The sequence below is a fragment of the Rhizobium sp. PP-F2F-G48 genome (assembly GCF_004342335.1).
GTDB lineage: Bacteria > Pseudomonadota > Alphaproteobacteria > Rhizobiales > Rhizobiaceae > Ferranicluibacter.
In genome coordinates, this window is the sequence record NZ_SLVH01000016.1 from 1 (window position 1) to 41,773 (window position 41,773).

At 58.0% G+C, this 41,773-nt stretch carries 34 protein-coding genes and 5 pseudogenes; 17 read left to right on the top strand and 22 right to left on the bottom strand.

Annotation, left to right across the window (positions count from 1 at the left end; translation table 11 throughout):
- Positions 1-132 precede the first annotated feature (132 nt).
- Positions 133-595, bottom strand: a pseudogene (locus tag C8J36_RS23460) (IS110 family transposase); the annotation flags it as partial.
- Positions 596-715: 120 nt separating this feature from the next.
- Here C8J36_RS23460 and C8J36_RS25505 point away from each other — a divergent pair.
- A complete protein-coding gene (locus C8J36_RS25505) occupies positions 716-913 on the top strand; it encodes a hypothetical protein (RefSeq protein WP_132537726.1) in 198 nt (65 codons plus the stop codon).
- 37 nt (positions 914-950) lie between these two features.
- Positions 951-1,076: a transposase gene (locus C8J36_RS25510; protein WP_132537698.1), complete on the top strand. Its 126-nt coding sequence runs from the start codon at positions 951-953 to the stop codon at positions 1,074-1,076.
- A gap of 45 nt (positions 1,077-1,121) precedes the next feature.
- On the opposite strand, the gene C8J36_RS23475 is transcribed toward C8J36_RS25510, so the two are convergent.
- The 15 genes and pseudogenes from C8J36_RS23475 to C8J36_RS23545 form a co-directional block, all read right to left on the bottom strand.
- A complete protein-coding gene (locus tag C8J36_RS23475) occupies positions 1,122-2,696 on the bottom strand; it encodes a carboxylesterase family protein (RefSeq protein WP_132537699.1) in 1,575 nt (524 codons plus the stop codon).
- An 86-nt stretch (positions 2,697-2,782) separates the two neighbouring features.
- Complete coding sequence (locus C8J36_RS23480) at positions 2,783-4,252, bottom strand: aldehyde dehydrogenase (RefSeq protein WP_132537700.1); 1,470 nt, start codon at positions 4,250-4,252, stop codon at positions 2,783-2,785.
- Positions 4,253-4,341: 89 nt separating this feature from the next.
- A complete protein-coding gene (locus C8J36_RS23485; RefSeq protein WP_132537701.1) occupies positions 4,342-5,145 on the bottom strand; it encodes a carboxymuconolactone decarboxylase family protein in 804 nt (267 codons plus the stop codon).
- Between the two features lie 202 nt (positions 5,146-5,347).
- Positions 5,348-6,205, bottom strand: a complete 858-nt coding sequence (locus C8J36_RS23490) for an ABC transporter permease (RefSeq protein WP_165915155.1) — start codon at positions 6,203-6,205, stop codon at positions 5,348-5,350.
- Between the two features lie 10 nt (positions 6,206-6,215).
- Positions 6,216-7,001: an ABC transporter ATP-binding protein gene (locus tag C8J36_RS23495; RefSeq protein ID WP_132537703.1), complete on the bottom strand. Its 786-nt coding sequence runs from the start codon at positions 6,999-7,001 to the stop codon at positions 6,216-6,218.
- Between the two features lie 22 nt (positions 7,002-7,023).
- Positions 7,024-7,308: a hypothetical protein gene (locus tag C8J36_RS23500; RefSeq protein WP_132537704.1), complete on the bottom strand. Its 285-nt coding sequence runs from the start codon at positions 7,306-7,308 to the stop codon at positions 7,024-7,026.
- A 269-nt stretch (positions 7,309-7,577) separates the two neighbouring features.
- Positions 7,578-8,570, bottom strand: coding sequence for an ABC transporter substrate-binding protein (locus C8J36_RS23505; protein ID WP_165915156.1), 993 nt, complete (start codon positions 8,568-8,570; stop codon positions 7,578-7,580).
- Between the two features lie 85 nt (positions 8,571-8,655).
- Positions 8,656-8,855 (bottom strand): annotated as a pseudogene (locus C8J36_RS23510) (ISNCY family transposase); the annotation flags it as partial.
- A gap of 19 nt (positions 8,856-8,874) precedes the next feature.
- Positions 8,875-10,122: an acetyl-CoA hydrolase/transferase C-terminal domain-containing protein gene (locus tag C8J36_RS23515; protein ID WP_132537706.1), complete on the bottom strand. Its 1,248-nt coding sequence runs from the start codon at positions 10,120-10,122 to the stop codon at positions 8,875-8,877.
- Between the two features lie 22 nt (positions 10,123-10,144).
- Positions 10,145-11,341: an acetyl-CoA C-acetyltransferase gene (locus tag C8J36_RS23520; RefSeq protein ID WP_132537707.1), complete on the bottom strand. Its 1,197-nt coding sequence runs from the start codon at positions 11,339-11,341 to the stop codon at positions 10,145-10,147.
- A 52-nt stretch (positions 11,342-11,393) separates the two neighbouring features.
- Positions 11,394-12,308 carry an SDR family NAD(P)-dependent oxidoreductase gene (locus C8J36_RS23525; RefSeq protein WP_132537708.1) on the bottom strand — a complete coding sequence of 305 codons (915 nt, stop codon included), beginning with the start codon at positions 12,306-12,308 and terminating at the stop codon, positions 11,394-11,396.
- Between the two features lie 23 nt (positions 12,309-12,331).
- The gene (locus C8J36_RS23530) at positions 12,332-13,501 is read right to left on the bottom strand and encodes an acyl-CoA dehydrogenase family protein (protein WP_132537709.1); all 1,170 of its coding nucleotides are present in this window, start codon (positions 13,499-13,501) and stop codon (positions 12,332-12,334) included.
- On the bottom strand, positions 13,498-14,553 hold the full coding sequence (locus C8J36_RS23535; RefSeq protein ID WP_132537710.1) for an acyl-CoA dehydrogenase family protein: 1,056 nt from the start codon (positions 14,551-14,553) through the stop codon (positions 13,498-13,500). The genes C8J36_RS23530 and C8J36_RS23535 overlap by 4 nt, the downstream gene beginning before the upstream one ends.
- 13 nt (positions 14,554-14,566) lie before the next feature.
- Positions 14,567-15,430, bottom strand: a complete 864-nt coding sequence (locus C8J36_RS23540) for a MaoC/PaaZ C-terminal domain-containing protein (RefSeq protein ID WP_132537711.1) — start codon at positions 15,428-15,430, stop codon at positions 14,567-14,569.
- A gap of 60 nt (positions 15,431-15,490) precedes the next feature.
- A complete protein-coding gene (locus C8J36_RS23545) occupies positions 15,491-16,291 on the bottom strand; it encodes an enoyl-CoA hydratase/isomerase family protein (protein ID WP_132537712.1) in 801 nt (266 codons plus the stop codon).
- 255 nt (positions 16,292-16,546) lie between these two features.
- Between C8J36_RS23545 and C8J36_RS23550 the strand changes: the two genes are divergently transcribed.
- The 8 genes and pseudogenes from C8J36_RS23550 to C8J36_RS25515 form a co-directional block, all read left to right on the top strand.
- Positions 16,547-18,217, top strand: coding sequence for an AMP-binding protein (locus C8J36_RS23550; RefSeq protein WP_132537713.1), 1,671 nt, complete (start codon positions 16,547-16,549; stop codon positions 18,215-18,217).
- A 116-nt stretch (positions 18,218-18,333) separates the two neighbouring features.
- The gene (locus tag C8J36_RS23555) at positions 18,334-19,101 is read left to right on the top strand and encodes an SDR family NAD(P)-dependent oxidoreductase (protein WP_132537714.1); all 768 of its coding nucleotides are present in this window, start codon (positions 18,334-18,336) and stop codon (positions 19,099-19,101) included.
- Between the two features lie 163 nt (positions 19,102-19,264).
- Positions 19,265-20,464 carry a thiolase family protein gene (locus C8J36_RS23560; protein ID WP_132537715.1) on the top strand — a complete coding sequence of 400 codons (1,200 nt, stop codon included), beginning with the start codon at positions 19,265-19,267 and terminating at the stop codon, positions 20,462-20,464.
- Entirely contained in the window at positions 20,461-20,892 is a 432-nt protein-coding gene (locus tag C8J36_RS23565) for a hypothetical protein (protein ID WP_132537716.1), read from the top strand. Before C8J36_RS23560 ends, C8J36_RS23565 begins: the two co-directional genes overlap by 4 nt.
- Before the next feature lie 647 nt (positions 20,893-21,539).
- Positions 21,540-21,950 carry a transposase gene (locus C8J36_RS23570; RefSeq protein ID WP_132537717.1) on the top strand — a complete coding sequence of 137 codons (411 nt, stop codon included), beginning with the start codon at positions 21,540-21,542 and terminating at the stop codon, positions 21,948-21,950.
- The gene (tnpB, locus tag C8J36_RS23575) at positions 21,947-22,294 is read left to right on the top strand and encodes an IS66 family insertion sequence element accessory protein TnpB (RefSeq protein ID WP_008536653.1); all 348 of its coding nucleotides are present in this window, start codon (positions 21,947-21,949) and stop codon (positions 22,292-22,294) included. Before C8J36_RS23570 ends, tnpB begins: the two co-directional genes overlap by 4 nt.
- A gap of 45 nt (positions 22,295-22,339) precedes the next feature.
- Entirely contained in the window at positions 22,340-23,995 is a 1,656-nt protein-coding gene (locus C8J36_RS23580) for an IS66 family transposase (RefSeq protein WP_132537718.1), read from the top strand.
- A gap of 21 nt (positions 23,996-24,016) precedes the next feature.
- Positions 24,017-24,303: pseudogene (locus tag C8J36_RS25515) on the top strand (hypothetical protein); the annotation flags it as partial.
- Between the two features lie 213 nt (positions 24,304-24,516).
- Here C8J36_RS25515 and C8J36_RS23585 read toward each other — a convergent pair.
- On the bottom strand, positions 24,517-25,950 hold the full coding sequence (locus C8J36_RS23585) for an NAD(P)(+) transhydrogenase (Re/Si-specific) subunit beta (protein WP_132537719.1): 1,434 nt from the start codon (positions 25,948-25,950) through the stop codon (positions 24,517-24,519).
- 19 nt (positions 25,951-25,969) lie between these two features.
- Positions 25,970-27,547, bottom strand: a complete 1,578-nt coding sequence (locus C8J36_RS23590) for a Re/Si-specific NAD(P)(+) transhydrogenase subunit alpha (protein WP_132537720.1) — start codon at positions 27,545-27,547, stop codon at positions 25,970-25,972.
- Between the two features lie 1,163 nt (positions 27,548-28,710).
- Here C8J36_RS23590 and C8J36_RS25520 point away from each other — a divergent pair.
- The 3 genes and pseudogenes from C8J36_RS25520 to C8J36_RS25525 form a co-directional block, all read left to right on the top strand.
- Positions 28,711-29,004 (top strand): annotated as a pseudogene (locus C8J36_RS25520) (SDR family oxidoreductase); the annotation flags it as partial.
- Between the two features lie 197 nt (positions 29,005-29,201).
- Positions 29,202-29,390 carry a hypothetical protein gene (locus tag C8J36_RS25100; protein WP_165915154.1) on the top strand — a complete coding sequence of 63 codons (189 nt, stop codon included), beginning with the start codon at positions 29,202-29,204 and terminating at the stop codon, positions 29,388-29,390.
- A gap of 9 nt (positions 29,391-29,399) precedes the next feature.
- Positions 29,400-29,513 (top strand): annotated as a pseudogene (locus C8J36_RS25525) (NAD(P)-dependent alcohol dehydrogenase); the annotation flags it as partial.
- Between the two features lie 177 nt (positions 29,514-29,690).
- On the opposite strand, the gene paoC (C8J36_RS23605) reads toward C8J36_RS25525, so the two are convergent.
- The 4 genes from paoC (C8J36_RS23605) to paoA all read right to left on the bottom strand — a co-directional run bounded on the left by paoC (C8J36_RS23605) (position 29,691) and on the right by paoA (position 36,158).
- Positions 29,691-31,889, bottom strand: a complete 2,199-nt coding sequence (gene paoC, locus C8J36_RS23605; protein ID WP_132537727.1) for an aldehyde oxidoreductase molybdenum-binding subunit PaoC — start codon at positions 31,887-31,889, stop codon at positions 29,691-29,693.
- A 471-nt stretch (positions 31,890-32,360) separates the two neighbouring features.
- Positions 32,361-34,562, bottom strand: coding sequence for an aldehyde oxidoreductase molybdenum-binding subunit PaoC (gene paoC, locus C8J36_RS23610; protein WP_132537721.1), 2,202 nt, complete (start codon positions 34,560-34,562; stop codon positions 32,361-32,363).
- A 4-nt stretch (positions 34,563-34,566) separates the two neighbouring features.
- Positions 34,567-35,517 carry a xanthine dehydrogenase family protein subunit M gene (locus C8J36_RS23615; RefSeq protein WP_132537722.1) on the bottom strand — a complete coding sequence of 317 codons (951 nt, stop codon included), beginning with the start codon at positions 35,515-35,517 and terminating at the stop codon, positions 34,567-34,569.
- On the bottom strand, positions 35,514-36,158 hold the full coding sequence (paoA, locus tag C8J36_RS23620; protein WP_132537723.1) for an aldehyde dehydrogenase iron-sulfur subunit PaoA: 645 nt from the start codon (positions 36,156-36,158) through the stop codon (positions 35,514-35,516). The genes C8J36_RS23615 and paoA overlap by 4 nt, the downstream gene beginning before the upstream one ends.
- Before the next feature lie 933 nt (positions 36,159-37,091).
- Here paoA and C8J36_RS23625 point away from each other — a divergent pair.
- The 4 genes from C8J36_RS23625 (at position 37,092) to C8J36_RS23640 (ending at position 41,157) form a co-directional block, all read left to right on the top strand.
- The gene (locus C8J36_RS23625; protein ID WP_132537724.1) at positions 37,092-37,811 is read left to right on the top strand and encodes a response regulator; all 720 of its coding nucleotides are present in this window, start codon (positions 37,092-37,094) and stop codon (positions 37,809-37,811) included.
- Positions 37,808-39,205, top strand: a complete 1,398-nt coding sequence (locus tag C8J36_RS23630) for a HAMP domain-containing sensor histidine kinase (protein WP_245506717.1) — start codon at positions 37,808-37,810, stop codon at positions 39,203-39,205. Before C8J36_RS23625 ends, C8J36_RS23630 begins: the two co-directional genes overlap by 4 nt.
- Before the next feature lie 80 nt (positions 39,206-39,285).
- Positions 39,286-39,774 (top strand): HTH domain-containing protein, encoded by a 489-nt coding sequence (locus tag C8J36_RS23635; protein WP_207897620.1) that lies wholly within the window; start codon positions 39,286-39,288, stop codon positions 39,772-39,774.
- 915 nt (positions 39,775-40,689) lie between these two features.
- Positions 40,690-41,157: a hypothetical protein gene (locus tag C8J36_RS23640; protein WP_132537725.1), complete on the top strand. Its 468-nt coding sequence runs from the start codon at positions 40,690-40,692 to the stop codon at positions 41,155-41,157.
- The last annotated feature ends 616 nt before the right edge of the window (positions 41,158-41,773 follow it).

Here is a 41,773-nt window from a genome sequence, read left to right on the forward strand (position 1 = left end):
ACCTCAATAGGGGAAATGATTGTAGCGCATGACATAAGGCATGGACATAAAGCCAATCACCAAATCAGGGCAGACGGCCTTCGGCGGAGGCATACCTGATAACAGACCTGCCAGCGCGTCCAGCAGACTTCGCCGGCCCTGAGCCACGACGATCCCGTGCTCGAGCAGGATGCTGCGAATCTGGTTCATTAATGAGGTGCGCTGTCCGACAAGCTGGTCACGGACGCGATGCAGAACTGTACGTCGACTTGCGCCTCCGTCTTAGTGCCACAAACCGCATCGTCGGCAGTGTCGCAGCCTCGGCGATCGCTTCGGCGTCGCGATCGTCGTTCTTCTGCGACTTGACGTAGGGCCGGACATACTCGGGCGACATCAGCCGTACCTCATGACCCTGAGCGACCAGAAGGCGCCCCAGATGATGTGCTCCGCAGCATGCCTCCATAGCGACCACGCAGCCAGGCAGCTTCGCCGCCAGAGCGATCACGCCCTCCCGCCGCGTCCGGCGGCGTAATAGACTCCGCCCGGCCTGATCCAGACCAACCACGCTGCAGCTGTTCTTGCCCAAATCAACACCAAGAATCTGAATGTCCTTCATGCCACCCTCCTGTTGCGACCCGATCAGCATGGAGGAGAGGGGCGGGCCATTCCATAAAGGGGGGCTCACCGACGCGCTCTTGGCCGCTCGCGGGGCGGGTTCACCAGTAAGCTTCACTGCCTGGCTGATGCTCTCGGACGACCGCTCGCCTTCCATCTGACGGTCGGCGAGGCCGCAGATTGCAAAACCTATGACGCCCTGATCGGCCTGCCCGAGCGCGCACCTGACGCTTTGCCCGCCGACAAGGGCTACGACGTCGACGCAATCCGTGCCGACATTCCTGGCCGATCAAACCGCCGCGTGAAAAATCGAGCATAATCGAGCGCTCTACAAGCAGCGCAATCGCATCGAGCGCATGTTTGGACAGCTCAAGATCAACCGCGCCATCGCTACTCGATACGATCATCTGGCCAACAGCTTCCTCGGAATGGTCCATCTCGCCACCGCCAGATACTGGCTCAAATTTGTCTACGCCGCCTAGTGCCAATGATCGTAGTCTCTTCCGCCAGGCGGTGAATCTTCTATCTTAATCCCTCATGAAATGGGCAAACGAGTACTGATAGCCAGAATAAGGCAGCTCATCCAGCAGTTGTCTTGCTGTACCTCCCGGATCGAACGCGATCCTGCTTTCCACGTCCAACATCATCACTTTTCTGAGGGCCTTCTCAAAGGGAGCCCAATTTGGAATCGTATGATTGTTGGGAGTTCCGTGCCGTGCGAAAGAAGCCCAGCACGCCATCATGCGTTTGGTCATCGGACCCAGATCATTTGACGTGCCCAGCATGGCGGAAGCGGACGTTGTCGTTCCGAAGATAAAGGGCACTTCGCCTGTATGAGGCGTACCTAGCTGTCCGTTTCCGAAAGGTGCCTCGTAACAGAAATTGTAAAAATAAACTGGCGCGCCTTTCCTCGCCGCATGAAGCTCGGCAATTCTCAGTGAATTACGCCTATATTGAAAATCTGAAGTTACGGCGACCAAAATGCCGATGGGCTTGAGTGACGGAAATACCGATTGATAGCCTTCAATGATCCGATCGACCTGCCCGGCCTCAACTTTCAGATAGCGGGCCAAGCGGCGCCGTACATCGGAAATGTTCAGTGATGAATTGCTGGGATCCATATTCAGATGATAGGTTGTCTCGGTATTCACGCATCCGATCAAAAGAGGCACTTCAGATGAGATTGTCGGGGCGTTTGGAGCATAAAGCTGGTCGGTAAAATTACGGCCATCGATGACGCTGCGGAATTGCCCGCCAGCAGCTTTGACAGCTGGAATGATAGTCTCCATCGGGATTTTCTGCAGTTCTTCGCCATCAAGTTTCGCTCGGCCAAGGGCTTTCGCAAGACTTGCGGAGTGACGAACAGCTTCCTCTTGGTCGCAGATCGTCATTCCACCAGCGGTGCTTTGGATGATCGCCTTGTGAAACAGACCAGAAGCCGCGGGCATGGCGAGAAGGGCGACAACTTTCGACGCTCCGCCCGATTGCCCGAATATCGTAATGTTGTTTGGGTCGCCGCCAAACGTTTGCGCGTTATCACGAACCCATTTCAGAGCCGACACTATATCGAGCAGTCCGGCATTGCCGGCGTCAGCAAAACGTTCGTCAGGGTCTGTTAGATAAAGGAACCCGAACGCGTTCAGCCGATGGTTTATCGTTACAACGACGACGTCTTGGTCGCGTGCTAAATTGGTACCGTTGAAGCCTGGTGCGGTTCCTGAGAAGCTGCGCCAGCCGCCACCATGGATCCAAAACATGACGGGACGTTTTCCGTCATCAACTCCCGGCGTGAAGACGTTCAGAAACAAACAATCCTCACTGATCGTCTGAATCTCGGAATACCAGGAATAAATAGGGTCGGTATTTTCCGGCACGGGTGATTGAGGTGCTGATGGACCCCAATCCAGTGCATTGCGGACGCCAGACCACTTCTGGGGGGGGCGCGTAGGCAAAAAGCGATTACCTCCGGCTGTTGTTTCTCCGTATCTTATTCCCTTGAAGATGCAGCAGCCATCCTTGGCGCTGCCTCGCACTTTCCCCTCGGTAGTCTCGGCAATAACTGAGAGATCGTGCGTTGCTGATGACGTGAGTTCATTGCTCATGCGGCGCCGCCGTTACTTTCTATTGAATGACGATGCAAAGTTCACGGCGACGGTCTCGATTGACCGCCGCCGTTTTGTTTCAGCTACTAGACGGCGAACGGATCGCGGTCGGCGTTCGAAAAATCGACCATGATGTTTTTCACGCTGGTGAATTCGTCGAGCGCCACGTCGCCGCGTTCACGTCCGAAACCGCTGTCCTTCACGCCGCCGAACGGCGCCTGCGCGGCGCTGACGCGATAGGTGTTGATCCAGACCACGCCCGTGTCAATCTCGCGCGACACGCGCAACGCCCTTGAGATGTTTGTTGTCCAAACGCCGGCGGCAAGGCCGAAACGGGTCGTGTTGCTGATCTCGATCGCCTCTTCCTCGGTGTCGAACGGGATGATCGACAGGACCGGTCCGAAAACCTCCTCTTGGGCGATCGACATGTCGTTCTGGACATCGACGAAAATGGTCGGCTCAACGAACAGGCCCTTGGCGAGTTCGGCTCCGCCGGCCCTGCCGCCGCCGGCGGCGAGGCTGGCGCCTTCGCCCTTGGCCTTGTCGATCATCTGCAGGATGCGGCGGAACTGCGGCTCGTTGGCCACCGTTCCCATCTCGGTCGCTTTGTCGACCGGATTGCCAAGCTTGATCTTCTTGGCGCGCTCGACAAGCTTGTCGACGACCTCGGCATAGACCGGCCGCTGGACCAGCAGGCGCGATCCGGCGATACAGGTCTGGCCGGTGGCGGCAAAGATGCCGGCCAGCGCTCCGTTGACGGCCTTGGGAAGATCGGCGTCGTCAAAGATGATGTTGGGCGATTTTCCGCCAAGCTCAAGCGTCACGGGCACTAGATTGCGCCCGGCATTCGCGGCGATCTCGGCACCGACGCCCGGACTGCCGGTGAAGCTGACGCGGTTGATGCGGCCGCTGTTGAGGAGCGCCTTGCCGACCCGCGCATCGCCGGTGACGACGTTGACGACACCGGCCGGGAAGCCGGCCATCTCGACCATCCTGGCGAATTCGAGCGTGCTTGCCGAGGCATGTTCCGACGGCTTGATGACGACGCAATTGCCGGCGGCGAGAGCCGGCGCAAGCTTATTCGACAGGAGCACCATCGGTGAATTCCAGGCCGTGACGAGGACGACGACGCCGAGCGGTTCGCGTACGGTGTAATCGAGCACGTCGCGCTGGTCGAGCGGGATGGACTTGCCCCAGAGCTTGTCGGCGAAGCCGGCGTGGAACCTATACTGCCGGGCGCAGAAAGTCATCTGGTGGCGGGTTTCGCGGATGATCTTGCCGTTGTCGGTGCTCTCCAGGTTGCCCATTCTCTCGGCATCGTCGGCTAGCAGGTCGGCGAGCTTGTTGAGCAGCCGGCCACGCTCCAGTCCGGAGGTCTTGCGCCATGTCCCGAAGGCCTTGCGCGCCGCTACGATCGCGTCGGCGACCTGTTCTTCGCTCGCCTGCGGGATCGAGGCCCATTCTTCCTGCGTGTAGGGATTTATGGCGGGGAACCTCTCCTGCTGACTGCTCTCGATCCAGCGGCCGCCAATGAACAGGCTATATTTGTTCTGCATTCTGATCCTCATCTGCGTGGAGGGGCCGCGACGTATCCGCCCGATCGGGTGCGGGCTGGCGTGTGATTCGAGCATGAGCTGTGCGTAAGCTATAGACGTACTTTGACCGACCCCGTACCCGAGTCTGCACGCCTCGCCGCGAAGGCTGCCTTTGCTACCGCTACCGCAGTCATTGCGCGGGGCCACCCAGCGTAGAATGCAAGGTGCGTGATTGTCTCAGAGATCTCCGTGGGGCTCAGACCGTTTTCGAGACCACGATCAATATGGAAACGCAGCTGGTCGGCATCACCGTTCGCGACCAAGGTCGTGATCGTCGTAAGGCTGCGGTCGCGCGGCGACAACTCGGCGCCCCGCCAGACCTCACCGAAGAGGACATCATTGGTGTACGCAGCAAGCGCAGGCGCGATACTACCGATATCAGCCTCTAGCGCAGCGGCGCGAGCAGCTTCGGCATCCTCGTCCAAGTCGATTTTCTGGTCGATGAGCCCGGCGAGCTGGTCGGTCGAGATGCTGCGCTTATCAAAGACCTCCCTAGCGACACCGACCGCCGAATTGGCCCGCGGCCAACCAGCGTAGAAGGCTTGGTGCGTGATAATGCCGGCAATCTGTCCGGCGGTCATCCCATTATCCAAAGCCCGGTTAAGATGTCCGGTCAGCTGAGTGGTCTGTCCAGTCGCGATCAGTGCCGTGATGGTGACGAGGCTGCGATCGCGTTTGACGAGCTCCGAGCGTTCCCAGTTATCTGCAAATAGAATGCGGTCGGTGTAGTCGCCGAGACCGGGCGTGGTCTGATGGACAATGTCTGGCGCCACGCGGGGCACCTGTCGACGCTCTTGGGCTTCGGCGCTGGCTCCACCGGAAAGCAAGGACATTGGGGCTACAGGCAATTTCATCAGGATCCCTCCAAGCGGCGGCCATCGCCTTGGCACGAGTATATCTGGGAATGACAGCCGGAGATGGTTAGCGTGTGACGCTTAAATCAAAGCGCGGTTTCGCCGGAAGTGTGAGAGCCTCAACATATCGCCTAGCTTTTACAGCGACTGTCGTTGAAGATCGATGCCGGCCGTTCTTCAGTGATGCGCAACGTGCGTCTCTTTAGGCCAGGCCGTCTGTTTGAATGACGCCTTTGGCATTCTGCCAGCGCAGCACGTATTTCTCGATCAGCTTCAGCGTGGTGAGGAACGCAAAGCTGATCGCCATCAAGACGAGCAATCCGGCGAACACCGCTGAGGTGTTGAAGAACGATGTCGCTTCCTTGATGCGGTAGCCGACACCAGATTCTGCCGCCACGAACTCGCCGACGATGGCGCCGATCAGCGCGTAGGGCAGACCAATCCGGATACCGGTAAACACCCACACCGCGGCATAGGGAATCGCGATCTTGGTCCAGATCGCCCACCGGTCGGCACCCATCAGCTGGGCGTTTTCCACCAGATCGCGATCGACCTGTCGCACGCCCTGATAGGTGGTGAAGAACACCATGAAGAACACCAGCATTCCGGCAAACATCACCTTGTTGAACACGCCGATCCCGAACCACAGCACGAACAACGGCGCCAGTGCGATCTTCGGGATCGTATAGATCGACAGGATGAATGGTTCGAACAGATTGCCCATCCGGCGCACCCAGCCGAGGAAGAAGCCGACCAGGCCGCCGACGCCGCTGCCTATCACGAAACCCAGACCCGCTTCCATCAGCGTGATTTTCAGATCGGAAGCAAGCAAGCCCGAGGCACCCCAGCGGTAAAGCTCAAGCGCAATCGCACTTGGGTTGCTGGTCCAGAAGTCGGTCTTGAAGACGCGGGCTGTCACCTCCCACAGCGTCAGCGTGAAAACGGTAATGCCGATTTGGATTAGCGTGTCCGGCGACACATAGCGTGTCCAGGCTCCGGGCTCCTGCGAGACCGACCCGGCTGTCGAGGACTTCGCAACGTTGTTGTCGGTAATGACCATTCCAGCCTCCTTAATGAACGTCCAACGCAGCCCAGAGCTGCTTGAAATACTCTCCGAACGCCGGATCTGTCTGGATGCCGATGACATCGCGCGGACGAGGCAAATCGATGTCCAGCACCAGCTTCGGCCGTCCGGGCCGCTTCGAAAACACGATTACACGATCGGCCAGCGTGATCGCCTCCTGAAGGTCGTGCGTCACGAAAAGGAACGTGGCGCCCGTCTCCTGCCACAGCTTGAGAACCTCATCATGCATCTTCAGACGCAGCTGCGCGTCGAGGCTGCCGAACGGCTCATCCATGAGATAGATGTCGGGGCTATAGGCGAGCGTCCGGGCAATCATGACGCGCTGCAGCATGCCGCCCGAAAGCTGCTTCGGATAAGCCTTTTCGAAGCCCTTCAGGCCAACCTTCTCGATCGCTTCCGTTACCCGCTTCTCGATATCGGCCTTTGGATATTTCCGGAACTCGAGCGGCAGCCGGATATTGGCCTCAACGGTGCGCCACGGAAGGCAGAAATTCTTCTGCGTGATGTAACCGACGTCAGGATTGAGCGCGTCGACCACTTTGCCCTTGTAACGCACCTCGCCTTCGGCGGGCTTGAGTGTTCCGGCGATCATGTTCAGAAGCGTGGACTTGCCACAGCCCGACGGACCGACAATTGCCAGAAACTCGCCCCGGCGAACGCTGAGGCTCGTCGGCCCCATCGCATGCAGATTTGCAAACCGAGCCACGACGCCGTCGAATTCGATCACCGTCTCGCGAGCCGCGTCGCCGACCCCCGGCGATCTTTGCACCATATTCATAGCCATCACACCTCGATCAAAAAAGGAGCCAGCGCGCCGACCTTGGCGCCGCTGGTATAGGGAACGCCCTGCATTTCGAAAGCGTCTTGAAAAGAGTCTTCATGACATTCCCGATGTTGATTCTCCTAACGTTGAAGAGCCTTTCGCGTCGATCTGAGTGAGCCGCGATGGTCACACTCATCGGCACAAAAGTCTTGTATTTGAACTCGACATCTTCCCACTTGATCCCGAGGATCGCAGAGCCGTGCGGGGCATACACCGTCGCAGAGAACACCCGGCCATCATGCGGCGTGATCGTCACGATCCCACCTTGCTTGTACTTTTCGACATCCCGTCGGAGGCGGCGCGATTTCAACAGTGTCGAGCAGGCTGCGAATAATGGGATCGGCCAGCTTCTTCGAGGTCAGTGTCACAGAGAAAAGCGCGATAAACGCCGATTGAGACCAGCAAGGACTACAGCGCCAAGCGCATGAAGGTAGATACGTCACTATCAATACGCAAAGGACTCGCCGCCGCTCAGAAAGTCACGAGCCAACAACGCTTCACCGCCTTACGTTCTCAGGCGCAGTATCACGGTTCAATCACCAGGCTCGCCGGATCTATCTTGCTGGCATCGAGATCGACACCACTTGCCTTTATGTAAGCGATCTCGTGCGCCATATCCTCCTTCGTCAAGGGTTTGGTCGCAAACGCCGGTGAATCCGTTTTGAATACCGTGTCGATCGTTGCGGGATCGACATTGGAGAAAACTCGCCGCATTGCGGACCTGACATCGTCCGGGCGCTCCTTGAATGCTTTCGCGAGATCGTCAAACACCGCACACGTACGTTTGCTCGTATCCCTATTTGCTTCGACGAACGTGCGAGTGGAGAAAAGTGCAGAGCCGTTGGCTGGTAAAGCGGCGGCGCCCGTCGAGTAGTCTCCATTCGGTCCGTTAAGCCAGACTACGGCATCGCCCTTCATGACGTTTTGCGTATAGAACGGAGCAGAAGCTGTATAGCCTTGGATCGCTCCGCTTTGCAATGCCGCGGACATTGCGTCCTGACCCATATAAGTAAACCGGATTTTGGTGCCGTAGGCTTCGGTCAGCAGCTTCGGCCCCATCGTGAAATTGGATGTCGCACTAGGGGACGCCAGAAGAAGTCCATTGAGAGCTTTGGCACGATCGACTACGGGGGCTGTCGGCGATACGCCGAGCTTTTCGACAGTCGCCTTGGATAGGACGGTAACTCCGCTGAAGCCCCTGTAAAGTGCACAGAGCGCAACGAGATTTTGCCCCCGAGCGTTTGCGTATATTACATCCGTCGGCCCGCCCGCCACATAATTAAGCGACCCGGAAATCAGGCCTGCCGTTGCGGTGGTGCTGGTTTCCATGGATGTGATCGTCACCTCGAGGCCGTGCTTTTCGAAAAGCCCCAGTTCCTTGGCGAGCTTGGGGCCGGCGACAGCTATGCTGCTTGAACTGAGGCCGATTGAAATCTTCTTCAGGTCCGCAGCATGGGCGCTCGCTGTCAAAAGCGATAAGGCCGCCGCATAAGCGGCACTGCGCGCTAAGATCGTCATAGTTTCCTCCCAAAAACCAATTCCCATCATATGGAATATATTTAACAGATACTGGTGCTACGTCAATGCCTAATCGAACGATCATTCATTTCACCGCAGATCTCGACAGCGCTTTCTCTCGCCGGGCAATTACCGCCGAATCGTTCATGTAATCCATGCGTCGACCGGGTTTTGCGACCCCTCAGCTGATAGCCATTTTTGTCACTGTTGGTTTTTGACGACCGGCTGCACATGCTGGCCCTGGCGCTCCTTGACGTAAGCCAGAATATCACCGAGCCGCTTGTTCTAGCAAAGGCCCAGGCCGTTATAAGCTGAGCCTGCTAACGTGGAATTCACGCTCAATGGCTTCCCGATGATCGGGATGTGCGATCGAAATCATTCGAGGTATCCGCTGGTTCAAGGTCAGACCGCGTAGATCCGCGATTCCGTATTCCGTGACGATCACGCAGGACTCGGCGCGCGCCACTGAAACCGGGCTCGTCAGGCGTGGTACGATCCGGCTGCGCGCGCCTGCGGTAGATGGCAGGGCAACGATCGGCACGCCGCCTTCGCTGAAGCCTGCAGCGCGAAGGAAATCGATAATCCCGCCAACGGCACCGACATAGCGTCCGCCAGCCGATTCGGAGTTGATCTGCCCCGTCAAATCAACCTCCACGGCGCTATTCAGCGCGACCAGCTGGCGGATTTGTGCAAGAATTTCCGGCGCATGGGTATATTCGGTGCCACGCAGTTCGAGTGCCGGATTCAGGTGGGCGAACCGGCGCACCGCGGCGCCACCCATCAATACTCCAGCGACCGATAGACCTGCATTGATGCTCTTGCGACTGTTGGTGATGACGCCCTCGTCATGAAGCGCGACAAGGCCATCGCCAATGCTGCCGGTGTGGATGCCAAGATCACGCCGATCACGCAACTGCGCAAGCGCAGCATCTGGAATGGCGCCGATGCCGGTCTGCAATGTCGCGCCGTCGTCCACGAGCGATGCGACGTGTCTACCAATCGCCTCGTCGATAGGCGAGAGGCTCATGGGCTTGTCGGAGGGCTGCGGGCTGTCCGAATCGATCAGCAAGCCGAAATCATCGCGTGTCAGATAGGGTCCGCCAAAGGTCCAGGGAGCGTCCGGATGAACCTCGCCGATTACGACGCGCGCATTGGCTAAGGCTTCGACAAGATATTCGCGGGCCATGCCGAGACTGTAGAGTCCCTGAACGTCAGGCGGCGAAACTTGAAGCAGAAGGACGTCGATGCGCAACGCGCCGCTACGGATCAAATGCGGGAGGCGCGAATAGTGAACCGGCAAAATGTCGAGGACACCCGCATTTGCAAGAGCGCGCGTGGTACCGCCCGCGCCATAGCCGATGAAATCGAAATGATCGGCATGCTCCGGAAGAAGTTGCCCCGACAAGCCGATCCCGACGAAAATCCGAATTCGGCCGAACTCCGACCGCTGCTCGACGAGGTTGCGGATCAGAGTGCGGGGTTCTGCATGTGACTGTCCCCACATGACCGTATCGCCATGACGTAAATGGCGCGAAAGATCGATACTGGTCATCGGGAATATCCTGCAGCCATGTTTACGCCCTTTCGAACACGGCTGCCATTCCCTGGCCACCACCGATGCACATCGTTTCCAACCCGTAGCGCACGTTGCGGCGTTTCATTTCACGAACCAGCGTAGTCATCATCCGAACCCCGGTCGCACCAATCGGATGTCCAAGCGAAATGCCCGATCCATTGACGTTCAGCTTTTCGCGATCATCCCAGTTCATCGCTTTGAGGCAGGCGAGCACTTGTGCAGCAAACGCTTCATTTATCTCGACAAGGTCCATATCGGACATTTTCAGGCCGGTTTTCTGGAGAACCTTGGCAGTTGCGCCAACGGGGCCAATTCCCATACGCGAGGGATCACAGCCGACGGCCGACCAACCGTTGAGGAAGGCGATGGGGGTTAGGCCCAGAGCTTCCAGCTTGTCCTCTGCGACGATCAGGCATGCAGCCGCCGCGTCGTTCTGCTGCGCAGCATTGCCGGCCGTGACGGAGCCGTTCTTTATAATGGGCCGGAGTTTAGCGAGCGTCTCTGTCGTCGTATCCGGGCGAATACCCTCGTCGCGGTCGAAAGTGATCGGATCGCCCTTCCGCTGAGGTACGAGCAGTGGAACCACTTCTTCGGCAAACCGACCCGATGCCCAGGCCTCCGCTGCGCGCTTGTGGCTTTCGGCGGAAAAGGCATCAGCTTCCTCGCGGGTAATGCCGAAATCTCCGGCCAGATTCTCAGCCGTCTCGATCATGCCCGAGATGACGCCGAACCGTTTGACAGGCTGGGAGCGTTCGCGGCCACGGTCAAGGCGATCGTATAACTGGGTCGTTCCCGCGCGCCGACCCCAACGCATTTCGGTGGTGTAGTATTCGATATTCGACATGCTCTCGACGCCGCCAGCCAGAACGATGTCGCAGGCGCCGGTCTGCACCATCATGGCGGCGGTAACGACGGCCTGGAGACCGCCACCGCAACGCCGGTCGGTCTGAAGGCCAGGCACCTCGATAGGCAGGCCGGCGTCGAGCGCGATCCACCTTCCAACGCAAGGGGTTTCGGAACTGGCGTAGGACTGAGCGAAGACCACGTCGTCGATCAGTGCGGGATCAATGCCGGTCGCCGCAAGGACTGCTTTGGTGACAGTGCTGCCCAGCGTTTCGACGGGGACGGGGCGGAGAGAACCGCCGAACCCGCCAACGGCGGTACGAAGAGGACTTACGATGGCGGCGCGGCGCATGGGCATGACCTTCGGATACAGGGATGGTCGGGAAAGGATCGGGCGAAGGCGCTCAGCACGGATCCCAGGTAAAGACGTCCTGACTGCGATCCAGCGGGAAGAACGAGGATCGCAGCGCCGGGATCGCGTGGTCTCGAACGCTTTCCGGCGTCCAGTCGTCACCGGTATGGACCGAGCGGATCGGTCGGCTCTGGCTCAGCAGAAAAATTTCGTTCTTGCGGACGCAGAAGATCTGGCCGCTGACATCCTTGGCGGCATCCGACCCAAGGAAGACTGCAAGCGGTGCGTTTTTCTCAGGTGTCATCTTCTTCAAGTTTTCGACGCGAGCGATCTGGTCGGGAGTTTCCGTGGGGATGTTCATGGTCATGCGCCCCCAGGCGAAGGGTGCGATGCAGTTCGAGCGAACATTGTAGCGCTTCATATCCAGCGCGATGGATTTCGACAAACCGACCACCCCCATCTTCGCGGCCGCATAGTTTGATTGCGCCAAATTGCCGATCAATCCGGAGGTCGACACCATTTGGATGAACGAGCCCGATCCTTGCTCCCGGAAGATCTCCGCGGCGGCACGACTAACGAAAAACGGACCGTTCAGGTGCACGTTGACGACAGCCAGCCACTCTTCAGGCGACATCTTGTGGAATATGGCGTCGCGCAGAATGCCTGCGTTGTTGACAACGATGTCCAGCCGGCCGAACGTATCTTTCGCCAGAGCGACCATGCGTTGCGCGGCCTGCCATTCGGAAACAGATTCCGTGCTGATAACGGCGTTGCCGCCGAATGCCTCGATTTCAGCCTTCGTCTCCTCAGCCGGACTCGCGGAGCCGCCCTGGCCTGACAGCGAGACACCGATATCGTTGATGACCACCGATGCGCCGGCGCGGGCCATGGCCACCACAATAGCCTTGCCAATACCGCCGCCAGCACCAGTGACCAATGCGACTTTGCCTTCCAAAATTCCTGTCATTTTCGTTGTCCTTTTCGCGTAGCTCAGGGCAGGTCCAGAACCGCCTTCGCCAGGATATTCTTCTGCACCTGAGTGGTGCCGCCATAGATCGTTGATGCGCGGGCATTGAGGAACTGGGTAGGCATCGCAAGATCGTTGCTGCCTCCAAGCGGCTCAAGCCGACCACCGTCTTCAGCCATCAGTTCGAGCCCATATTCGGTGACGCGTTGATAGAGGCTGGTCTGGTTCAATTTGAGAAAGGAAACCTCGGCCCCCAGGCGCTCGCCCCGCCGCAACTTGTCGGAGATGCGGCTGAAAAAGGCTTGGTGGTCCTCAAGCTCCATGCGAAATCCGGCATACTTGTCGATGAAACCGGTATCCTGCAAGATCCCGTAATAGGCGCCCAACCGGCGCAGTTTGGCCAGAGCATTTGATGCCTGCCTCGGACCGCCAAGAAAAATCCGTTCGAAGCCAAGCAGGTTCTTGGCCATTGTCCAACCCTGGTTGACCTCGCCGACGATATTTTCCTTCGGCACCCGCACATCGTCGAAGAAAACTTCAGAAAATTCGTCGTCCAGTTCCAGATTAATGATCGGTCGAATTGTAATCCCCGGCCTGTCGAGCGGGATCAGCAGGAAGCTGATGCCCTCCTGCTTTTTGCCTGATTTGTCCGTGCGCACTAGGCAGAATATCCAGTCAGCATCGCCAGCCAATGTCGTCCAGATCTTCTGGCCGTTCACGACCCACTCGTCGCCGTCGAGCACGGCTTCCGTCCGCAGAGCCGCCAAATCCGAGCCCGCATTCGGTTCGGAATAACCCTGACACCATATATGCTCGCCCGACAGGATCTTCGGCAGGAAATGGGCTTTCTGTTCCTGCGACCCGTAGTTGATCAACAGGGGTCCAAGCAGCATCATCCCGTGATCGGGTGTGCGCGCGGCGCCGAATTTCTCGAACTCCTCGACATAGATGAGCTGTTTGCCGGGATTGAGCCCCATACCGCCATGTTCGCGCGGCCAGTTCGGCGCCAGCCAACCGACGCCCGACAGAATCATGTACCAGGGTTCGGCTTGCTCCCAGTGCAGGCGCTTGGCTGGATGGCGCAGGTCCTGCGGATGGTTTTCGGCGAGAAAGCGTTGCACCAGCGCCCGGAATTCATTGTCCCCGAGGGAGTTGTAATCGTCGCGCCGGAATGCGTCATAGGCTATGGTCATGCGTCCTCTCCCAAGGGCTTCAGATGCGCGAAATTTGCGCGATGCGGCTTAGCGCCACCGAAGGCTTCGCTGGCAACCATCGCCTTGCGCAGGCAGAGGCCAATGTCGTGCTCGTCGGTGAAACCAATGCCGCCATGCAGCTGGACTGCATCGCGCGTTACCTTCATCGCCGCTGTCGAGGCGCGCGCCTTGGCGCGCGAGATTGCTGCGCGGGCGGCAGGCGTCGGACCGTCCGTGTCCCATTGCAATGCAGCCTGCTCGATGCTGGCTGAAAGGACCTCGACCTCGAGCCTCATGTCCACCGCCATGTGCTGCAGGATCTGGAACTGGCCGATTGCCTTGCCGAATTGGACACGTGTCTTCAGGTAAGCGACAGTCATCTCTGTTGCAGTCTGCATGATACCCAGCGAATAGGCGGCCGTTGCCAATGCAGCTTCGGCCAGCGCCGGGACGGGATTGACATCCAGCACCTCGCATCGCGCTCCCTCGAACCGGACCGTGGCAAAGCTACCGCCATCCTGCGTTCCAGCCAATTCCAACTCGACGCCGGACGCATCGGCCGCAACCAGTGCCGCCTGCGTTTTTCCCACAACGAGGAAGAAGTCGGCGCTGCCGGCCATCGGCACGTAAAGCTTGGTCCCGATCACCTTGCCGTCGGTAACGTCGAGCAGCTGCTCCGGGCTCAATGCGCCACGCGCATCCTGCCAGGCCGGGATTACCAGTTTTTCGCCTGACAAATGGCTATCCAGAGCCTCTCCTTCTAGCAATGCAGACGCAAGAACTGCGGGAATAAGGGGTTCCGGCACAAGCCCGCGACCCAGTTCCTCTGCAAGCGCGACATAGGCCAGCAGTCCCAGCCCGGCGCCGTTCTTTTCCTCCGGCGTTCTGAGAGCAGGCCAGCCCAGCTCACACATATCTGACCAGACCTTACGGTCGAAACCAGGCGACCCATAACGCAGCTTGCGAATTCGGCCAAGGTCCCCAGGGCTCACGATACCGCGCGCACTGTCGCGGATCATTTCCATCGAGGACAGGATATCAGGGTCGATCATGATCTGTTCCTATTCAAATGCCAGTATGGTCGAAGACGGCAAGGCCGCCGTCGATAACCGTAATGTCGCGAGACGGCACGCGCGCCCGGAAACTGCCGTCGTTCCAGATTTCGGTGCGGATCGTCTCTCCGGGATAAACCGGTTTCGAAAAACGCAGTCGCACGGAACGAAGCGCCTCGACACGAGAATAACCAACGTTTCGGAGTATCGCGTTGCAGACGATTCCCATCGTACAAAGGCCGTGAAGGATGGGACGCTCGAAGCCGGCCCTGCGTGCGAGTTCCGGATCGCTGTGCAACGGATTGTAATCGCCGTTTAGCCGATAAAGGAGGGCTTGGTCAGGCCTCGTTTCCATGTCGACCAAAGCGTCCGGAGCGGTATCCGGAACCTGATTAACAGGCACAGGCTGACTTGACAGGGGAGATCCGCCGAAACCGCCGCCCTCGCGAATGAACGTCGTGCGGTTCAACCGTGCAAACGCCCGATCCGAATGGAACAGCTCCGTCTCGGCCATGATAAGCGCGGCCTTGCCCGGCCCCTTGTCGATGACGTCGGTAATCCGGGTCCGGCTTTCGACCAGACCTTCGCCGGGCACCCTGCCGAGAATTTCGATCGCCTGCTCGGAATGGAGGACCATCTTCGGATCCACGCCCGATTCTGGATCGGAGAGGTAGAAGCCAGGATGTGCCATGACCAGGACCATTGCCGGCATCACCTTAGGCCCCCGCAACGGGTCCACATATTCCAGGTGGCTTGCGTCGAGAGCATCCTGGCCCACCCCGATTGACAGGGAATAGAAAGCGATGTCGCGCGCGGAAAGGGCCTGGCGGGCGTCGGGAACCCGAAAACGCATCAATTTGTCAATATCGACTGGCATCCTCCCCCCTTCAAGTTCTTAAGCACGAACAATCTTCGAATCGATTACGCTCAGGCATCCTCATTTGGCGGATGGGAACGACGGCGGACGCTTATTCCGGATGGCATCGACACCCTCCTTGGCATCCGCGCTCAGGAACCCAAGCATTTCCATGCCAAGCGAGGCGTCGAAAATGGGACCGGCCATCCTCATCCAGTTGTTCAGAGTCTTTTTGGTTGCGGAAATTGCAGGCTGGCTTCCGCGCGCCAGCTTGGACGCGATCTCAAGCGCTCTTGGCAGGACCTGCTCGCGGGGTAGCGAGAACGTCACGAGGCCAAGGCGCTCCGCTTCCTTTCCGTCCAGGAACTCACCGGTCATCAGATAGTACTTTGCTTTTGCCATTCCGCACAACAAAGGCCAGACCATCGCTGCGTGGTCGCCTGCCGAAACTCCCAGACGAACATGTCCGTCAGTTATCTTGGCTTCGTCCGCGATGACGCTGATATCAGCCAGCAGCGCGACAGCCAGACCAGCGCCGACCGCGACGCCGTTGATAGCGGAGATGACGGGCTTTTCACACGAAAGAAGGTTGTAGACCAGATCGCTGACCTCCTTCATGATCGAAACAACCGCTTCAGGATTACCGACCAGACTTTCGACCCATTCCAAATCGCCGCCTGCCGAAAACGCGCGGTCGCCAGCACCAGTCACCACCACGCATTTGGTGGTATCGTCCTCGCCAACCACATCCCAAAGCTTAGACAACTCGAAATGCAAGCGGGCATTCGTTGCATTCATCGCTTCCGGCCTGTTCAAAATAGCAAGAAGCACGCCATTGGCATGGCGCTCGAACTGGATGTGCTGGAAGTCTTCGTATTGCATCTGCTTCGTCCCCCTGATGAGTATCCCCGTAAAAACTATTGACGGAGATCAAGCGCTTCTGTTAGATAAATGAATGTTCATTCTGTGTCAATCGATTGGCCCATGGACAGATGGAGAATTGACGCTTGAATGACTGGGGGGATGGCTGTGATTAAAGGGAAAACGCGACAACTATCTGGGCGTATTTCAGCACCGCTGGAAGTCCAGTTGATTATCTCGCTCCAGTTTTGATCTCAAAGAACGGCCTTAACGCACATGAGCACCACACCCAACCAACCTCGGCGATTTGGGTTTCCGGAGAACTCCGGTTTGGCCGAGCCCTCGCTGGATACCCTTCCGCTTCACGACCGTATCGCCGCTAAGATCCTTGCCTGGCAAGCGGCAGCGTCCCCTGACCGACAGTTCGTGTATTTCAACGGCCAATGGGTGACGTACGGCGAGGCAGACAGGCGCGCCAATAAAGTGGCGAATGCTCTCTCCGCTGCCGGTGTCAAGAAGGGGGATCGGGTTGCAATAGACCTGCGCAACCGGTTGGAATATCTCGACGTATGGTTCGCGATAGCGCGCCTTGGGGCTATCCAGGTCCCCATCAATGTCGATTACAAAACCAAGCAGATTGCGCATACCATCAGACAGTCGAAGATCGATCATGTTGTTGTAGAGGCAAGCCTGCTGCTCGAACTTGAAGCGACTTTCGTCGAGATGGAGCAGAGAATTCCGGTTATTTTGCTGGACCATCAGGAAATTCCTGGACTTTCTCCGGGCGTTTTGGCGTACACGGATATTGTGGCCCATGCCTCTGACGAGCCGCCGGCGGGTTGTTGGGATGTCAGTGGCGCCGATGTGGGCACTGTTATGAACACCTCCGGGACGACGGGTCCCTCTAAGGGAGTGTTGATGCCCCATGCACAGCAATACATCCTTGGCCGCATGATTGCGGCGGACATGCGGCTGAACGCCAACGATGTGTACTACAATTTCTATCCGCTCTTCCACAATACCGCTCAAGCGATGATCGTGATTCCAGTCATGCTCGTGGGCGCAAAAATGGTGCTAGTCGAGCGGTTCAGCGCCTCCAGGTTCTGGCCTGAGGTCAAGACGCATGGTTGCACCGCTTTCTATTATATTGGCGAGATCATGCGAATTCTCTTGAAGTCGACAGCGGACGAAGACGCTGAGGGCTCGCTGCTCCGAACCGCATGGGGCATCGGTGCGTCCGCGAGTGATTTTGCCGAGTTCAAGAAGCGCTTCGGTGTCGAGTTAGGCGCCGGCTACGGGTCTACGGAAGCCAACGTGCCCTGTTATCTGCCGCGCGGCGCGGCCAAAACGGGCAGTGCGGGGCTTGTAGCACCGGGCTTTCAGGTCCGCATTTCCGGCGCTTTCGGCGAGGAAGCGCCACCGAATACTGTCGGCGAAATCCTGGTGCGATCCACGGAACCGAGCGCTCTGATGGCGGGCTATGACGGTGATCCGGGCGCGACGGTCGCCGCGTGGAAAGATCTCTGGTTTCACACCGGCGATGCCGGAATGTTTGATGATGACGGATATCTGTTCTTTAGCGGCCGGCTGAAGGATGCCGTTCGCGTGAAGGGCGAGAACGTCTCCGCTTTCGAAGTCGAATTGGTGATCCTCGAAGAGCCTGCCGTGCTCGAGGTCGCGGCGATCGCTGTGCCCGGGGAACTCGGTGGGGACGAACTCAAAGTCGTCGTCGTGTTGCGTCCCGACGCTCAACTAACGCCAGAAGCTCTGATAGCGCGCGCCAAGGCAAGCCTTCCGAATTTTGCCGTTCCTCGATACGTCGAATTTGTCGATTCGCTTCCAAAGACACCCACCAACAAAATCATGAAACACGAACTGCGCAAGGTGCCTTTTTCGGGAGCAACCTGGGATAGACTAGCCCAGCCCAAGCCCGGCGCTGTCAAATGACAGGTTATGCCGCCGTCAAGGTCGCTTGCGGTAGCAAAATTCAACATCAGGGAACCGGTATCTCCAGTCTTGTCGATACGGCCTTGCAACACGCGATAGCCTCATAGGGGGAAAATATGTCTGATAATTTAAATGGTAAGGTCGTTCTCCTCTGCGGGGCATCTGGGGATATCGGTCAGGCTGCGGCGAGGATGCTGCTGGAACGCGGCGCGAGTGTGGGGCTGCACTACCGCACGAGTGCGGACGAACTGCAGAAAATCGTTGACGAGTACGGCGGTGACAGGGCGGTGCTGTTGAAGGGCGACCTTACGCGCAAGGGTGAAGTTTCGACGATTGTCTCCACACTTGTTGAGCGGTTTGGCAAGCTGGATGCCTTCATCACGACGATCGGGACAAAATTGCGCATTCGTCCATTTCTCGACACTCCGGAAGAGTCCGTCGATATAACTATCGCAATCGAACTGCGAAGCGTGATCGACTCGGTACGGGCTGTATTGCCGGAGCTTATCAATAACGGCGGCGGACGTATTGTGATCATTGGCTCCGACTCGGGCAAGGTCGGGACAAGCGGCGAGTCCGTATCCGCAGCCTGCCGCGGCGGTGCGATTGCATTCATAAAGTCGATAGCGCGCGAATACGCGCGGCATAAGGTTCTAGCGAACGTGGTTTGCCCGGGCCCAACTGATACCGGTCTGTGGGAGGATCTCGTAAACAATGATGAGTTCGGTGGCAAGATCGGCAACGCGATGATTAGGGCCATTCCGTTGCGCAGGCTGGGCAAAGCGGAAGAAGTCGCGGGAACGGCTGTATTCCTGGTGTCGGAGCATGCTTCCTATATAACCGGTCAGGCTATCAGCGTCAGTGGCGGTCTGACGATGAGCTGACCTTTAACGACAAATGATCGTAAGGCTGACCTACGGTTGCGGTTTCGGTGCTGTGACTGTCGTGAGTCCCATCGGGACTGAACCATTCAAGCGGGAGAGAAATCTCTGACCGGTCATTCATGGCTTGTTGGTTGGGTGCTAACATTTCGAAAAGGAGACTAGGTTGAAAGTCGGTATTGTGGGAGTCGGCCTTATTCCTTGGAGAGTAAGATATGCCGAAAAGACATATTACGAGCTGGCGCTGGATGTAACCAAGGCGGCGCTGGCGGATGCGCGGATTTCAGCGGATGATGTAGATCACGTCGTATGGGGGCTGTCAGATCTGATGGTCGCGTGGGTTCGGCAGTGCTGCCCCAGCACAACTATGCAGGACTATATCGGAATGGCGGGCAAGTCTTGCGTCCACGTTACAGCTGGCGCCGTCACCGGGGCGATGGCAGTCCGCCAGGGCATGATCGAAATCATGTCCGGCATGTCCGATGTGACACTCGTCGTCGGGTCGGGCAAGGGCATGGACCTTTGGGATCCAACCCTTAACAAGCGCTCTTCCGCCTTCCTCAAAGCTATCATGCTGGACCTGGATACCAATTGGGAAGTCCCGGTCGAGCCATTGGCTGCAGCAAACTTCGCCTTCGCCGTCCAGGCTCACATCGACCGTTATGGAGCGCCTACCGAAGCGCAAATGGCCAAGGTTTCGGTAAAGAACCATGGCAACGCGCTTTCGAATCCGCTGGCGCAGAGCGGCATGGCGCTGACTGTCGATGACGTTCTGAACTCCAGAAGGATTGCCGGCCCGATCAAGATGTTCGACTGCTGCCTCTACAGCGAAGGCGCGGCAGCGCTGATTCTGGCGTCGGAAGACAAGGCTCGCGAGATGTGCGACGATCCAATCTGGATCGAAGGCGTTGGTTCTTCAAACGTGCGCAGCTATATGCCCGACTTTACCAGTCTGGGGCGGCTTCTCTGCCAAGAGCAGTCGGCGCAACGCGCCTACAAGATGGCTGGTATCACAGATCCGCTGAAGCAGCTTGATCTCATCGAAACCCACGACCTTCTCACCGGTGTCGAATTGATGAGCTATGCCGAGTTGGGCCTTTGTGAACCAGGCCAGGGCGGCCGTCTGATTGATGAGGGCTTCACCGAACGATCCGGGCCAATGCCTGTGAACCCTTCAGGTGGAATGATTGGCTGCGGCCACGTCGCCGGATGTTCCGGCATCTCGCGCGTCGGCGAAGTCGTCCAGCAATTGCGGGGACGCGCCGGAGGCACCCAGGTTCCGATTAATAAAGGGCGCGCAATTTTTTCGGCCGTCGGCGGACCGGGAATTTCACAAAGTTGCACAGTCGTATTGGGGAAGTCATGAGCGGGACCGAAATCTTTGAAGTGGAAATCGATGACGTCTACCATTACCGTTTGAGTTATGGCGGACAGTCTCCTTATTTTCATGGCCTCCAAAGAAGAGAGCTGATCGGAAGCCGATGCACAGGTTGTGGCTTCTGCTGGCTCCCGTTGAGACCGATTTGTTCCAAATGTTACGCGGAATCCGAACAACTCGTATTGAGCGGCAAAGGCGAGATCCTGACCACCATCATGCTTCCGAATGCGCCGGAGCATCTCAAGCACCTTGGCCGGCGTGTCGCAACAGCTCTCATTAAACCGGATGGCGCCGACACTTGCATCAAGGCATTTGTCGTCGGGAAGGATGCCTACTTCGAAAAAGGTACGCGTGTAAGCGCAGAATTTCTGCCCAAAATTCGCACAATCGGAGACTTTTACTTCACGCCGGACTGATTGCAATTTGATGGAAAGACTTGATAAGGATGCCGTTAAAATTATCAATGTCGAAGTAATTGATCTCGCTTCGGCCGATTAAATAAGCTGATAGTGAATAAGCCTCATTAGACTACAGTCGCTACCAGATCCTCGTCAGCCAAACGTGAACTCGAACCGGCTCGAGTTCCGGGATTGAACCTTGCTCTTCGGCAGGAAGGGTATCGCGGTTTCGGCGACGTCACCGTGATCTCGGACCGCGCCGAAATCCTCAAGCGTCTGCCCGGGTGATGCCGAAACCGACAGCCCACATCATCGATTGGTTCCACATCGCTATGAAAATCCAGCCGATGCAGCAGATCGCCATTAACCTGCGCCGCTCCAACTCTGACCGTGCCGATGTACTGCTTACCAACGATAGGGACGTCACGGCCGTGAAGTGGCGTCTGTAGCACGGTCGGGTCGATGGGGCGATCCGCGACTTGGAGCAACTCCTGGTTAGTCTCAAACAGTCGCAGCGGGAAGGTGAATTCTCGATCGCACGGTTCCACAGCCTCGGTGCGTAGCTCTTGACCTATATCCGTTCCAACGTAAGCCCACGGTGAAGGCCGCCTTGTGAGGTGGCGCTGAACGTCGGAAGTCCTAGTGGTAACACTAGGGATAGTCCTATGACGAAGCATCCGATCGAAGTCATCACATCTGTGGAGCGCCGCCGTCGCTGGTCTCGCGAAGAGAAAGAGGGGCTTGTCGCCGCCTGCCTTGAGCCTGATGCGGTGATCTCTGAGATTGCCCGAACGGCTGGTATCCATGTCAGCCAGTTGTTCCGTTGGCGCAAGGAGCTGTGCCGCATCGAGGAGCCGCAGACCGAGACGGGAACGGTGTTGGTGCCGGTGATCGTGTCCGAGGCCGCTTCGACAGTGTCTCTGGCTCAACCGGAGCCGCCCACCACATCCCATCCTCGTCGGAAGCGTAGCGATGTAATGATCGAACTTGGTCGAGGTAGACGCGTCCACGTGGACAGCGACATCGACACGGACGCCCTCGGCCGGATTCTCGATTGCGTATTGGGTTTGCGATGATCCCGGTTCCGAGTGGCGTAAAAGTCTGGCTAGCGACAGGCCACACCGATATGCGCAAAGGTTTCCCCGGTTTGTCGTTAATGGTGCAGGAGGCGCTGAAGCGCGACCCGATGTGCGGTCACCTGTTCGTATTCCGCGGCCGCGGTGGTGGCCTGATCAAGGTGATCTGGCATGACGGCCAAGGAGCCTGTCTGTTCACGAAGAAGCTGGAGCGAGGCCGCTTCATCTGGCCATCAGCGGCCGATGGCACGGTGGTGATCACGCCGGCGCAGCTCGGTTATCTGCTGGAAGGTATCGACTGGCGAATGCCGCAAAAGACCTGGCGGCCGACGTCGGCCGGATGAGCAAAAACACTGGAATGACGGGGTCGAATATGATTCCATCCTGTCATGAGCAATGCGACCGAAGAGCTTCCGGACGACCTTGCCAGTGCCCTCGCACTGCTGGCCCAGGAACGCGCTCGACGTGTCGCAGCCGAAGCAGAAGCGGCGACCGCCAAGGCCGAAGCCGCCAGCGCAAAGGCACTCGTATCGCATTCCGAGGCGCTGATCGCACGGCTGAAGCTGGAGATCGACAAGGTTCGTCGTGAACTCTACGGCAGCCGGTCCGAGCGCAAGGCGCGGCTCCTGGAACAGATGGAACTGCAACTCGAGGAGTTGGAAGCGGACACCGGTGAGGATGAACTGGCGGCGGAGATCGCAGCCAAAGCCTCAACCGTCAAAGCCTTCGAGCGCAAGCGCCCATCACGTAAGCCCTTTCCCGAACACCTGCCACGCGAGCGCGTCGTAATCGCCGCTCCCGCCAATTGCGCCTGCTGCGGATCGGCCAAATTGTCGAAGCTCGGTGAGGACATTACCGAGACCCTGGAGGTCATCCCGCGTCAGTGGAAAGTCATCCAGACGGTGCGGGAGAAGTTTACCTGCCGCGAGTGTGAGAAGATCACGCAGCCGCCGGCACCCTTCCATGTGACGCCCCGCGGTTTTGCAGGACCGAACCTGCTGGCGATGATCCTGTTTGAGAAGTTTGCCCAGCACCAGCCGCTCAACCGCCAGAGCGAACGGTATGCCCGCGAAGGTGTCGACCTCAGCTTATCGACGCTGGCCGATCAGGTTGGAGCATGTGCTGCGGCGTTGAAGCCCATTCACTCCCTGATCGAGGCGCATGTCCTTGGCTCCGAACGTCTGCATGGTGACGACACGACCGTGCCGATCCTGGCCAAAGGAAAGACCGATACGGGCCGAATCTGGACCTATGTTCGGGACGATCGGCCGTTCGGCGGGCTCTCACCGCCGGCCGCAATTTACTATGCCTCGCGCGATCGACGGCAGGAGCATCCAGAGCGCCACTTGAAGACCTTCACCGGCATTCTGCAGGCGGACGCCTATGGCGGCTATAATCCGCTGTTCAAGGCTGATCGCGATCCAAATCCGCTAAGGCAGGCGTTTTGTTGGGCACACTCGCGGCGCAAGTTCTTCGTGCTCGCCGACATTGCCGCAAACGCCAAGCGTGGAAAGAACGCCGCGCCGATCTCGCCTATGGCGCTCGAAGCTGTCAAACGGATCGACGGCTTGTTCGATATCGAGCGCGAGATCAACGGGCTTGACACCGATCAACGCCTGGAGCGTCGCCGCAAGGAAAGCCTGCCGCTCGTTGATGATCTGCAGGCCTGGTTTCAAACCGAGCGGGCAAAGCTCTCACGCAGTTCTCCGGTCGCCGAGGCGATCGACTACATGCTCAAGCGATGGGACGGCTTCACGTCATTCCTAGACGACGGCCGGATTTGCCTGACGAACAACGCCGCCGAGCGAGCGCTCAGAGGCTTCGCACTCGGCAGAAAATCGTGGCTCTTCGTCGGATCAGACCGCGGTGCAGATCGTGCAGCCTTCATGGCCACGCTCATCATGACGGCAAAGCTCAACGACATCGATCCGCAGGCGTGGCTTGCCGACGTTCTTGCCCGCATCGCGGACACGCCGATTACCAAGCTGGAGCAACTGCTTCCGTGGAATTGGATACCGCCGACCGTCAACGCTCAAGCGGCATGATCTGCGGTCCTCACCGTAGGCTTACGTTCCAACCGCGGCGCGATCATCAACTATGGAAAGCGCTACCGAGCCGGACTCGTGTCGCTACGACCGTTGCCGAGTCGGAGGTGAATTCGCTTGTTGGAAAGCGGATGGTGAAGAAGCCGCAGATGCGATGGTCCCTCCACGGCGCGCACATGCTCATGCAAGTTCGGACGGCCGCGCTGAACGGCGAACTTCGCGATCGTTTAAGGGCACCGTTCCGACAGCCAGAACCGAACGTGCCTTCGATCTTCGAACCCAAGCCACCCCTCTCGCGCGCCGCCTGACCCCGGAGAAGTTACCGGTCTCAGACAAAGGGTTGCGCGGTCGAGGCCGCGCACCCTTTGTCGTTCTACGCACCGCGCAATCAGTGTAGACTGCGTCGCTGGCGACCAATTGACCCTTGCGAGGCCGAGCTCTATCGCTGAAGTAAGATTGGAGCGCTGTGGCTGTTTCGAAGTCACGCTAATGCCGCCAGCTTTGCCGCTGGCGGCCGTTTGTCATGCGATTTGCGGCAGTAGGTCATTTATGGATTTCTTGGCATCTCCATAAAACATGCGCGTATTATCCTTGAAGAAGAGCGGGTTCTCGATGCCAGAGTAACCGGTGCCCTGACCACGTTTGGACACGAAAACCTGCTTCGCCTTCCAGACCTCGAGCACCGGCATGCCGGCGATCGGCGAGTTCGGATCGTCTTCCGCCGCCGGGTTGACGATGTCGTTCGAACCGATGACGATGACGACGTCGGTTGACGGGAAATCGTCGTTGATCTCGTCCATCTCGAGCACGATGTCGTAGGGCACCTTTGCTTCGGCCAGCAGCACGTTCATATGGCCGGGCAGCCGTCCTGCGACCGGATGAATGGCGAAGCGGACTGTCTTGCCGGATGCCCTGAGCTTGCGGGTGAGTTCGGACACGGCTTGTTGCGCCTGCGCCACGGCCATGCCGTAACCCGGCACGATGACGACGCTGTCGGCTTCGTTGAGGGCGGCGGCGACGCCGTCGGCATCGATGGCGATCTGCTCGCCTGATATCTCCATCGCCGGCCCTGTCGTGGTGCCGAAGCCGCCTAATATGACCGAGACGAAGGAGCGGTTCATCGCCTGGCACATGATGTAGGAGAGGATCGCACCCGAAGAGCCGACCAGGGCGCCGGTGACGATCAGGAGATCGTTGCCGAGCGTGAAGCCGATCGCCGCCGCCGCCCAGCCGGAATAGGAGTTCAGCATCGACACGACCACCGGCATGTCGGCCCCGCCAATCCCCATGATCAGGTGATAACCGATGAAGAACGCGAGAAGCGTCATCGCAAGAAGCGCGAAGGCGCTGCCACTATCGGTGTAGACGAGCAGGAAAGAAAAACAGAGAAGTGCTGCGCCTGCATTCAGTGCGTGCCCGCCCGGCAGCTTCTTCGCCTTGCCGTCTACTTTGCCGGCCAGCTTGCCGAAAGCGACGACGGAACCGGTGAAGGTGATGGCGCCGATGAAGACGCCGAGAAACACCTCGACCTTCATGATCGAAAGCTCGACCGAGGTCTTGTGGGCGAGAATTCCGGCAAAGCCGGTCAGGATGCTGCGTGCGGCCTCATCCATGCCGGCAATGCGGGCTGCCTCCAGATGGGCATTGAAGCCGATGAACACGGCGGCAAGGCCGACGAAGGAATGCAGTGCCGCGACGAGCTGCGGCATCTCCGTCATCTGTACGCGGCTCGCCACGTAATACCCAAGGACGGAGCCTCCGGCGATCATCGCCAGGATGATGAACCAGTTGCCTATTCCGGGTCCGAAGATGGTGGCGACGACAGCAAGCGCCATGCCCGCCATGCCGTACCAGACGGCGCGCTTGGCGCTTTCCTGCCCGGAAAGCCCGCCGAGCGACAGGATGAAGAGAACGGCAGCCGAGATATAGGCGGCCGACACGATGCCAATGGTCATGGAATGATCCCCTACCCGCTCAGGACTTCTGGAACATGGCGAGCATGCGCCGTGTCACGAGGAAACCGCCGACGATGTTGATCGTGGCGACCAGCACCGACAGCGAGGCAAGCACCACGACAAGCCAGTTGCCGGACCCGACCTGCAGGAGGGCGCCGAGGATGACGATGCCGGAAATGGCGTTCGTCACCGCCATCAGCGGCGTGTGCAGCGAATGCGAGACGTTCCAGATGACCTGGAAGCCGATGAAGCAGGCGAGCACGAAGACGACGAAATGGCTCATGAAGCTCGTGGGCGCATAGGCGCCGACCAGCAGCAGCAGTGCCGTCGCGACCAGAAGCAGGAACCCTTGCGTCTTCGTCTGCGCTTTGAAGGCCGCGGTCTCTTTCGCACGCTTTTCCTGCGGCGTCGGTTCCCTGACCTTTTCCTTCGGCTTCTGCGCGGCGATCGCCTTGATCTTCGGCGGCGGCGGCGGATAGGTGATTGCGCCTCCATACGTGACCGTCGAACCGCGGATGACATCGTCGTCCATGTTGTGAATGAGCGCGCCGTCCTTGGCCGGCGTCAGGTCGCTCATCATGTGGCGGATGTTGGTGGCATAGAGCGTCGAGGCCTGTGCCGCCATGCGGCTCGGGAAATCCGTATAGCCGATGACGATGACGCCATTGTCCGAGACGATCCGCCGGTCGGGCACGGTCAGCTCGCAATTGCCGCCGCGCTCGGCCGCCAGATCGACGATCACCGAGCCCGGCTTCATTATCGCCACCATGTCGGCCAGCCAGAGTTTCGGCGCATCGCGGCCCGGGATCAGCGCCGTGGTGATGACGATGTCGATCTGCGGCGCCAGTTCGCGGAATTTTGCCAGCTGCTTATCGCGGAATTCCGGCGAGGACGGCGCCGCGTAACCGCCGGTCGCAGCAGCGTCCTGAGCCTCGGCAAAGTCGAGATAGACGAATTCTGCACCCATGGACTCGATCTGCTCGGCCACCTCGGGGCGAACGTCGAACGCATAGGTCATGGCGCCGAGCGAGGTCGCCGTACCGATCGCGGCGAGACCCGCGACACCTGCGCCGATCACCAGCACCCTGGCCGGCGGCACCTTGCCGGCCGCCGTCACCTGCCCGGTAAAAAATCGACCGAAATTGCTGCCGGCCTCGATCACCGCCCGGTACCCGGCGATATTGGCCATCGACGACAGGGCATCCATCTTCTGGGCGCGGGAGATGCGCGGCACCATGTCCATGGCGATGACGTTGACACCCTTCGCCCGCGCCGCTTCTAGAAGGTCGTTGTTCTGGTCCGGATAGAAGAACGATATCAGCGTCTGGCCATGGCGCAGCCGCTCCATCTCGGACCCCTCCGGCGGGCGCACCCTGGCGATGACGCTCGCCTGCGCATAAACGTCCGCTGCGCTCTCCACCACAGTCGCCCCGACCGCCCGATACGCGTCGTCGGGAAAGCCAGCCGCAGCACCCGCACCGGATTCGACCAAACAGGCGTAACCAAGCTTGCCAAGCTGCAACACGCTCTCTGGCGTCAAAGCAACGCGCGCTTCCGCGTTGAAACGCTCCTTAGGAGCTCCAATTATAGTCAACATTTAAATTGTCCCCCTCTCGTTCGCCTACCCCGCTCAGGCGAACTTCGATGCCGCATCACCAGCAATATAAGTCGCGCATGTCTAGTGCATTTTGAGGGAGATCTGGCGGTTTCCTAAAGACGCCGAGCGCTCTAATCGATTTTTATTTTTTGGAGAGCTGAAAAGCTGCTTAGGACGTTTGCCGGATATGCGGAGAAGGAGGACTTACTGCGGTACGCGGCTAGCGTTGTCCGAAGCCTCCTTCTTCCCAAAGAGGAAAGGGAAATAAACCGCAGCGGTTTGCGAGAGATTTACTCGAGATGGGCACGTCCCGCGCGCTGGTGCCGCCCGTCGCTGCCCTAGTTCCAGCTCAATCGCGCGAGACTTCCATCCCGAAATAACGCCATCGTGTCAAAAGCGATCGATTCAGTTGACTTGGTGGGTTTATCATCCGCAGCCGGGAGCATGCGGAAACGACTGTCCTTATGCAGCGAGTTTTGAGTAAGGCCCGCCCGATCGACACCCAAAGTAAAGAGATCCGCACCCGGTCTTGTTCATTATGCGCGTCGGCGAGAGTCGCATCCGAAGTCACTGAAACACCCAAGATAGAACTGGACGGAATAGTCTGCAATCCAGGATCCGGATCGAATGACTTATGAAGCAGAGCCATAAGCATATGCAGCATTGAACAGATAGTCGAACCTCGCGGAAACGCGTAGTTTTGCCGTTAGCACACGCTAACACCAATTTTGCTATGGAGCTGTATGATCTTTTCGTCGTTTCAATTTACTGTCTACCTTATTCTGGCAAGCCTCGTTGTCATGGGTTTCGCAGTGCACTGCTAGTAGTCATGAAGTGTCATCCACATCGGGTGAGGGTTGCCGCGGCTGGGGCATCCGTCGCGCTTGCAGATGTCAATTCAGAAGCCGTTCGTGCCGCGTCAAAAGAACTTGTAGTTGCGGCCACAAGGTGATCGGCATCCGTTGTGACGTCGCCAGTATTGCTGAGGTTGGGCAATGGTTGAGCAGACCGTGTCGGCATTCGGCAGCCTTAAGCCGCTTTCAACAACGCGGGCGTTCAGAGCCATGTGGCTGAGACTGCGCTTTCCACTCCAGAGGACTACGATTTGTGATGGGCGTCAATCTGTGGGGATCTGGAACTGCATGGAGTACGAGTTGCTGTATATGCGAGAGCAGGGCAGCGGCACGATCGTCAACAACTTCTCCCTCGGTGGGATTGTCGGAATTGCCGAAAAGGGGATCTGTCACGCGTCAAAGCATGGTGTCGTTAGCCTTACCGAGAGTGCGGAGCTGGAATACGCGTCGAGGGGGATTCGGATCAACGCAGTTTGCCCCGATATCATCCCAACGCCGATGGTCACAGGCATGCTCGAGACTCAGCCAGAAGCCATGGACCCGCTATTGTACGATGTACCGAACGGTGTGCCTGGACTTGCCGAGGAGATTGCCGACGCGGTGTTATGGTTATCAAGCCCGGCATCGAGCTTCGTCTTCGGACATGCGCTTCCCGTGGACGGGGTTATACAGTCCGCTAAGCCTCACAAGTTCGAAAGCGGTCGTTCCAACGAATGCCTTGCAAAGGGATCGAAGGCGCCTTACCAATTATCGCCACCGGGCTCGGCGGCATTACCCGCAGTGGAGGAACAGCCAGTCAGATGGATGGTCACCCAGATGAATTTGCCACAGAGGCGCTCGCAAAGCTTGAAGCGGACAAGGACGAGGACGAGGGCGAGGACGAGGTTTTGGTCGATGTTCCCGCGAAGACAAGCGAGCTAGGCGAAGCGATTTTCGATCGCATGAACAGCCGCGTTCAAAGCACTTCAGATTGCCGCGATACTCGTTGAGCGTGGCACTTGACGCGGCTTGAGGATTTCGAGTTGCTCGTCGTCAGTAAAGGTGAGGTTGCCGTGCCGGTCAAGTTCGCAGCGATCCATCCTATCGACTGGAAGCTTCGCGCTGGCCAAACGTAGATCGTCACCGGCAGAACCTTTCCCCGCGCTTCGCGCATCGATACGATGTCTGATGATAGTCGAGCCGGTGAGTTTTCACTGCAGAACTTCTAAAGCTCAGCCTGCAACGTTTTGGGTTTTGCCTGCAAACGATCGGCGCAAAAAAACCTCCGCCGATGCTGTGACCAGATCGGCTCAATCAACCTCTGGCAATTGCTGCAAAAGCTTGTCGATTGTTACCGGATACTGGCGAACCCTGACCCCTGTGGCGTTGTAGACCGCATTGGCAATCGACGCGCCGACACCGGTAAGCCCGAGTTCACTCACACCTTTTGCTTTCATGGGCGACGACATTTCGTCTGTCTCGTCCAGGAAAATGACGTCCTGATTTGGGATGTCAGCATGAACCGGAACCTCATAGCCAGCAAGATCGTGATTGACGAAGAAGCCGCGCCGTTTATCGACAACCAGATCCTCCATCAATGCTGCGCCAACGCCCATCGTCATTGCACCAATCACCTGGCTTCTGGCGGTTCTGGGATTAATGATTCGCCCGGCAGCGCAGACTGCCAGCATACGCCGCACGCGGATCTCGGCCGTGTAGGGATCGATAGCGACCTCTGCGAACTGCGCCCCGAACGTCTGTTGCTCGTAAGTTTCGCCAAGTTTGCCGAAGACGATCATGTCCTCGGCAACGATACTTCCGTCCCGCGCTGCTTCCGCAAGGGGGATGCGGCGGTCGCCCGAAATCACGTGGCCATCCGCGAACCGGGCGTCTCGCACATTCAGCCCAAGTTTTTCTACAACGGCTTCACGCAGCTTCATGCAAGCCGCATAGACCCCCGATGTCGATGAATTCGCACCCCGTTGTCCGGCCGATCCGGCGCCCCGGGGAAAACGCGAGTCGCCGAGGCTAACCGCCACCATTGACATTGGGAGCCCCATCATTTCCGCGGCTGTTTGACCAATAATCGTGTAACTACCGGTCCCGATATCGGTCATATCGGTTTCCACCGTGACCACACCCTCGGAATCCAGCCGTACGCGTGCCGCAGAATCTCGTGAGCCGTCGCCGCGAATGGCCGAGGCGACGCCCATCCCGATCAGCCACCTCCCATCGCGGTGCTGGCCGGGCCGGGGCTTTCTGTTGGCCCAACCGAATTTTTCAGCTCCGGTGCGAAGACATTCGGTCAGCTGGCGCCTGGAAAAGGGACGGTCGGCATTTTCCGGATCAACCTGCGTATCGTTGATGACGCGGAAGTCGATAGGATCGATCCCCAACTTTTCAGCCATCTCATCCATCGCGATCTCAAGTGCCATCATTCCGGACGCCTCGCCAGGCGCCCGCATTGAACTTCCTTCCGGCAAATCGAGGACCCCTAGGCGAAGGGCCGTCATGCGGTTTGCTCCCGCGTAGAGAAGACGGGTTTGCATGACGGCATTTTCCGGAAGGCCTTTCGCGATATTCCCCGACCAGCTCTCATGCCCGATTGCCGTAATCTTTCCATCGCGGCGTGCTCCCAGCCGGATGCGCTGGATCGTTGCTGGCCGATGCGTCGTGTTGTTAAACATCAGCGTCCGGGTCTGCGCGACCTTGACGGGGCGTCCGGCCGCACGCGCGCCTAAAGCGGCCAGAATGGCGTCTGCGGCCACCGTTGCCTTGCCGCCGAAGCCACCGCCGATAAAGGGGGAAACCAGCCGCAGGTTTTCCTCCGGCATGTCGAGAATTTTTGTCAGGTCCCGTATACCCCAATTGATCATCTGCTGAGATGTCCAGAGCGTGAGGTTATTTCCTTCCCACAGCGCAAGCGTTGCATGAGGCTCCATCATGGCGTGAGCCTGGTCAGGTGTTGTGTACGTCTCATCCAAGCTGACATCGGCGTCGCCATACGCTCGGTCAAAATCGCCTATAGATGAATCGGCACTGCCGCTGCCGACAGGGCCTGCCGTCCTCTTGGCAACCGTGAGATCGAAGGCTCCCTGTTCCTCGGCATATTCAACGCGGACAAGTTGCGCGGCCGCTCGGGCCTGCTCGAAGCTGTCGGCGACGACGAGAGCGATCGCCTGATGATAGTGCTGAATGGCAGGTCCGCCCAGCAACGTTGCGGCGAGAAAGTCGCCTTTGCCGAGCTTTCCCGCATTTTCGGCGGTTACGATCGTGACGACGCCAGGCGCTGCTTTTGCGGCGGCAAGATCCATGGCCACGATGCGACCCTTGGCAATGCCCGCGCCGACGATAAAGCCATAGGTTGTGTTCAGTTTTGAGTCGTGCCACTCGTAGGCATAGGTCGCCGTGCCGGTGACCTTTCTAGGGCCGTCGATACGTTCGATCGGCTGGCCGACGACTTTTAGTTGGTCGATCGGATTAACGGTCGCTGGCGTATCAAATCGCATTTTCGAGTACTTTCTGCTTTTCCTGAAACGCTGATACCGATCAACGACCAGGCTAACTACGTGGCGTTCAGCCAACCGGTGACGGCAGCGAGAGCCTGCTCTCCCGATCGGCTTGGAGGGAAAATCCTTCCAGAACCCGCGCGCCGGATGCGTGTTCAGCTCCAACGTCAAGACTGCTGCGAAGGCCGAAGCCACCATGATTTATGATCGGAATGAGGGTTTTCCAGAAGCATCATGCGCTTAGAAATGCGCGAACCGGCGAAGGTGGCGCCGTCCCCAGAGCGGACAAATACAGTAGGGCATTGCTTTCAGTGCTTGATCTCGGCGGTTGCGGTATCCGGCGACACGCTCGATGCCGCCGAAAATTGCAGGGATGCCGCTGTCATCACAGCATTCGGTCTCGAAGTATTTGCAGGACCGTCCATTTTTGTGACTTTCTTCTTGGAAGATAGTGCAAGCCCAAACGGAGATTTACGCCCCGATTTCGGGCATGGCGTGCAGCAGCTTGTCAAGCGTGATAGGGTATTCACGTACGCGGATGCCCGTGGCGTTGTAGGTTGCATTGGCAATCGCGGCCGCCACGCCACAGAGGCCAAGTTCGCCGACCCCTTTGGCCTTCATCGGCGACGAATACGGATCGGTTTCGTCCAGGAAGATCACCTCCTGGTGAGGAATGTCCGCATGAACAGGTACCTCGTAACCTGCTAAGTCGTGATTGACGAAAAATCCTCGCCTCGTTTCGACCGCGAGCTCTTCCATCAAAGCGCCGCCAACCCCCATCGTCATGGCGCCGATGACTTGGCTGCGTGCTGTAATAGGATTGAGGATGCGGCCCGCTGCACAGACGCCAAGCATACGTCTGACCCGAACCTCGGCCGTATTGATATCGACGCCGACTTCAACGAAATGAGCACCGAAGGTTGATTGCTGGAACTGCTTTCCCAGGTCGCCGAACTCGATGGAATCCTCGGCGACAACATCGCTACCCCTTGCTGCTTCGGCAAGCGGTACCTGACGATTGCCTAGACGCACCATGCCGTCCGCGAATTCCACATCAGTAGTGTTGAAGCCTAGTCGCTGGGCGACAGCTTCGCGCAGTTTCACGCAGGCAGCATAAACGCCGGAGGTGGAGCTGTTGGCACCGAATTGACCGCCTGAACCGGCAGAGACGGGAAAACGGGAATCGCCAAGCTGGACGGCGACCTTGTCCATTCCAAGCCCCATCATCTCGGCCGCAGTCTGGGCAATAATGGTGTAGCTCCCCGTTCCAATATCGGTCATGTCGGTCTCAACCGTCACGACACCATCGGCATCGAGACGGACGCGTGCGCCCGACTTGAGCGCGATGTTGTTCCGGAAGGCAGCAGCTACACCCATCCCAACAAGCCATTGCCCGTCGCGGACCTGTGCAGGTCTTGGGTTTCGCCTGTTCCAATCGAACCGGTCGGCACCTATCCGAAAGCACTCGTTTAACTGACGATGAGAATACGGGCGCTTCGGGTCTTCGGGATCGACCTGGGTGTCGTTGAGGATGCGAAACTCGACGGGATCAAGCCCTAAATTCTCGGCCATTTCGTCCATGGAAATCTCGAGTGCCATCAAACCGGGCGCCTCGCCCGGTGCTCGCATGGCGTTGCCTTCGGGCAGGTCGAGCGTCGCGAGCCGCATCGCGGTCATGCGATGTTCGCCGGCATAGAGCAGGCGCGTCTGCTGTACGGCCACTTCGAGCTTGCCCTCGGGAAGGTTGCCGTTCCAGCTTTCATGCGCGATGGCGGTGATCTTGCCCTGCGGCGTGGCGCCGATGCGGATGCGCTGGATCGTTGCCGGGCGATGGGTTGAGTTGTTGAACATCAGTGGGCGCGGCAGGCTGAGTTTGACCGCGCGCTTTGCCGCTTTCGCGGCAAGCGCAGCCAATACTGCATCGGACCTCAAGAAGAGCTTGCCGCCGAAACCTCCGCCGATGAAGGGCGACATCAAATGAACCTTGCTCTGATCCATCTTCAGTGTTGCCGCAAGGTCTGCCCTTGTCCATGCGATCATTTGGTTTGATGTCCAGAGAGTAAGTTCGTCTCCCTCCCATACGGCAAGCGAAGCGAACGGCTCCATCATCGCGTGGGCCTGGTCGGGGGTCGTGTAGGTCTCGTCGAGCTTGACCGGTGCCGCGGCAAAACCAGCTTCAAAATCCCCTGCGGCGCTATCGGGCTCTCCATCATCGGGCTTGATTGCCGAATCTCGCACCGCTGAGAGATCATAGGCTCCTTGCTCTTCGATATAATCAACGCGAACGAGGTTTGCTGCCGCGCGTGCCTGTTCAAGGGTCTCCGCCACGACGACGGCGATAGCCTGGTGATAATGCTGGATCTCAGGGCCACCGAAGAGTTTTGCAATGTTCAACCGGCCCTTGCCAAGTTCGCCGGCACTTTCGGCCGTAACGATCGCAATCACGCCAGGCGATGCGCGTGCCGGACCAAGATCGATCGACGAGATGCGACCCTTGGCGATCGCTGCTCCAACGACGTAACCGTAAGCCGCGTCAAGGGATGAATCGTGCCATTCGTATGCATATGTGGCCGTGCCGGTCACCTTGCGCGGACCGTCAATGCGGGTGATGTGTTTACCGATGACTTTCCCCTGGTCGATCGGATTGGTTGTGGCGGGAGTGTCAAATCTCATCGGGTCATCCCTTCGCTTCTGTCAGGACAGCGGCAAGCGTCCTCTCGACAAGCTTCACCTTGAACGCATTTTCATGGGTGGGCCTCGCGCCTTCCAGCAGCTGTCTAACCGTCGCCTGGGCGCCGGTTGGCAGTTGCGATTCTGCGGCCTCATTGCGCCACGGCTTATGAGCAACGCCGCCGACCGCAACGCGACCGTTGCCGTCACGCTGTACGACCGCGGCAATCGAAATGAGCGCAAACGCGTAGGAGGCGCGATCACGCACCTTGCGATAAATATGCCGCCCGCCAACGGGCGCGGGCAGCGTCACCGCTGTAATCAGTTCTCCCGCTTCAAGCGAGGTTTCGACATGCGGAGTCTCATCGGGAAGCAGGTGGAAGTCGGCGATAGGAATGGCGCGTGTCGTGCCGCCCGGCTTAACCGTCTCCACTGTGGCATCCAGTGCCCGCATGGCAACGGCCATGTCGCTTGGATGCGTCGCGATGCAAGCGTCACTAACACCGATAACCGCGTGCTGCCGGGAAAAGCCACCGATCGCGGAGCAGCCGCTTCCCGGCTGGCGCTTGTTACAGGGCTGATTGGTGTCGTAGAAATACGGACAGCGTGTACGCTGAAGCAGATTTCCAGCCGTCGTTGCCTTGTTGCGCAACTGACCAGAGGCTCCCGCCAGAAGCGCGCGCGAAAGCAGACCATAGTCGCTTCGAACGCGCTCGTCCGCAGCCAGATCGGTGTTGCGAACGAGCGCGCCGATGCGCAATCCCCCGTCGGGTGTGGCTTCGATCTTGTCGAGCGACAGTCCGTTGACGTCGATCAGATGCGTCGGCGTCTCGATCTCGAGCTTCATCAGGTCGAGGAGATTGGTACCGCCTGCAATGAATTTCGCACCATCGGTGCGGACGACGGCAGCGGCTGCTTCCGCCGGAGAATTGGCGCGCTCATACGTGAAGGATCTCATGCCGGTCTCCCTGCGACTTCATTGATGGCTTCGATAATGTTTGGGTAAGCACCGCAGCGACAAATATTGCCGCTCATCCGCTCACGGATCTCGACGTCGCTTACCTCCGTCGGTGCCGTCAGATCCCTAGTGACGTGGCTCGGAATACCCGCTCGAATTTCCGCAAGCACCGCGACGGAGGAACAGATCTGCCCGGGCGTGCAGTAACCACACTGGAAACCGTCGTGCTTGACGAAAGCCGCCTGCATAGGGTGTAGGTCTTCCGGCGTGCCGAGCCCCTCAATCGTGGTGATTTCGTCGCCCTCATGCATAATCGCGAGTGTCAGACAGGAATTTATCCTGCGTCCATCGACCATCACTGTGCATGCCCCGCACTGGCCGTGGTCACACCCCTTTTTGGTTCCGGTCAGATGAAGATGTTCGCGCAATGCGTCGAGAAGTGACGTGCGGTTGTCGAGTTCCAAATGATGCGCCGCGCCATTCACGGTGAACTGGACTCTAGTCGAGGCAACAAGAGATTCAGAGTTCTTGGCTGTTTGGGCCTTTGCCGTGGCGGGAAGCGTGCCAAGCGCTACCGAAGCTGCGGCCGTTCCGACCATTAGATCGCGCCGGGATATGTCGAGATGTCCAGGTTTTTGCATAATGAACTCCGTGTAATGCAGTTGGTCGGAATAAATCGCTTACAAAGCGGCTTTCCCAGCTAAGCGAATGCGACTGACATCACCTATAAACTAGGGCGCTACGGTCGATGGATTAGGCTCAGATCGTGATAGGGTTTAGGTCGTTGGTTCATATATGTGGTCAGCCGCCGCACATTCTGAAGGAGCGTCAGGCGCTCTCGCACTGGCATAGTTCCCAGGATCGGAGCTGAGCGCACTATCGTGGGCGGGCGCTGGTCCCGACATAAGAAACGCCCCAAAGAGTACGGTTATGAGGGCAAAATCTACCGCCCAGCGTTCGAAACCCATGGATACGGTGTCGACACAGCGGGTGACATAATGGGGTTCATCTTTGTTCGACATTATTCTCTTCCGCTTCAAATCCCTGTTTGGGAAGCTTCTGCAAAGCTCCTCGGCAGGTAGTACGCCATATGACGAACGACGAGGTTCGCTTCGAAGCCGCGCAGTGAGTAAGGTTTCAGCTACTGACGCGCTAAATCATATTGGCAAGACAGACTTTACCCGCGGGTTGTCGCAGAGCTTTGTCCGCGAGGTCATAGTTTGTCGCAAAGTGTAATGTGTTCGGGCAGACGCTGACGCCAACAGTTCAATGCTAATTGCGTTCTCTAGCCGTTCCCATATGACAGCAGGGTCAGAGGCCGAAACTTGCGCCGCGTGACAAATGTAACCGTGCGTCGAAAACTGCGACAACTTTATAGATCGCTGACAAAACGCTGCGACGCTGCCGGCGTATCGTATCCACTGACGTGCTCTATGATTGGAGTTGGAGCGTCTGACCTATGGGTTCCAGACAAGTCCCTGGAGGTGTCGCCATCGTTCATTTCTACACTTTGGACTGTTGATTTTGCAGTCGCAGGTGTACTCGATATGCTTAGCTAACCAAGAGATGCCGTTATGGATGCTGAACCTCACATTATCGTCGTTGACGACCACCGAGAAATTCGCGACCTTGTAGCGGCCTATTTGACGCAACACGGATATAAAGTTAGCGCAGCGGAAAGCGGTGCTGCGTTGAGAAAGATCCTCGAGAAGAATTCCGCTGACCTCTTGATCCTCGATATCATGATGCCAGGCGAGGACGGACTTTCCGTGTGCAGGCAAATCAGGGCAAGTGGCGATTTGCCGATAATTTTCCTGACGGCCATGGCTGACGATACTGACCGTATCATCGGTCTAGAATTAGGCGCGGACGACTATCTGGTGAAACCTTTTAATCCTCGGGAACTTCTCGCGCGCGTTCGAGCGGTGTTACGACGAGCCTGCAGTTCAACGGCAGTGCGCGAACCGCCTAAAGACGAAGTCATCGGATTTCATGGGTGGCAACTTCATGTTCGACGACGCGAGCTTCAGTCGCATGAGGGCCTGGGCGTAGCTCTGAGCACGGCGGAGTTTCGTCTGCTCAAAGTTTTCCTGGATCACCCTCATATTGTCCTCACACGTGACGAACTGCTTGATCACACGGCTGGCCGTTCCGCCGACGCCTTTGATCGCAGTATCGACAATCAGGTTAGCCGCCTCCGCAAGAAAATTGAACCCGATCCCAAAAATCCGACGATTATCAGAACGCATTGGGGCGGCGGCTACAGCCTCTCGGTCGAGGTGACAGTTCAGTGACCACATGGTGGAAAAAGAGCCTTGCCGGCCAATTCATTGTCTTCATTTTGGCAGCCCTGCTTATGGGCCAGACGATCGCATTTCTCGTTTCGTCGCGGCAGCGCGAAGTCGCGATCAGACAAGCGATCGAAGGCGATTTCGTTAGTCGCACGGTGGCACTTTCTGGCGTGTTGCAAACCGTCCCAAACGATATGCGCCGGAACGTCCTGATTGCGAGTTCAACGGGATATGCGCGCTTTTGGCTCTCGGATGGTTTGCCGGATCCATCACGCTGGTATCGAACAGCTAAGGCCAATCTGGACCTTTCCATCATGGATCTCATCACCGCGAATAATACCGAATTGCAGGCAGAGCCGAGCATTGCTGGGCAGCCCGCAGATGGTGATGAATCGATTACCTCTTGGCAACCGTTCAAAGCTGTTGACGCAATACCCGGAGCGCAATTCGTGCATTTCGCGGACCAGGAGGGGATGGGAATCGCGCAGAGGCTAGACGATGGATCGTGGCTCAACGCAGCATATTACAAGGAGACCCCCCCAAATCTTTGGAGCACGCAGTCAATGCTTTCTATCGGCATAACCGCAGTGATCCTGAGCATCATCGGCGCTTTGGTCGCCAACCGCATTGCGCGCCCGCTTCGCGAACTTGCCGTTTCCGCCGAAGCGCTTGGGCGAGGGGAGGAAACGTCGATCTCTCCGCCCGGCTCTCCTGACGATATCCGTCAGCTTTATGAGGCGTTTGACCGGATGCAGTTAAGGCTTCGGAGATTTGTTGACGACCGAACGCGAATGCTTGCAGCGATCGGGCACGACCTGCGAACACCGCTCACAACGTTGAAACTGAGGGCAGAGTTTGTCCAAGACCAAGATCTTCAACAGAAGATCTTGGCGACAGTTGACGAGATGCAGTCGATGACGGAGGCTACCCTCTCATTCGCGAAGAGTGAGGCGACGTCGGAGCCCACGCGTGCTGTTGACCTTGCAGCCTTGATTGGAAGTCTCTGCGATGATCTTGCCGAACTTGATTACAATGTTGACTTCAGAGACAGCGGCAGAATCAGCTATCGGTGCCGTCCCGACAATCTGAAGCGTGCCGTTCGCAACCTTATTGAGAACGCTCTTCGCTACGCCGGAAGCGCCGCAGTGAGCGTCCAGATTGCTGCCGATGCGATCGAAATCAGGGTGGATGACAAAGGTCCGGGGATCCCACAGACGCAATGCGAACAGGTATTTGCACCCTTCTACAGACTGGAAGACTCGCGGAGCAGGGACACTGGAGGCGTCGGACTGGGGCTGTCTATTTCCAGGGCGATAGCCAGGCAACATGGTGGGGACATTGTTCTCTCGTCGAACAATCCTGGCCTTCGCGCTGCATTGTTACTGCCATTGGCTTGAGAGCCGGCACCTTGTAAGTCAGGATGTAGACATTGACGAGACCAGCTAGTTAGCTGGACTCGTTCCTTAGAAAGATAATCATGATTGGCGTGTCGCTGCGCACCATACGCAGAGACGTGGCAACCCTGCAGGACATGGGCGCAGACATCGAGGGCGAGGCAGGTGTGGGTTATATCTTGCAGCCCGGTTTCCTTCTCCCACCGTTGTCGTTTACGGACGAGCAAGTTCAGGCGCTCGTAATCGGCGCCCAAAGGGTTAGTCGCCAGACGGATGACTCGCTGGCCTTCGCCGTGAAGAACGCGCTGGCCAAGATCAAAGCAGTTCTCCGCCTGGATATGCGATCCGCTCTCAACGAGGACATGATCTATGTCGGCCATCCCATGAAAGGTGACGGCCCGGTAGATCTGAGCGAGGTTCGCAGGTCACTGCGAGAACAGCGCAAGCTGCGTATCACGCTGTCTCTCAAGCATGTCGAATTGGGAAAGGAAATCATCCGGCCGATTATGCTGGGGTTTATAGAACCAAAACGTTTTATCGCGACTTGGTGTGAATTGGACCGAAAGTTTTAGGTAGTCGGACTGGAAGATATCGAAACTGCGGAGGTCTTGGTTGAGCGGTATTCACGGAGCCGCCGCCAGCTCGTAACGGAATGGCGTGCCCAAGAGACAAGGCTCTGTAATACCGAAGGTAAAGTTTGTTGAGCTTAGCCAATATCCGACGACATCGGCGTGGGCTTCACCACTCCAGCGATCCATAGTCGCGGGATCTCCCTAGAAAACCGGGCGGAAAAGCCGCCCCTCCGTATCTCGCCGACCAATCATCCTGCCGGAGCGGGAAGACGGCTTCGTCGAAGAGCGACCGTTATGCCTGTGTTGCGGGCGGCCGGCTCTCATGGACGACAACTGTTGCGGCATTTGCGAACAATGTCTTCGAAACTGACGGGGCGATGTTTCGATTGACTGAAACCTGAACCAACGAACGGCGATTACTGTTTGATAACCGGATAGGGAAACTTCCACTTGCCGCTGACTTCCCGCGCTGGCTACAATCAGCGAAAGAGAAAGGGCGGTGAGCGCGGTCAGGTTCATAGAAATCTCCTCGTGGATTGTCTGGTGCCTCGCCGTTGCAGCCGCGAGCATCTCGCTCGCCCATCCCGCAAGCGCTCAAACTTTACGCGGCGCTCGGCGCGGATGTATTTCCTAACAGTTCAGAAAACGATCGGGATGCTCGGTAGCCGTTTTCGGACCAGAAATGTGCTCCATTCCTGATCTAGTAGAATCGGCTGAGTCCGGTTCAAGGCCTTCCAGCAGGACTGTTGCCGCAGAGTGTAGGGCTCGGGGTGTCGGAAGCGTTGGCCGGGCAACTCGTCACCCTTTACGCGCTCGGGTCGATTGTTGCATCGGGTCAGCGCGCTCACAGTGGATGTAGCGGCAAACCTTGCTTCTTCGTGTCGACGGTGTCTTATAGCCGATGAGCGGGACTCATTGCAGCCGGCCCTCAAAACGAAAGATCAGGGCGACTGCCTCATGCCAAATACCATAATCCTCAACCCGAATACTGGTGCGCCTTCCTTCGGTCTGGTGCCAGGGATGAATAGCCGGGGCACCATGATCGTGTCGGGAGAAATCCGGCTACTGCGCGGCAAACACCTTGGCCCCAATCGGGGATTTGGTGCCTGCCACATATGGGCCGAGCACACCAAGGAAATGGAAAAGCTCGGATTTTTGCTGGAATCCGATGTGCCGAAATACGTCGCTCACATCATTCGCACCGGAACGCCATTGTTCTACAGTGGGGATAGCTTCACAAAGATACGTCTCATGGCGGTGAGGGCAGTGGCGGGTACCGCCATTCTGGAAGTGAGAGAGCAGCGTGAGCTGACGTTCTGGTCTGTCGTGACGGCATACTCAGGAACCAAAAACCACGGCACCCGGGTGGGAACCGTGGTTTGAAAACTGGTGTGATTGCAGTAGCAGCGTCGCCTTAGCTCAAGGGTTCGGAGACCAACCTAATGTCCTGCAAATAAGCTTCCTGTAAAGCTTACCATCCACATGAGCGGGCCAATTCACAGGTGAAGCCGACTCAAAATGCTCTTTATGCCACGACGTACATATAGGTGAACATGACGGCTCCGTCAAGTTCAGCAGGGTTGGACACCCTTCGAGAGCCTATGCGACCCGCATCGGAATTCCTGCCAATGCTGCAGTCATATAAGAGCAACCGCAACACCTTTCCAGTCGTTTCACTAGAAGTCGCCATATTGCTTCAGCGAAGATTTCTTCCCGCCGTCGCGCATTAGCAGATGAGCATTCAGGGCAGTTGATCTGCGTAGTAGGTTTTGGTTTAGGCGCACGCACGGTCGCACCAGCCGCGAGCGTTGCCGAACCCAGCTCTCTTGTCTGGCATCCCTAATCCAGTTCCGTCCTTGGACGGTCAACCCGCAGGGGGTTCGCAGCTACTGCGACCTCTCCGGTGACCTGCCACTGAGAATTTCCTCCAGACTTGATTAGAGTTCGGCCTGACGAAGGACGGACGAATGAAGAAGCAGAGATTTACGGAAGAGCAGAT

Coding starts and splice junctions, on each gene's coding strand:
- C8J36_RS23535 (WP_132537710.1), bottom strand. CDS start 14,553: ATGATCGACCCTGATATCCTGTCCTCGATGGAAATGATCCGCGACAGT.
- C8J36_RS23525 (WP_132537708.1), bottom strand. CDS start 12,308: ATGACAGGAATTTTGGAAGGCAAAGTCGCATTGGTCACTGGTGCTGGC.
- C8J36_RS23615 (WP_132537722.1), bottom strand. CDS start 35,517: ATGAGATCCTTCACGTATGAGCGCGCCAATTCTCCGGCGGAAGCAGCC.
- C8J36_RS25510 (WP_132537698.1), top strand. CDS start 951: ATGTTTGGACAGCTCAAGATCAACCGCGCCATCGCTACTCGATACGAT.
- C8J36_RS23585 (WP_132537719.1), bottom strand. CDS start 25,950: ATGACCATTGGCATCGTGTCGGCCGCCTATATCTCGGCTGCCGTTCTC.
- C8J36_RS23590 (WP_132537720.1), bottom strand. CDS start 27,547: ATGTTGACTATAATTGGAGCTCCTAAGGAGCGTTTCAACGCGGAAGCG.
- C8J36_RS23540 (WP_132537711.1), bottom strand. CDS start 15,430: ATGCCAGTCGATATTGACAAATTGATGCGTTTTCGGGTTCCCGACGCC.
- C8J36_RS23565 (WP_132537716.1), top strand. CDS start 20,461: ATGAGCGGGACCGAAATCTTTGAAGTGGAAATCGATGACGTCTACCAT.
- C8J36_RS23530 (WP_132537709.1), bottom strand. CDS start 13,501: ATGACCATAGCCTATGACGCATTCCGGCGCGACGATTACAACTCCCTC.
- C8J36_RS23545 (WP_132537712.1), bottom strand. CDS start 16,291: ATGCAATACGAAGACTTCCAGCACATCCAGTTCGAGCGCCATGCCAAT.
- C8J36_RS23505 (WP_165915156.1), bottom strand. CDS start 8,570: ATGACGATCTTAGCGCGCAGTGCCGCTTATGCGGCGGCCTTATCGCTT.
- C8J36_RS23475 (WP_132537699.1), bottom strand. CDS start 2,696: ATGAGCAATGAACTCACGTCATCAGCAACGCACGATCTCTCAGTTATT.
- C8J36_RS25100 (WP_165915154.1), top strand. CDS start 29,202: ATGGATGGTCACCCAGATGAATTTGCCACAGAGGCGCTCGCAAAGCTT.
- C8J36_RS23635 (WP_207897620.1), top strand. CDS start 39,286: ATGATTGGCGTGTCGCTGCGCACCATACGCAGAGACGTGGCAACCCTG.
- C8J36_RS23480 (WP_132537700.1), bottom strand. CDS start 4,252: ATGCAGAACAAATATAGCCTGTTCATTGGCGGCCGCTGGATCGAGAGC.
- tnpB (WP_008536653.1), top strand. CDS start 21,947: ATGATCCCGGTTCCGAGTGGCGTAAAAGTCTGGCTAGCGACAGGCCAC.
- paoC (WP_132537727.1), bottom strand. CDS start 31,889: ATGCGATTTGATACGCCAGCGACCGTTAATCCGATCGACCAACTAAAA.
- C8J36_RS23580 (WP_132537718.1), top strand. CDS start 22,340: ATGAGCAATGCGACCGAAGAGCTTCCGGACGACCTTGCCAGTGCCCTC.
- C8J36_RS23495 (WP_132537703.1), bottom strand. CDS start 7,001: ATGGTGCAAAGATCGCCGGGGGTCGGCGACGCGGCTCGCGAGACGGTG.
- C8J36_RS23485 (WP_132537701.1), bottom strand. CDS start 5,145: ATGAAATTGCCTGTAGCCCCAATGTCCTTGCTTTCCGGTGGAGCCAGC.
- C8J36_RS23490 (WP_165915155.1), bottom strand. CDS start 6,205: ATGGTCATTACCGACAACAACGTTGCGAAGTCCTCGACAGCCGGGTCG.
- C8J36_RS23520 (WP_132537707.1), bottom strand. CDS start 11,341: ATGCGCCGCGCCGCCATCGTAAGTCCTCTTCGTACCGCCGTTGGCGGG.
- C8J36_RS23625 (WP_132537724.1), top strand. CDS start 37,092: ATGGATGCTGAACCTCACATTATCGTCGTTGACGACCACCGAGAAATT.
- paoA (WP_132537723.1), bottom strand. CDS start 36,158: ATGCAAAAACCTGGACATCTCGACATATCCCGGCGCGATCTAATGGTC.
- C8J36_RS23550 (WP_132537713.1), top strand. CDS start 16,547: ATGAGCACCACACCCAACCAACCTCGGCGATTTGGGTTTCCGGAGAAC.
- C8J36_RS23555 (WP_132537714.1), top strand. CDS start 18,334: ATGTCTGATAATTTAAATGGTAAGGTCGTTCTCCTCTGCGGGGCATCT.
- paoC (WP_132537721.1), bottom strand. CDS start 34,562: ATGAGATTTGACACTCCCGCCACAACCAATCCGATCGACCAGGGGAAA.
- C8J36_RS23515 (WP_132537706.1), bottom strand. CDS start 10,122: ATGACCAGTATCGATCTTTCGCGCCATTTACGTCATGGCGATACGGTC.
- C8J36_RS23570 (WP_132537717.1), top strand. CDS start 21,540: ATGACGAAGCATCCGATCGAAGTCATCACATCTGTGGAGCGCCGCCGT.